This is a genomic window from Stenotrophomonas sp. KH_052, from assembly GCF_057838755.1.
In genome coordinates, this window is record NZ_CM174475.1 from 1,321,710 (window position 1) to 1,376,094 (window position 54,385).

The 54,385-nt window shown below is 62.2% G+C and carries 61 protein-coding genes and 1 pseudogene (2 of these 62 only partly in view); 48 read left to right on the forward strand and 14 right to left on the reverse strand.

From position 1 onward, the window contains the following. The 6 genes from AC3ITW_RS06020 to AC3ITW_RS06045 all read left to right on the forward strand — a co-directional run. Nucleotides 1–259, forward strand: the 3' portion of a protein-coding gene (locus tag AC3ITW_RS06020; protein ID WP_197585577.1) for a site-specific DNA-methyltransferase. Its footprint begins 1,397 nt before the window's first position; the window shows 259 of its 1,656 coding nt (coding positions 1,398–1,656); its start codon lies beyond the left edge, outside the window; it ends in the stop codon at nt 257–259. Nucleotides 260–261: 2 nt separating this feature from the next. After that, the gene (locus AC3ITW_RS06025) at nt 262–2,907 is read left to right on the forward strand and encodes a DEAD/DEAH box helicase (protein ID WP_033833386.1); all 2,646 of its coding nucleotides are present in this window, start codon (nt 262–264) and stop codon (nt 2,905–2,907) included. A gap of 75 nt (nt 2,908–2,982) precedes the next feature. After that, complete coding sequence (locus AC3ITW_RS06030; RefSeq protein ID WP_032960334.1) at nt 2,983–3,240, forward strand: hypothetical protein; 258 nt, start codon at nt 2,983–2,985, stop codon at nt 3,238–3,240. Nucleotides 3,241–3,451: 211 nt separating this feature from the next. Next, on the forward strand, nt 3,452–3,832 hold the full coding sequence (locus tag AC3ITW_RS06035; RefSeq protein ID WP_033833387.1) for a hypothetical protein: 381 nt from the start codon (nt 3,452–3,454) through the stop codon (nt 3,830–3,832). A gap of 2 nt (nt 3,833–3,834) precedes the next feature. Beyond that, nucleotides 3,835–4,293 carry a hypothetical protein gene (locus AC3ITW_RS06040; RefSeq protein ID WP_032960331.1) on the forward strand — a complete coding sequence of 153 codons (459 nt, stop codon included), beginning with the start codon at nt 3,835–3,837 and terminating at the stop codon, nt 4,291–4,293. Continuing rightward, entirely contained in the window at nt 4,290–4,748 is a 459-nt protein-coding gene (locus AC3ITW_RS06045; protein WP_033833388.1) for a hypothetical protein, read from the forward strand. Before AC3ITW_RS06040 ends, AC3ITW_RS06045 begins: the two co-directional genes overlap by 4 nt. A gap of 129 nt (nt 4,749–4,877) precedes the next feature. Here the strand turns inward: AC3ITW_RS06045 and AC3ITW_RS06050 are convergent, their stop codons facing one another. Together AC3ITW_RS06050 and AC3ITW_RS06055 are read right to left on the reverse strand one after the other, a co-directional pair. Beyond that, nucleotides 4,878–5,855, reverse strand: a complete 978-nt coding sequence (locus AC3ITW_RS06050; protein WP_033833389.1) for a hypothetical protein — start codon at nt 5,853–5,855, stop codon at nt 4,878–4,880. Between the two features lie 34 nt (nt 5,856–5,889). After that, a complete protein-coding gene (locus AC3ITW_RS06055) occupies nt 5,890–6,246 on the reverse strand; it encodes an HNH endonuclease (RefSeq protein ID WP_032960326.1) in 357 nt (118 codons plus the stop codon). Nucleotides 6,247–6,515: 269 nt separating this feature from the next. On the opposite strand from AC3ITW_RS06055, the gene AC3ITW_RS06060 reads away from it, so the two are divergent. The 4 genes and pseudogenes from AC3ITW_RS06060 to AC3ITW_RS06075 all read left to right on the forward strand — a co-directional run bounded on the left by AC3ITW_RS06060 (nt 6,516) and on the right by AC3ITW_RS06075 (nt 9,971). Next, the gene (locus tag AC3ITW_RS06060) at nt 6,516–7,013 is read left to right on the forward strand and encodes a Csu type fimbrial protein (RefSeq protein WP_080342749.1); all 498 of its coding nucleotides are present in this window, start codon (nt 6,516–6,518) and stop codon (nt 7,011–7,013) included. 113 nt (nt 7,014–7,126) lie between these two features. Then, nucleotides 7,127–7,786 (forward strand): fimbrial biogenesis chaperone, encoded by a 660-nt coding sequence (locus AC3ITW_RS06065; protein ID WP_046430696.1) that lies wholly within the window; start codon nt 7,127–7,129, stop codon nt 7,784–7,786. Between the two features lie 537 nt (nt 7,787–8,323). Beyond that, nucleotides 8,324–8,788 (forward strand): annotated as a pseudogene (locus AC3ITW_RS06070) (fimbria/pilus outer membrane usher protein); the annotation flags it as partial. 169 nt (nt 8,789–8,957) lie between these two features. Then, complete coding sequence (locus tag AC3ITW_RS06075; protein ID WP_046430695.1) at nt 8,958–9,971, forward strand: fimbria/pilus outer membrane usher protein; 1,014 nt, start codon at nt 8,958–8,960, stop codon at nt 9,969–9,971. Here the strand turns inward: AC3ITW_RS06075 and AC3ITW_RS06080 are convergent. Beyond that, a complete protein-coding gene (locus tag AC3ITW_RS06080; protein WP_024957532.1) occupies nt 9,968–10,801 on the reverse strand; it encodes a hypothetical protein in 834 nt (277 codons plus the stop codon). The two genes, AC3ITW_RS06075 and AC3ITW_RS06080, sit on opposite strands and share 4 nt — an antisense overlap. A gap of 144 nt (nt 10,802–10,945) precedes the next feature. On the opposite strand from AC3ITW_RS06080, the gene AC3ITW_RS06085 reads away from it, so the two are divergent. Further along, on the forward strand, nt 10,946–11,398 hold the full coding sequence (locus tag AC3ITW_RS06085; protein ID WP_024957533.1) for a BLUF domain-containing protein: 453 nt from the start codon (nt 10,946–10,948) through the stop codon (nt 11,396–11,398). Nucleotides 11,399–11,438: 40 nt separating this feature from the next. Here the strand turns inward: AC3ITW_RS06085 and AC3ITW_RS06090 are convergent, their stop codons facing one another. After that, complete coding sequence (locus tag AC3ITW_RS06090) at nt 11,439–11,792, reverse strand: response regulator (RefSeq protein ID WP_489390148.1); 354 nt, start codon at nt 11,790–11,792, stop codon at nt 11,439–11,441. A gap of 1 nt (nt 11,793) precedes the next feature. Further along, a complete protein-coding gene (locus AC3ITW_RS06095) occupies nt 11,794–12,936 on the reverse strand; it encodes a two-component system sensor histidine kinase NtrB (protein ID WP_046430692.1) in 1,143 nt (380 codons plus the stop codon). 161 nt (nt 12,937–13,097) lie between these two features. On the opposite strand from AC3ITW_RS06095, the gene AC3ITW_RS06100 reads away from it, so the two are divergent. Continuing rightward, nucleotides 13,098–13,475: a response regulator gene (locus AC3ITW_RS06100; protein ID WP_033833396.1), complete on the forward strand. Its 378-nt coding sequence runs from the start codon at nt 13,098–13,100 to the stop codon at nt 13,473–13,475. Nucleotides 13,476–13,520: 45 nt separating this feature from the next. On the opposite strand, the gene AC3ITW_RS06105 is transcribed toward AC3ITW_RS06100, so the two are convergent. Continuing rightward, entirely contained in the window at nt 13,521–15,386 is a 1,866-nt protein-coding gene (locus AC3ITW_RS06105) for a YbhB/YbcL family Raf kinase inhibitor-like protein (protein ID WP_197585899.1), read from the reverse strand. A 130-nt stretch (nt 15,387–15,516) separates the two neighbouring features. On the opposite strand from AC3ITW_RS06105, the gene AC3ITW_RS06110 reads away from it, so the two are divergent. The 5 genes from AC3ITW_RS06110 to AC3ITW_RS06130 all read left to right on the forward strand — a co-directional run bounded on the left by AC3ITW_RS06110 (nt 15,517) and on the right by AC3ITW_RS06130 (nt 20,485). Further along, nucleotides 15,517–16,026 (forward strand): ferritin-like domain-containing protein, encoded by a 510-nt coding sequence (locus AC3ITW_RS06110; RefSeq protein WP_024957537.1) that lies wholly within the window; start codon nt 15,517–15,519, stop codon nt 16,024–16,026. Nucleotides 16,027–16,110: 84 nt separating this feature from the next. Next, on the forward strand, nt 16,111–17,055 hold the full coding sequence (ku, locus tag AC3ITW_RS06115; RefSeq protein WP_024957538.1) for a non-homologous end joining protein Ku: 945 nt from the start codon (nt 16,111–16,113) through the stop codon (nt 17,053–17,055). 18 nt (nt 17,056–17,073) lie between these two features. Next, on the forward strand, nt 17,074–17,250 hold the full coding sequence (locus tag AC3ITW_RS06120; protein ID WP_064485349.1) for a DUF3606 domain-containing protein: 177 nt from the start codon (nt 17,074–17,076) through the stop codon (nt 17,248–17,250). Nucleotides 17,251–17,262: 12 nt separating this feature from the next. After that, nucleotides 17,263–19,809: a DNA ligase D gene (gene ligD / locus AC3ITW_RS06125; RefSeq protein WP_024957539.1), complete on the forward strand. Its 2,547-nt coding sequence runs from the start codon at nt 17,263–17,265 to the stop codon at nt 19,807–19,809. Between the two features lie 106 nt (nt 19,810–19,915). Next, nucleotides 19,916–20,485 (forward strand): DUF488 domain-containing protein, encoded by a 570-nt coding sequence (locus tag AC3ITW_RS06130; protein WP_024957540.1) that lies wholly within the window; start codon nt 19,916–19,918, stop codon nt 20,483–20,485. A 654-nt stretch (nt 20,486–21,139) separates the two neighbouring features. Here AC3ITW_RS06130 and AC3ITW_RS06135 read toward each other — a convergent pair. Both AC3ITW_RS06135 and AC3ITW_RS06140 read right to left on the reverse strand, forming a co-directional pair. Further along, entirely contained in the window at nt 21,140–21,418 is a 279-nt protein-coding gene (locus tag AC3ITW_RS06135; RefSeq protein ID WP_024957542.1) for a membrane protein, read from the reverse strand. Between the two features lie 6 nt (nt 21,419–21,424). Next, nucleotides 21,425–21,679 (reverse strand): hypothetical protein, encoded by a 255-nt coding sequence (locus AC3ITW_RS06140; protein WP_024957543.1) that lies wholly within the window; start codon nt 21,677–21,679, stop codon nt 21,425–21,427. A 313-nt stretch (nt 21,680–21,992) separates the two neighbouring features. Here AC3ITW_RS06140 and AC3ITW_RS06145 point away from each other — a divergent pair, with 313 nt between their 5' ends. The 7 genes from AC3ITW_RS06145 (at nt 21,993) to AC3ITW_RS06175 (ending at nt 25,917) form a co-directional block, all read left to right on the forward strand. Beyond that, entirely contained in the window at nt 21,993–22,556 is a 564-nt protein-coding gene (locus AC3ITW_RS06145; protein WP_489390149.1) for a hypothetical protein, read from the forward strand. A gap of 361 nt (nt 22,557–22,917) precedes the next feature. After that, entirely contained in the window at nt 22,918–23,304 is a 387-nt protein-coding gene (locus AC3ITW_RS06150) for an H-NS family nucleoid-associated regulatory protein (RefSeq protein WP_024957545.1), read from the forward strand. Between the two features lie 778 nt (nt 23,305–24,082). Beyond that, nucleotides 24,083–24,307 (forward strand): hypothetical protein, encoded by a 225-nt coding sequence (locus tag AC3ITW_RS06155; RefSeq protein WP_024957547.1) that lies wholly within the window; start codon nt 24,083–24,085, stop codon nt 24,305–24,307. Then, a complete protein-coding gene (locus tag AC3ITW_RS06160) occupies nt 24,304–24,672 on the forward strand; it encodes a hypothetical protein (protein ID WP_024957548.1) in 369 nt (122 codons plus the stop codon). Before AC3ITW_RS06155 ends, AC3ITW_RS06160 begins: the two co-directional genes overlap by 4 nt. Before the next feature lie 469 nt (nt 24,673–25,141). Next, on the forward strand, nt 25,142–25,387 hold the full coding sequence (locus AC3ITW_RS06165) for a hypothetical protein (protein ID WP_024958712.1): 246 nt from the start codon (nt 25,142–25,144) through the stop codon (nt 25,385–25,387). A 36-nt stretch (nt 25,388–25,423) separates the two neighbouring features. Further along, complete coding sequence (locus tag AC3ITW_RS06170) at nt 25,424–25,609, forward strand: hypothetical protein (protein ID WP_008268538.1); 186 nt, start codon at nt 25,424–25,426, stop codon at nt 25,607–25,609. After that, nucleotides 25,609–25,917 (forward strand): hypothetical protein, encoded by a 309-nt coding sequence (locus tag AC3ITW_RS06175; protein ID WP_024958711.1) that lies wholly within the window; start codon nt 25,609–25,611, stop codon nt 25,915–25,917. Before AC3ITW_RS06170 ends, AC3ITW_RS06175 begins: the two co-directional genes overlap by 1 nt. A 33-nt stretch (nt 25,918–25,950) precedes the next feature. On the opposite strand, the gene AC3ITW_RS06180 is transcribed toward AC3ITW_RS06175, so the two are convergent. From AC3ITW_RS06180 to AC3ITW_RS06190, 3 genes are all read right to left on the reverse strand, one after another. After that, entirely contained in the window at nt 25,951–28,557 is a 2,607-nt protein-coding gene (locus AC3ITW_RS06180) for an AAA family ATPase (protein WP_230548558.1), read from the reverse strand. 135 nt (nt 28,558–28,692) lie between these two features. After that, complete coding sequence (locus AC3ITW_RS06185; RefSeq protein ID WP_136191685.1) at nt 28,693–29,004, reverse strand: hypothetical protein; 312 nt, start codon at nt 29,002–29,004, stop codon at nt 28,693–28,695. After that, on the reverse strand, nt 28,998–29,384 hold the full coding sequence (locus tag AC3ITW_RS06190) for a helix-turn-helix domain-containing protein (RefSeq protein ID WP_024958708.1): 387 nt from the start codon (nt 29,382–29,384) through the stop codon (nt 28,998–29,000). Before AC3ITW_RS06190 ends, AC3ITW_RS06185 begins: the two co-directional genes overlap by 7 nt. A 106-nt stretch (nt 29,385–29,490) precedes the next feature. On the opposite strand from AC3ITW_RS06190, the gene AC3ITW_RS06195 reads away from it, so the two are divergent. The 4 genes from AC3ITW_RS06195 to AC3ITW_RS06210 all read left to right on the forward strand — a co-directional run bounded on the left by AC3ITW_RS06195 (nt 29,491) and on the right by AC3ITW_RS06210 (nt 32,051). Next, nucleotides 29,491–30,309 (forward strand): hypothetical protein, encoded by an 819-nt coding sequence (locus tag AC3ITW_RS06195; RefSeq protein ID WP_057502458.1) that lies wholly within the window; start codon nt 29,491–29,493, stop codon nt 30,307–30,309. Between the two features lies 1 nt (nt 30,310). Continuing rightward, nucleotides 30,311–30,694 carry a hypothetical protein gene (locus tag AC3ITW_RS06200; RefSeq protein WP_046433505.1) on the forward strand — a complete coding sequence of 128 codons (384 nt, stop codon included), beginning with the start codon at nt 30,311–30,313 and terminating at the stop codon, nt 30,692–30,694. Between the two features lie 74 nt (nt 30,695–30,768). Continuing rightward, nucleotides 30,769–31,263 carry a hypothetical protein gene (locus AC3ITW_RS06205; RefSeq protein ID WP_224119381.1) on the forward strand — a complete coding sequence of 165 codons (495 nt, stop codon included), beginning with the start codon at nt 30,769–30,771 and terminating at the stop codon, nt 31,261–31,263. A 170-nt stretch (nt 31,264–31,433) separates the two neighbouring features. Beyond that, complete coding sequence (locus tag AC3ITW_RS06210; protein WP_139042366.1) at nt 31,434–32,051, forward strand: hypothetical protein; 618 nt, start codon at nt 31,434–31,436, stop codon at nt 32,049–32,051. 35 nt (nt 32,052–32,086) lie between these two features. Here the strand turns inward: AC3ITW_RS06210 and AC3ITW_RS06215 are convergent, their stop codons facing one another. Beyond that, the gene (locus AC3ITW_RS06215) at nt 32,087–34,000 is read right to left on the reverse strand and encodes a type 4 pilus major pilin (protein WP_158230176.1); all 1,914 of its coding nucleotides are present in this window, start codon (nt 33,998–34,000) and stop codon (nt 32,087–32,089) included. Nucleotides 34,001–34,133: 133 nt separating this feature from the next. On the opposite strand from AC3ITW_RS06215, the gene AC3ITW_RS06220 reads away from it, so the two are divergent. From AC3ITW_RS06220 to AC3ITW_RS06265, 10 genes are all read left to right on the forward strand, one after another. Further along, nucleotides 34,134–34,361, forward strand: a complete 228-nt coding sequence (locus AC3ITW_RS06220) for a hypothetical protein (protein ID WP_130519086.1) — start codon at nt 34,134–34,136, stop codon at nt 34,359–34,361. Beyond that, a complete protein-coding gene (locus AC3ITW_RS06225; RefSeq protein WP_046433511.1) occupies nt 34,358–34,603 on the forward strand; it encodes a hypothetical protein in 246 nt (81 codons plus the stop codon). The genes AC3ITW_RS06220 and AC3ITW_RS06225 overlap by 4 nt, the downstream gene beginning before the upstream one ends. Next, the gene (locus tag AC3ITW_RS06230) at nt 34,600–35,073 is read left to right on the forward strand and encodes a hypothetical protein (protein WP_046433514.1); all 474 of its coding nucleotides are present in this window, start codon (nt 34,600–34,602) and stop codon (nt 35,071–35,073) included. The genes AC3ITW_RS06225 and AC3ITW_RS06230 overlap by 4 nt, the downstream gene beginning before the upstream one ends. A gap of 197 nt (nt 35,074–35,270) precedes the next feature. Further along, entirely contained in the window at nt 35,271–35,858 is a 588-nt protein-coding gene (locus AC3ITW_RS06235; RefSeq protein WP_046433516.1) for a ParA family protein, read from the forward strand. An 11-nt stretch (nt 35,859–35,869) separates the two neighbouring features. Then, nucleotides 35,870–36,424, forward strand: a complete 555-nt coding sequence (locus AC3ITW_RS06240; protein WP_049420868.1) for a hypothetical protein — start codon at nt 35,870–35,872, stop codon at nt 36,422–36,424. Between the two features lie 306 nt (nt 36,425–36,730). Continuing rightward, nucleotides 36,731–36,955, forward strand: coding sequence for a hypothetical protein (locus tag AC3ITW_RS06245; protein WP_046433416.1), 225 nt, complete (start codon nt 36,731–36,733; stop codon nt 36,953–36,955). 323 nt (nt 36,956–37,278) lie between these two features. Next, entirely contained in the window at nt 37,279–37,509 is a 231-nt protein-coding gene (locus AC3ITW_RS06250; RefSeq protein ID WP_040234203.1) for a hypothetical protein, read from the forward strand. Then, complete coding sequence (locus AC3ITW_RS06255) at nt 37,502–37,858, forward strand: hypothetical protein (protein ID WP_046433437.1); 357 nt, start codon at nt 37,502–37,504, stop codon at nt 37,856–37,858. The genes AC3ITW_RS06250 and AC3ITW_RS06255 overlap by 8 nt, the downstream gene beginning before the upstream one ends. A 489-nt stretch (nt 37,859–38,347) precedes the next feature. After that, nucleotides 38,348–38,608: a hypothetical protein gene (locus AC3ITW_RS06260; RefSeq protein ID WP_489390150.1), complete on the forward strand. Its 261-nt coding sequence runs from the start codon at nt 38,348–38,350 to the stop codon at nt 38,606–38,608. A gap of 318 nt (nt 38,609–38,926) precedes the next feature. Beyond that, a complete protein-coding gene (locus AC3ITW_RS06265) occupies nt 38,927–39,247 on the forward strand; it encodes a hypothetical protein (protein ID WP_180862703.1) in 321 nt (106 codons plus the stop codon). Between the two features lie 4 nt (nt 39,248–39,251). Here AC3ITW_RS06265 and AC3ITW_RS06270 read toward each other — a convergent pair whose 3' ends face one another. Both AC3ITW_RS06270 and AC3ITW_RS06275 read right to left on the reverse strand, forming a co-directional pair. Continuing rightward, nucleotides 39,252–39,683 carry a hypothetical protein gene (locus AC3ITW_RS06270; protein ID WP_180862704.1) on the reverse strand — a complete coding sequence of 144 codons (432 nt, stop codon included), beginning with the start codon at nt 39,681–39,683 and terminating at the stop codon, nt 39,252–39,254. Between the two features lie 41 nt (nt 39,684–39,724). Continuing rightward, nucleotides 39,725–40,783 (reverse strand): hypothetical protein, encoded by a 1,059-nt coding sequence (locus AC3ITW_RS06275; protein ID WP_489390151.1) that lies wholly within the window; start codon nt 40,781–40,783, stop codon nt 39,725–39,727. 993 nt (nt 40,784–41,776) lie between these two features. On the opposite strand from AC3ITW_RS06275, the gene AC3ITW_RS06280 reads away from it, so the two are divergent. The 10 genes from AC3ITW_RS06280 to mobF all read left to right on the forward strand — a co-directional run. Further along, on the forward strand, nt 41,777–42,202 hold the full coding sequence (locus tag AC3ITW_RS06280) for a hypothetical protein (protein WP_489390152.1): 426 nt from the start codon (nt 41,777–41,779) through the stop codon (nt 42,200–42,202). A 34-nt stretch (nt 42,203–42,236) separates the two neighbouring features. Beyond that, nucleotides 42,237–42,845, forward strand: a complete 609-nt coding sequence (locus AC3ITW_RS06285) for a hypothetical protein (protein ID WP_489390153.1) — start codon at nt 42,237–42,239, stop codon at nt 42,843–42,845. 66 nt (nt 42,846–42,911) lie between these two features. Beyond that, complete coding sequence (locus AC3ITW_RS06290; protein ID WP_114618612.1) at nt 42,912–44,078, forward strand: hypothetical protein; 1,167 nt, start codon at nt 42,912–42,914, stop codon at nt 44,076–44,078. Nucleotides 44,079–44,142: 64 nt separating this feature from the next. Next, a complete protein-coding gene (locus AC3ITW_RS06295; protein WP_197593388.1) occupies nt 44,143–44,637 on the forward strand; it encodes a hypothetical protein in 495 nt (164 codons plus the stop codon). Nucleotides 44,638–44,639: 2 nt separating this feature from the next. Further along, nucleotides 44,640–47,663, forward strand: a complete 3,024-nt coding sequence (locus AC3ITW_RS06300) for a TraM recognition domain-containing protein (RefSeq protein ID WP_235645984.1) — start codon at nt 44,640–44,642, stop codon at nt 47,661–47,663. An 85-nt stretch (nt 47,664–47,748) separates the two neighbouring features. Then, nucleotides 47,749–48,279, forward strand: coding sequence for a hypothetical protein (locus AC3ITW_RS06305; RefSeq protein ID WP_489390154.1), 531 nt, complete (start codon nt 47,749–47,751; stop codon nt 48,277–48,279). A gap of 269 nt (nt 48,280–48,548) precedes the next feature. Next, nucleotides 48,549–48,671: a hypothetical protein gene (locus AC3ITW_RS06310; RefSeq protein WP_255313069.1), complete on the forward strand. Its 123-nt coding sequence runs from the start codon at nt 48,549–48,551 to the stop codon at nt 48,669–48,671. A gap of 195 nt (nt 48,672–48,866) precedes the next feature. Beyond that, on the forward strand, nt 48,867–50,339 hold the full coding sequence (locus AC3ITW_RS06315; protein WP_162792543.1) for an ankyrin repeat domain-containing protein: 1,473 nt from the start codon (nt 48,867–48,869) through the stop codon (nt 50,337–50,339). Between the two features lie 151 nt (nt 50,340–50,490). Then, nucleotides 50,491–52,227: a type IV secretion system DNA-binding domain-containing protein gene (locus AC3ITW_RS06320; RefSeq protein WP_235648848.1), complete on the forward strand. Its 1,737-nt coding sequence runs from the start codon at nt 50,491–50,493 to the stop codon at nt 52,225–52,227. A gap of 62 nt (nt 52,228–52,289) precedes the next feature. Continuing rightward, nucleotides 52,290–54,385: the 5' portion of a MobF family relaxase gene (gene mobF / locus AC3ITW_RS06325; protein ID WP_114618617.1), read on the forward strand. The gene runs 928 nt beyond the window's last position; the window shows 2,096 of its 3,024 coding nt (coding positions 1–2,096); it begins with the start codon at nt 52,290–52,292; its stop codon lies off the right edge, out of view.

Sequence of the window (54,385 nt, forward strand, 5' to 3'; positions counted from 1 at the left end):
CGCACGCTCCACTCGAGCCCCGAAGCAGTCGTTCCTGGGTGAGCACCATGGGATCGGCTACTACCTGCTGTTCAACGGCATTTTGGGCGATGAGAGCAAGACCGGCGGCAACGTGCTGACCAAGCGGGTGTTGAAAGGCCTGCAGCCCTTTGACGGGCCCAAGGTGATCTACGGGGAGTCCTGCGACTTGCCAAAGGAGCGTCTGGAAGAACTCCAGATCACCTTCAAACAGACCCCCTACGACATCAAGGCACGCTAAGCATGGCTCTCTCCCTCAAGGTGTATCAGCAGCGGGCCCTGTCCAGCCTGGCCCAGTTCCTCGAAGACGCCCGGCTGACTGGCGCCGCATCCGCGTTTGAGAAGAACGTGGATGCCGGTCTGGTCACGCAATACAAACCCATGCCTCATCTGGAGGCCTCGCCCTACGTGTGCCTGCGCATTCCGACGGGCGGCGGCAAAACCGTCATGGGCGCACACATCATCCAGGCGGCAGGTGACGCCTACCTCGAGCGCGAGTTTCCGCTGGTCATGTGGATGGTCCCCACCACCCAGATCAAGACCCAGACGCTGGAAGCCTTCAAAAACCCCCGACACCCCTACCGGCAAGAACTGGACGAGGCGTTCGGGGGCAAGGTCGCCGTGTTCGATGTGGAGGACTTCACCCACATCCGCCCCGCTGATCTGGGAACCAAGGTCTGCGTGGTCATTTCGACGATGGCCGCGCTGCGCGTGGAGAACCAGGAGGGGCGCAAGGTCTATGAGCACCACGAGGACCTAGAGCCCCATTTCGCCGGCAGCGTGTCCGATTTGCCCTACTTGGAGCAGAACAAGGCGGGAAAGGCCATCGCGTCCTTTGCCAATCTGCTGAAACTTCACGGTCCGTTGGTCATCACCGACGAAGCCCACAATGCCAACACGCCCTTGTCCTACCAGGTCTACGAGCGGCTTGGTGCCAAGGTCGTGGTGGAGCTCACGGCCACGCCGGAAGCCAGTAAGAGCAACGTGCTGGTCAGCGTCAGTGCCTTTGAGCTCAAGGGCGCGGACATGATCAAGTTCCCAGTCGTGCTCAAGGAGCACGTGGGGCAATGGGAAGTCGCCGTGGGCAGCGCTGTGGCCCGCCGCAACGAGTTGGGCAAGACCGCGCTGGGCGAGCCGGACTACATCCGGCCGATCCTGCTCATCCAAGCCGAAAACGCCAAAGGCACCGCCACGGTCGAGGAGGTCAAGAAGCACCTCATCGACAACGAGAAGGTGCCCGAGAAGGCGATTGCCATCGCCACGGGCGATCAGCGGGAGATCGACGGGGTGGACCTGTTCGCCAAGGACTGCCCCATCGAGGTCATCATCACCAAGCAAGCGCTCAAGGAAGGGTGGGATTGCTCCTTTGCCTACGTCTTTTGCTCGGTGGCCCAGGTCAAGAGCGACAAGGACATCCAGCAGCTGCTGGGCCGCGTGCTGCGCATGCCGTATGCCACCCGCCGCAAGCAGGAGGCCATGAACAAGGCCTACGCGCACGTCACCACTGCGGCGTTCAATCTGGCTGCCGCAGAGCTCACCAAGTCGCTCATCGACATCGGGTTCAACCCGCTGGAGGCCGTGGGCGCGGTGCTGGCGGATCCCACACCTGGGCCCGGCTTGGACTTGCGAGGCGGCAAGGTCAATCCGGTTCCCGTGACGCCCAAGACCACCATTGCCGTGAGCAAACAACCGGATCTTACTGGTATCCCTGCTCGGGACCAGACCAGCGTTGTTTTCACTCCGAACGAGGAAGGCAAGGGCGGCTCGGTGGAGATCACGGGCGAGGTGGACGAGTCCACCGTGGAAGCGATCACCAAGGCTGTGCCAACCAAGGAGCGCGAGGAAGCGGCGGCTACAATCCAGCGGCACCAGATCGCCGCCAAGGCCGTCAAAGCCCCTAGCCAGAACGGCGCGGTGTTCAGCGTGCCGCGGCTGGGGGTCATGGAGCAGGGCGAGCTGGAGTTCGTGGAGAGCGGCGCCACGCCGCCGGGCTTCACCTGGGACTTGCTGGCCTATCCGCCGGACCTGTCCAGCCTCAAGTTCAACGTCGACAGCCAGACCTTTGAGGTGGACCTGGTCGATTCGAAAGTGAGCTACACCAAGATCGACGACGACGTGAATACCTACCTGCCGGGCTTTGCCAAGGACCGCACTCAAGCGGACTTGGTCGGCTGGCTGGACCAGAAGATCCGTGATCCGGCGGTCAAGCAGCCCGTGCTGCGGGAGTGGTTGCGCCGGTCCATCAGCGGGCTGTCCGAAGATCGGGGCTTCTCGCTATCGCAACTGCTCAATGGCCAGTTCGTGCTCCGACGGAAGCTCGGCGAGCAGCTTCAGATCGCCAAGGCGGAGGCGCTCAAGGAAGGCTTCCAGCAAGCGCTGTTCGGTGCCGACGCCGACATCGTGGTCAGCGACGAGCCCGGTGCGATGTTCACCTACCCGGCGGACATGACCCAGTATCCGGCGCATGCCTACTACCAAGGCGGCACGTATCGCTTCCGCAAGCACTACTACCCCCTCGTGGGCGATCTTCAATGGAAGACCGCTGGGGGCAAGGTGGGTGAGGAGTTCCTCTGCGCCCAGGCCATCGACCAGCTGGATGAGGTGGAGTTCTGGGTTCGCAACTTGGTGGACAAGAGCCAGTTCTGGATGCCGACGTCCAAGCAGCGCACCTACCCGGACTTCGTGGCGCGGCTTAAAGATGGTCGACTGCTCGTCGTTGAATACAAGGGTGGTGACCGTTACTCCGCGGACTCCGAGAAGGAGAAGCGCATGATCGGCGAGCTATGGGCCGCTAAGAGCAACGGCCGAGGTGTCTACCTCATGGCCCAGCTGCGGGACGAGAAGGGCAACAGCATCACCGAGCAACTTAAAGCAGCGATCTCTAAATGATCAGGTGTGAGTGGGGTTCACCCCCGTATTACGAACACCGGAAGGCCGCTTGACCATACAGTGCAAGGAGGGTGTGTGACCGAAGACGAGATCGAACAACGAAAGATTGAAGCCAGAGTGCGCTTGGCTAAAGGAAGCATGGATAAGGCTGGAAAAGAGCTTGAAGAAGCTGAAAGGGTCGCGAAGGAGAGTCCTACACCTTTCAAGCGGAAGCTGGTGAATCAGGCTAAGGGGCGCTACAGCAAGGCCGCGCAAGTTTTTGACAGAGCCGTGGGCGACAAGATGAAGAGAGAGCTTGGGGGCGGTAAGGATGGACCCGGGCGAAGGATGTAAACGGGATGCTTATCGCACGGGCTGATTCTCGGATCGTTGATCGCCCGCTATACGAGCCCGCGATGCCTTGGTTGAAATCCTAGATATGGATCGAAGGCTGAAGCGCATGGCGGATCACGTAGCCTCCCGTTGGCTGTTCTCCGCTAAGGTCTCAAGCTGCGATACGGCGAGCGTCTAGGTTGGCAATGCCCAGAATGTCGAGAGCAAGGAAATGGTCCGCACCACAAACTGGCCCAGCGCGAAGTTGTCCCCCCAGCAGAAGGCCATCGTCGCCGCGCACGCGGTGCTGAACCTGGCAGAAGGCAAGGCCGGCGAACGCGAGCTGCGCAGCCTGCTGGTCAACGAGATCGGCCTGGCCTGGGCACCGTTAAACTGCCTCCAATACCTGTCCGGCAAAGAAGCCCCGGCCGCGCTCACTGCGTTGCCAGACGAATGGCAGGCGCTGGAGCGCAACAAGAAAGACCCCCTGCGTGCCTCGGTCATTTCCTTGGTCATGGTCAAAGACGTCTGCGGCGCTGGGGGCTGCAAGCTCTCCGGCGCCAAGATAGCCGAGCGGCTGGAAGAGCTGCGAACCGCAATGGAGCCCAAATAGCGATGGATCACTTCGAAGGTGTGGTGCTGGACTATCTGCGCGCCGACCGAGCGCTGTTCGTCAACAGCCAGTGCTGCATCCAACTCAACGAAGGCGCGAACCCGGATACTAGCGGCCCGCACTGGTATTGCGACGCCGTCGCGGTCAGCTTCAAGGAGCAGGCGGCCTACCTCTGCGAAATCACCTACGCCGCACGCGCGCCGTCGCTGCTGGCCCGTCTGCGGGCGTGGGACGAGCATTGGCCTGGGGTCAGGGCAGCCCTGGCTCGGGACAGCGGTGTGCCGCTGGATTGGAGTGCCAGGCCCTGGCTCTTTGTCCCAGAGTCCAATGCCAAGGGCATTCAATCCGCCATCGGCGGGCTGAAGAACCTCCCCAGCCCCCGTGTCACCTTCTTGGAGGAAGTGTTGCCCTGGCGCTACCGCTCCTGGGATCGCGGTGCATACGTGGACGAGTCCCCATGACCGATCTCAATATCACGGCCACCAGCTACGCCCTGCTGCAGGGCAAGTTCACTTGTTGGAAGTGCTCGGAGTCGATCGTGGTGACCGCCATTTGGGTGCCTGGGTTCCTCGACAACGAGGACGAGGAGTATCCCGAGGAAGGCGGCCCATCGCTGCTGAAATACGTCAGCGAGCTGGACGTGGGCACGATGGCCCGGGTCAGGGCCGCGGCCCCCTGGCTCAAGCCCAACTGCTCGCAGACGGCCAACCAGACCTACGTGGCCAACCACTGTCAAATCTGCGGCACGCTGCAGGGAGACCATTTCATATTCAGCCCAGACGGCCCGTTCTTCCCCCAAGACCAGGCCGGCGTGGACCAGCTCAAGGTCATCCCAGGGCACGGGCCCCTGATGGCGAGCGCTTCCACGGCGCAGTCGGACTGGATGGGACTGGTCAAGCTTCCCACGCACGCCTGACATCGAGGCAGACGGGATTTCGGCCAAGGGTCTCTACCACTGCGAATGAGGCTGGGCATACTTCTGCCCATCCCTTGTTCCTCGGAATCCTTCTGCTGGCTCATCCCCGGCCTATTTTTTTGCCTGGTGTCAGGCCTCGCCTCGCTGGGCTTGGCGGTCCTTGGTGAGCGCAACCGCCTCCTCATACGTGGCTGCTTTGCCGCTAAGAAGCAGATCCAACGCGACCCGGTGCCGGGCGGTGTAGTAAATGTTCCCCAGTGGCAACACCGTCGCTGGACGCATCGCGGGGCCAAGGGTGTAGACGAAGTGCGGAGAATGGGTTTCCGGCCAATGCGGGTCTACGTCCTGAAGCCGATCAACCGTGTCTACGCGCTCGATGAAGTGGACACTTCGGAACTGCGATAGGTAGCGGAAGCCGATGTAGGCCGGCGGGACAGTGGGCCAGCCATTGCCACCGATGGGATGGAAATACTTGCCCTGCTTGGTGACGACATCGATCCAGGTCAGCTCTTGAGAGCTGGGCATCAAGTCTCGGCTTAGCGAAACCACATAGGCGAGCGAGTCAAACGCGTTGGAGGTCATTCCGTATTCCGATAGGTGCAAGGCGAGCTGGTCCAGCCACAAGCGTTCGATTTGGTTTCTGGTCGCAGCATGAGCCCGCTTCGCCATGGCACGGATTTCAGACCAGGAGAGGTGATCGACGGGGATGCCCTTGACGTCCGCGGGAAGGTGCCTAACGGCCCAATCCTTCCGAGCCGCGCTGACCGAGATGAGCCGCTTGTGCTGCACATTCGAGTCGGCCAAGCGATGGACATACCGGGCAAGTTGCGCATGCGTGGCCACCTGCCAGTGTCGCTTGGCTTCAAACACCAGATGAAAGGCCGTGCCTGAAAGAACCTCCAAATCAGTGAACCCGCGATCCTTCATGCCGAACTCTTGGCTGGAAAGCGCCACCTGTGCCAACGGATCAAGCCCCATGGCACCGAAGAGCTCCGCACGAAGCGCTGCGGACTGCTCCAGGCACCATCCCAGGGCATAGGTGCCCGCGTTCTCATCGCAGCCGGCTAGCCCAAAGCAACTGACGGGTTCTGCCCCCCGAATCAACATCAAAGCCTCCTTGCAGTGGGGCAAGGCATCGCCCCTACTGGGTCGACTGATGTTGCCAGAACTTCTGGTTTTGGGGCCACCACTTCCCCGCGTTGACGCGCCTCATCACGAGCGCGCGGAAAGCATCGGGGGAAGGGGCTGGCCCCTTCCGCTTATGCCTGCACTGGTTGCATCGGGCATGTGCGGCCACCACGTTCCCGGACACGTCTCGGCCCCCGTCTTGCTGGGCCAGCAGGTGTTCGGCGGTGCACTGAAAGGCTTGAGCCTTGCGGGACTTCAGTCCCAGTTCTGATGGAGCTTCGAGCCACATCGGCAGACCGCAATAGAAGCAGCGGCCAGACTGGGCATGGAAGGCGGATGTGCGGATGGATTTGAGGCGCTTGGTCGTCATGGATGGCTCCGGAATCGAAAAAAAGATTCCCGCGCCCCCATTGGGTGGACCTCGGGCACCCGGAGCCTACTGGCATGCGGGCACAACACCGACGCTTCTGCGACCGGCGGTTGCTTTTTAGCTTACTCGTGCCTTCGGTGCAAGCGCTTGGGTTGGCGCCTCCAAATCTTGTTGCCCGATCCTCTTGCGGAAATGGATTTATCGAGTATTGGTGAAGCAAGCCCAATCCGGGCCACTTTCCCTTTCCCTAAATCCGAGGATGATTTTTCATGCGCAAGACCCTTTCTTTTTCTCTGGCCTTGATGGCCGCGTTTTCTGCCGCTTCGGCGTCCGCCGCCGACGTCACCGAAGACTTGATGATTTCTGCGACCGTGAACAACGAGTGCAGCATGCTCGTGACCCAGCTGGGCGGCGGTGAATACAACGGCTTGGCGTCCGGCACGCAGGGCTATTCCAATGGTGCGTTGATGGTTCGCTGCAACCAAGGCACCGCCTTCAGCATCGTGCCTGGCGATGGGTTGAACTACGGGGCGGCCATCGCGCGTCCCAATCACCGTGCTGTGTCCGATGGGGCCGGGAACTTCGTGGCCTACGGGCTGTTTAAAGACCCTGGTGCCAGCCAAGCGTGGGGCAGTGGGGCCGATGCGTGGGAGGGTGTGGGAACCGGTGAGCAGCAGATGATCGGCATCGGTTATGCCTTCTATGATTTGAACAAGGTGCCCGGCGGGACCTTCTCCGATACCATCGCCGTGACCCTGAGTTACTGACCTTCAACCGCGTTACTTTAATCCCCCGGAAATCCCCGGGGGTTTTCTTTTGAAGGTGGGTTGACAACTTTAAATGTTTTGGTTGGATCAAAGGAGGTGATCGGTTTGGAGGAATGGTGTTTAAGCGTTTGTTGGTGGCTCCATTGTTTTTGCTGTGCGCCGCTCCTGCGTGGGCGGGCAACGTGTCGTTGTTTCCCACAAGCATCGTGGCCCCGGCTGGAGAAAAGGCAGGCGCGTTGACCTTGGAAAACCATGGGAAAACCCCCGAGCGTTTCCAAGTGACGGTGCTGGACTGGTCCCAAGACGCCAGCGGGCAGGACGTGACCAGCCCCGCCAAGGCGGTGCTCGCGGCACCGTCCATTGTCGAAATCCCGCCTGGGTCCCGCCGGGCCGTGCGGTTGGTGCGCACCCAAGGCATCGGCACGCCGGGCTACTACCGCGTGCTGCTGCGCCAGTTGCCCCAGCCGTCCACGGCGGGCCAGGTGCAGTTGTTGATCCACCAGAACCTGCCGGTGGGGTTTGAAGACGCCAAGGCCGGTCCTCCCGTGCTCAGGGCGCGCTTCACCGCCGACGGGCTTCTGCTGACCAACACCGGTTCGACCGCCGCGCGCCTGACCGCCGTCGGTCCTCAAGGCATGCCGGCATGGCGCGAAGGGGCGCTGGGGTGGGTGCTCCCTGGTCAGAACAAGCTGGTTGAGCTCAAGCCCGGCTTGAAAGCCGCCTCGCTCTCGATCACGGTCAACGGGTCCCCCGCTACCGTCCCCGCAGACTAAGGGCAACGCATGCGGCGGGGAAGCGTCCTGGGCCTCGCGCTGGCCCTGTCCATCGGCACCGCGCACGCGGCCATCCCAGACGGGGTGGAACCCGTGCTTGCAGCGCCCATCCTGGCCAACGGCCAGCCCGCCAAGGACCCCGTGGTGCTCTGGCAGCAGAACGGGGCTTGGGTGGCCGAATCCACGACTTGGCAGCAGCTCGGCGTGACCCTGCGCCCGGGCGAGGAGGGGCAGGACTTGACCGACCAAGCCTTGGGCGTGACCGTGGTTTATAACCCCGAGAACGCGACCGTCCAGCTCACCATTCCCGCCGATCGCAAGCCAGCCCAGCAGCTCAGCCAGCACGGCCCCCCGGTTTCTCAGGTGTCGCCCGCCATCGGGGGCGTGCTGGTCAACTACAACATCGCCACCCAGATTGCAGGCGGCCGACAAGCCACGTCGTTGGCACTGGACGCGCGCACCGGAGGGCGTTGGGGCGTGGTCTCCACCACCGGGCAGCTCAACCAATCCCCCAACGGGTTCGGCATGCGCCGCGGCATGACGGCCTGGCAGAAAGACGACCTTCAGCGCCAACGGACCTGGCAAGCCGGCGATGTCTACGCCACCCCCCGCATCGGCCCCGTGGCGCTGGGGGGCATTCGCCTCACGAAGGACCCGGCAGCCCTGGATCCGCTCACGCCGACGTGGCCCGTCCCGACCTTGGGGGGCATCGCGTTGGATCCGGGGCAGGTCAAGGTCCTGTCCAACCAAGCCGAAATCACGCGCCAGGACGTCAAGGCCGGGCCCTTCACCGTGGACAGTCGAAACGTGGCCCTAGGAGCCAGCCAAACGGCCGTGGTCGTGCGCGACGCCTACGGCCGGGAAACCGCCGTTTCCACTGCACGGCTCTACGTCGCCCCGACCCTGCTGCGTCGGGGCCTCTCCGCGTGGGAAATCGCCGCAGGCCAGGTCCGCGAAGACGAAAACCGCTACGGAACGGCCGGCGTCAGCGCTTCCTGGGCCAGGGGCGTCAACGACCGCTGGACCATCCGAGCCGGTGGCCAGGTGGACGAGAACGCCAAGGGCAACGTCACCGTGGGTTCCACCTGGGGGCGAGGTGGGTCGCTCAAGCGACGGCGGGACGCGCTGGGCTGTTGCCTACGGCTACAAAGGGCCCACGTTTGGCGTGCGATTGGAACACGAGGAAAACGACGGGTTCTGGCGACTGCAGAGCGAGACGGCGCTGTCCATCGCGTCGCGCACCCAAGCCAGCATTTCCTACCGCCCGGATCGCCGCTTCACCGTGCGCGGCACTTACAGCGCCATCGACACGGGGCGCTCCAGCCTGGCCTTCGCTTCCCTGGGCGTGAGCGCGAACCTGGGCACCGCGGGCCAGGTCTCCGCCAACGTGCTCCGAGATCTCCAAGGCGACGATCTTCAAGTATCCGCCAGTTACACGTATCGCTTCGGCAGCAAGGCCAGCGTGGGCGTGCGCGCCCGCCAGGCACCGGGCCAAGACTCCCTGACCACCCGGGCCACCTACCGCACCGAGGGCGGTCTTCGCTTGGCTGCTGAGCACACCGACGGCGACCTGCGCAGCACCCGGGCCACGGCGGATGCCATGACCCGTTACGGCGACGCCCGGATCATGGTGGACCGCTACGACGGGCAAACCTCCGTGGCGGCCAACTTCTCCGGCACCGTGTTCCTGGACCACCGCGGCGTAGCCTTCGGAAGGCCTGCCTATGCCAGCTTCGCGGTCGTGGACGTGCCGGGTCAGGCGGGCTTGCCGGTGCGGGTCAACGGAGCGCCGGTCGGCCAGACCAACAAGCAAGGCCGCGTCTTGGTGACCGACGTTCCCTCCTTGCTGCCCACCACGGTGAGCCTCAAAGACAAAGACCTGCCCGTGGGCGTGGAGATCGGGGAGACGGAGAAACAAGCCGTGGCCCCCCGGCAAGGCGGTGTGCGGGTGACCTTCCCCGTGCTGACGCAGAACGCCCGGGCCTTCATCCTGACAGGTCCGATCATCGCGCCGGGCACCGTCGCGTCCACGCCGAACGAACAAGCCATGGTCGGCTACGACGGAGCCCTTTACCTAGAACACCCTGAGCCGGGGATGGCCGTCGAGGTTTCCGGCGTGTGCAAAGCCGTGTTGCCGTCGCCACTGCCGGGCGTGGACGAAGTGGCGAAGTTAAGGTGCAACTAGCCGCTCAGGTCTCCCTCGCGAGTAGGCGGCACCCCTAGCACCCTTGCCTTTGCAGCAATGACTGCGCAAACGGTCGACCCACAAGCTGGGCAAACCGCAGGCTTGAGAAGCCTCTCTGGCAAGATAGGAACGATGGCCTCGCATTCGCAGCGCAGCCCCAAGGCTTCGACCTTCTGCACCCGCCGCTCCGGGTCCCCCTTGATGGCCAAATAGCTCGAGTTGCACTTGGTATTCGGGCAGAAAACGGGCTTGTCCCCCGCTTGCTCGGCCGGGCCGAGAATGAGCACATGGCCGCAGTCGACGCATTTGCCCGTCGCGAGATCCTTGCTGGCAGCGATCAGCGTCGAGCTCGCAACCTCTTCCAGCTCAGCGATGAGAACACGGAGCCTTTCGATCTTCGGCCGTGCGTTCGTCAGATCTTTGCGCAGATGGAGAAAGCTCCCCAACGAGTTGTAGTAACTGCGAAACTTGCCCCAAGGAATGCGCTTGGCCTCGCCGATCGGCAAGAAATCCTTGTCCTTGAAAGCGGCCTTCAAGTCACTTGAGGCAAAATCGAGGTCTTTGGGCGGTGGCGTTACCGAGATGGAGAAGCTGGCCGTTTGATCAGAGTTCGGATCGAAGGCGGCCAGCATTTTGATGATCTGGTCCGGTCGCCACTCGCGAGCAAGCTCGGTGGAAACGTCTTCACCATATGCAGCCAAGTTCTGATACGCCACGGATTCCAGGCAGAATCGTAGTTCCAGCGCGGCGTAGATCAATGACGCGTCATCGCCCCTGCTGATTAGTTCTTTAGCCGTGCTTAAACGTTCCGCGATGTTGTAAAGGGCCATAATCAAAGGTTACTCGATTGGAACTCGGGATCAAGTTAACAGCCGCCTGTAGGCGCTATCTCACAACGCGATTGCCTAAATGCGTGGGCGGGACTAAAGTTCGTGGAGGGGGGGATGGCCAGACAAGTTGAGAAGGAGCGCCCAATGCCCATCAGGGCCGTGGTGTATGTCAGCGAGGCATCCGACGCGTTGCGCGGCGATCTGCTTGGCCTCCGGAGCGGCAAGCTCCAGGAGCTGGTCGACGACGCAACTCGATTTAACCGGGACGCAGGTGTCAGTGGGGTGCTCTTGTTCGACGGGACGCGCTTCGTCCAATACTTGGAGGGCCCCCCGGACGGGTTGGACGTGGTGTTCTCAAGGGTGCTCGGTGCTTCGAGCCATCACGACCTGATCGAGCTGCAAAGCGGGACGATCATGGATCGCCGCTTGCCTTATTGGCCTATGCGCTGGTTGCCTGTGGAAGTTAAAGAGCTGAGCGAGGTCGCAGTGGGCGACTGGACCGGTTTCAAGGTGCGGGGGGATGGAGAAGCGTTGAACGCAACGGCGATCGACCGGCTGCTGTTCCTAGTGAGCAGACGCGCACTGGTAGGAAGATGAACCAGTGGCGACCGCCTGGCCGCGCAAGGAATCCGCCCCCCTACGTGCAGCCCAAGTCTTCGTGGATCGCCGTAACAAGCTGTCGGAAGCGGTAAGGCTTCGGGAGAAATCGAACCGTCTCGGGCAGCTGCGAGCGTTGAAGGCCAGACGCGAGCATGACGCGGGCCTGGGGTTGAGCAACCGCGGCTTCCGCCGCGACCTCCAGCCCGTCGGCGCTGTCTGGCATGTTGAAGTCGGTCACTACCACCGCGAACCTGGCGTCGCCGCGCAGGAGGACGAGGGCCTCATCCCCGTTGCTGGCGGGAGTGACTTGGAAGCCCTGAGAGGTCAGAGCCTCTACGACGACGCTGCGGAGATCGTCTTCGTCTTCAACAAACAACACGTGGATCGGCATCTCAATGCTCTGGTGCGGGGAAGCAAAGGCTAACGCGGGTTCCCTTCCCAAGCTCGCTCTGGAGCTCGGTGAACCCGCCGGACTGGGCCGTGAAGCCAAACACTTGGCTCAAGCCCAGCCCGCTGCCCCTTCCAATGGGTTTGGTGGTGAAAAACGGTTCAAATACCCTGGCCTGCTGGTCCGCCTCAATCCCTGAACCGTCGTCTCGGATGCTCAGGCAGATGTAAGGTCTTTCACTGGTGTTGGGCAACGTAGGATCACGGGTTTGCCGCGCAGAGGCCGTGATGAGGATCGTTCCGCCCTTCGGCATGGCGTCGCGGCTGTTGCACACAAGGTTAAGGATTGCGGCCTCCAGCTGTGCCTTGTCCACCGACAGGGTCGGAAGGCCCCGGGAAACTTCGACGGTCAATGCGATCGCGTCGCCGGCGGAGCGGCGCAGCATCGCTTCGCATTCGGCCATCAAGGCGGCCAAGTCGACTGCCTCTGGCACCAAGGTTTGTCCCTTGCCGAAGGTCAGCAACTGCCGAGTCAGAAGGGCCCCGCGCTCGGCGGCCCGCTGCGCGGTATCGATGAGCTTGGCCACGCCTCCGTCTTTCACCCGCAGGCTGATGAGCTCCAGACAGTTGGCCACGATCGTCAACAGGTTGTTGAAATCATGGGCCAAGCCGAGCGTGAACTTCCCGATGGCCTCCATCTTCTGCGCCTGCAGGAGATCGCGCTGGGCTTGGAGCAGCTGCTCCTGCGCTTCGTGGCGCTGGGTGATGTCGCGGGTGATTTTGGCAAACCCCACCAGTTCCCCGTCTTCCCAGATGGGATCGATCACGACGCTGGCACGAAAGCGGGTCCCGTCCTGCCGCAATCGCCAGCCCTCGGCGACGTAGCGCCCTTCTAAGGCCGCGGTCCGCAGGTTTCGCTCTGGTAGGCCGGCTTGGGCCTCCTCGGGCAGGTAGAAGCGGGAAAAGTTGGTGCCGACCACGTCGGCAGCCTGGTAGCCCTTGATTCGTTGCCCACCCGGGTTCCAGGTCTGGATCACCCCGCTGGGGTCGAGCATGTAAAGGGCGTAGTCGGTGACGGAGTTCACCAGCAGGGCAAACTGCCGGCTCTCGTCCCTCAAATCGATTTTCGCTTTCGCAGGTTGGTTCATAGGTCATCCTCTCGGCAGGGCCACCGAAGGGCGACAGAGTGCGCAGTGTAGAAGAGCGACGGCCGTCATCCTTTTACGCCCTCTTCACAAATCGGGCGAGCCCTCGGGCCACACTGTTCAATCGTGGCACATCCACTCAGAGCGCTTGTAGGGAGAAAGTCATGGGATTGGACGGCAAAGCAGTAAGGGTTCTTCTTGTAGAGGACGAACCCACCCTCATGATGGTCTTGGAGCAGGCCATTGCCCAAGTCGGCTACGACGTCTCCAAGACGGCGGAAGACTTGCCCACAGCCTTGGCGTGCGCCAAGGAAGCCGCCTTCGATGTTGCGGTGCTGGACGTCAACTTAAACGGGGTCGAGTCTTACCCCGTGGCCGATCGCTTGGTCGAGTTGGGGGTGCCGTTCCTGTTTACGACCGGCCTTGGGGCCAGCCGGCTGCCCGAACGCTTCAAAGGCACGCCCTTCCTTGAAAAGCCGTTCCGCCTGAAAGAGATCGCCGCCGCCCTCCAGTCCCTTTGCCACGAACTGGAGGTTCACTGAGTTTCCGGGCCTTGGGCGCCGGTCGGGACCTTCGGGTCCCTTTTTTTATTTCAGCGGGGCCTCGACCTGCTGGTAGGTTCCCACAGTCTTGCTCATGCCCAGAATGTGGCCCTTCGCGGCCTTTAGCACTTCGTCCCGCGTCGCGCCGGCCTTCAGATCAAGCACGGTGTCCAAGGCCAACAGCTGGAAGTGGTAATGGTGCGGTGGATCGCCCACAGGCGGTTTGGGGCCGAAATAGCCCACCGATCCTCGGCTGTTCGCCCCCTGCAGCATTCCCTCCGGTTTCAGAAGCCGCGGATCGACCGGCAGGCCCTCGGGCAGCGATTGCTCGGTGGCTGGGATGTTGTAAGCGACCCAGTGAACGAAGGGTTTGACGTTGGCTGCATCCGGATCCTCCATGATCAGCGCATAGGACTTGGCACCAGGCATCGGGCTCCAAGAAAGAGCGGGCGATGCATCGTCGTGATACGCGCTGAAGCGGGGAGGCAATGCTTGGCCCGAGGAAAACGCCGGGGAGCGGAACTCGAACGTGGCGGCTTTGCCGATCCGATCCTTGGCCAACGGCACGCCCGAGCCTTGATTGACTTGGGCCATCAAGGGCCCGCTAGGCACTGCGGTCGCGGGGGAGGCGGACGCTTGGCCTGGGCCGTAAGTCACTCTGTAGATGACGCCGTTGGCATCGTCGCCGACCAAAAGTGCACCGCCCTTCGTCATCGCCAGACCGACGGGCCTTGCGATATGCGCCTGGCCGTTGTCGACCAGGAAGCCGGTCAAGAAGGGCTCAAACCCGACCGGCTTGCCGGCGTTGAAACGAACCCGCACCACCTCGTAGCCCGACGCAGGCTTGCGGTTCCAGGAACCGCGCATCGTCACGAAGGCGTCCCCCCGGTAAGCTGCCGGAAACTGCTGGCCGGTGTAGAACAGCATCTGCATGGGGGCCGCGTGGGCTGTGTAGCCGAGCACCATGGGCTCGCTTGTCGCCGCCCATTGCTGTTTGCTGATCTGCCCTGGCGGTGTGCTCTGGGGATTCACCCCGTCCTTGCCCCAGATGTGGGGCCAACCATACTTCTTTCCTTTCTGAATGCGGTTGAGCTCCTCGGGCTGCTCATCGTTGCCCAAGTAGTCGATGCCGTGATCCATCCCCCACAGCTCCCCCGTTTTGGAGTCCCAAGCAAAGCCGATGGTGTTCCGCAGGCCGCTGGCAAAGATGGACCGGCTCTTGCCATCCGGCGAGGACCTCAGCAGCGCCGCATGCTCGGGATTGGTCTCGTTGCACGCGTTACAGGACGAGCCCACGCTGATGTAGAGCATCTCATCAGGGCCAAAGGCCAGCGTGCGGTTGGGGTGCTGACCGCCATCGGGCAGGTCGTTGATGATCCGTTCCTCTGGACCCAACGTCCCGTCCGGGTGTATGGGGGCGCGATACACGTCGTTGGCCGTGGCGACATACAGCTGCCCGTTGGCGATGGCCAGCCCGTGCGCTCCTGGACGTGAGAAGACCACCTTCGGTTCGGCGTCCAAGGCTCCGTCTTCATTGGCATCCTCCAGCAACAGCACGTCGCCTTGATCTCGACGTGAGACATAAATCCGCCCATCTGGTCCCACGGCGATGATCCGGGGATTTTGAAGGCCTTGCGCCAAGGGACGCACTTGGAAGCCACTGGGCACCGTCAGGGCCTGAACGCGCTCGGGCGTCGCCTCCACCTTGGCGGGTTTGAACGTGTGGACGTTGGCTTGGACGTCGGTTCCGTCCCCCTGCTGAGCGAAGGCGAGGGAGGGGGCCAAGAAGACGAGCAAAAGCGCGGAACGGGTCATGAGGATGGCCTGGCGCTGAGGAGCGTTCAGCATGTGGCGGGAGCGGTCAATGGCCTGCGAATGCGTTGCATGCGCGCCGTTCACCACGAGGGCCATCGATCTCCAGGCCCACGCACCGCCGGTCTGAGATGCTCCGCCGTTCGCCAAGCCTTCACTCGGGGATCGCTTGATCCGCATCCCAGCCTCGATACGGTAAGGCTTCGCCCGACACGAGAGGAAGACATCCATGGCAGAGCTCAAAGAGAACCTGTTGGACTGGCTGCGCGACGCACACGCGATGGAACAGCAAGCCGAAACCATGCTGAAGGGGCAGGCTTCGCGGATCGAGCACTACCCAGTGCTGAAGGCGCGCATTGAAGAGCACATTCAGGAAACCATTGGCCAGCGCGAACGGCTGGAAGGGTGCATCAAGCGCTTGGGCGGCTCGCCGTCGACCCTCAAGGACGTGATGGGCAAGATGGCAGCCTTCGGTCAGGCCGTCGGCGGCATGACGGCCTCCGACGAGATCGTCAAAGGCGCGATGGCCGGTTACGTCTTCGAGCATTTCGAGATCGCCTCCTACACGGCCCTGATCGCCGCAGCGAAGACGGTGGGCGATGCAGAAACGGCCCGGATCTGCGAAGAAATCCTCGTGCAGGAAGAGGCGATGGCCGACTGGCTGGCGGCCCACCTGCCCGAGGTGACCGAAGAGTTCATGGTGCGCGACGCCACGCCGGGCGTCGAAGCCAAAAAGTAACCGCTGCGCCGCGCCGGCCGGGTTCACGCCCGGCCGACGCGGCCGGGCCTACAACGAAAGGCCCTAGGATTGGAGGCGGCTGGCATGCCCAGGCCCATCTGGAGTGGTTCGTTGTCCTTCGGGCTGCTCAACGTTCCGGTGTCCCTCATGTCCGGCGAGCGTCGCATGGATCTGAGCTTTCGCATGTTGGACGCACGAAACAAAAAGCCCATTCGCTACGAGCGGGTCAACGCCGAAACCGGCGAAGAAGTGCCTTGGAAGGACATCGTCAAAGCCTTTGAATACGACAAGGGCAGCTACGTCGTCATAGAGAAAGAAGACATCGCCGCGGCCGCCCCCGAGACGCACGAGTCCATCGACGTGGAGGCCTTTGTCGACGCCGAGAGCATCGGGCTGAGGTTCTTCGAAAAGCCCTACATCTTGGTGCCCGGCAAGAAGGCCGAAAAGGGCTATGTCCTGCTCCGAGAGACCCTGAAGGAAACCGGCAAGGTGGGCATCGCCAGGGTGGTCATCCGCACGCGCGAATACATTTGCGCGGTGATGCCCGAAGGCGATGCGTTGATCATGATCCTGCTTCGCTACCCGCAGGAGTTGGTGGCTCCGGACGAATACAAACTGCCGCAGGGGGGGGCGTCGGACTACCGGGTTGCGCCCAAAGAGCTCGAAATGGCCAAGCAGCTGATTGAGAGCATGACCTCTGAGTGGGAGCCGGACAGCTACCAGGACGAGTTCCGCGAGCGCCTGTCCGACATCATCAAGAAGCGGGTGAAGCAGGCCGGAGCCACGACCACCTTCGAGGAACCGGAACATCGCGAGGACTCGGCGACCAACGTGGTGGACTTCATGGCGCTGCTCCAGAAGAGCTTGGAAACCAACAAGCGCACCCCGGCGAAAGCAACGCCGGTGAAGACCGCCTCCAAGTCCTCCACCAAAGACAGCAAGCCTGCCAAGAAGGCCGCCATAAAGAAGGCCCCAGCAAAGAAAGCCGCAAAGAAAGCCCCCGCCAAGAAGGCTCTAAAGAGCGCCTGATCACCCAAGGAGAATCCCATGAGCGACGACAAGAAGAACACCGGCAGCCCGGACCGCGACCGCATCAACGTCAACGAAGACTACGAGCTGCAGTATTGGACCAAGGCGCTGGGCGTGTCGGTCGATCAGGTCCGGGCCGCTGTCAAAGCCGTTGGCCCCACCGCTGCGGCCGTTCGCAAGCACTTGGGCAAGTAACGTGGCGCCGTCATGTCCTTGGTCGAATACCGTCGCAAGCGCCGCTTTGACCAGACCAACGAGCCCGAGCCTGGCAAAGCGCTGCCGCAAGGGCAGCGCGCCATTTTCGTGGTCCAACTTCACCACGCCAGCCGCCGGCACTACGACTTCCGGCTGCAAATCGGCGACGCCCTGAAGAGTTGGGCCGTCCCCAAGGGCCCTAGCTACGACCCCAAGGTCAAACGGATGGCGGTCGAAGTGGAAGACCATCCCGTCGACTACGCTAGCTTCGAAGGCGAGATCCCCAAGGGGCAATACGGCGGTGGGCACGTGGCCCAGTTTGATCACGGCGTTTGGGCCACCCAAGGAGACCCAGAGGCACAACTTGCCAAGGGTCACCTGCGATTCGAGCTGTTCGGCACCAAGCTCAAAGGCGGGTGGCACTTGGTCCGGTCCGGCAAACCGGCCCGTCAGCCGCAGTGGCTGTTGTTCAAGGACGACGATGCGTATGCGAGCGATCTGGAAGCGGACGATCTGCTCGCCGATGTGTCGGCGGCCCCAACGGCAGACATCAGGAGGGCCGGCGGCGGTAAAGCCGACAAGAAGAAGCTCAAAGCCCTCCCTGCAAAGCGTGCGCGACGGAAGAACTGGGCCAAGAAGGCCTTGGCCCTGCCCAAAGCGAAAGAGGCGGCTCCGCCTTCCGGCCCCTTCGAGCCCCAGTTGGCCAAGCTGGGGGAGGCCCCGCCGCAGGGCGACCAATGGGTCCATGAGATCAAGTGGGACGGGTATCGGATCCTCGCAACGGTCGCCGATGGGGCCGTCCGGCTCTGGTCCCGCAACGCGTTGGAGTGGACCGACAAGATCCCCGAGATACGCGACGCCGTGGCGGAGTTGGGCCTTACCTCTGCTGCCTTGGATGGCGAACTCATCGCCGGATCGGGCACCAAGGAGGACTTCAACCTGCTCCAGGCGACATTGTCCGGGGAGCGGCAAGGCGCGCTGGCCTACGCGCTCTTCGACCTGCTCCACATCGATGGCGTGGACGTGGCCGCAGCACCTCTGTTGGAGCGCAAGGCGCTCCTGCAGGAGCTGCTGGCGGGCCAGGCCGGCCACTTGGCCTTCAGCTCTCACGTCCAAGGCGACGGCAACGAAGCCTACCGCCTGGCTGGCGAACAGCACTTTGAAGGCATCATTTCCAAGCGCGCCGATCGCGGCTACCACCCCGGCCGCAGCGACGACTGGCGCAAGACCAAGCAGCTGGCCAGCGACGAGTTCGCCGTGGTCGGTTACACGGCCCCCAAGGGCAGCCGCAGCGGCTTTGGCTCGCTTTTACTGGCCAAGCCCGACGCCAAACACGGTTGGCTCTACGTGGGCCGGGTGGGCACCGGGTTCTCCGACGCCTTGATCAAGGACGTGAGCAAGAGGATCCAAGGGGGAGGCAAGAAGCCGACGGCCTACGTGCCCACCGAGGACACCGATCTTCGCTCTGCCACGTGGTTCGAGCCGCGCTTCGTGGTGGAGGTGTTCTATCGCGGCATCGGGGGGCAGCAACTGCTGCGCCAAGCCTCCTTGAAAGCCGTGCGGGCCGACAAGGAAGTGAATGATTTGGCGGATTCGGATCGCGCCGCCCCGGCGAAACCGGCCCGTGGCAAACGGGCATCGGCGGCGTCTTCTGCCCGCAAGACCGCCGCAACGCCTCAAGTCGAACGCGTGCCCCCCAAACTGTCCTCCCCGAGCAAGGTCCTTTTCCCTGGCGACGGCTATACGAAGCAAGACGTTTGGGATTACTACTCGGCAGTGATGGATCACCTGCTGCCCGAGGTGATCAACCGGCCCTTGTCGATCATTCGCTGTCCCGCCGGCACTGGCAAGCCTTGCTTCTTCCAGAAGCACCACACCGCCGGGCTGGAGCTGGTGGACTCGGTCAAGCTGAAGGAGGACAGCGGCATCAACGCCCACTACCTCGTAGTGCGCGACGCGGCCAGCTTGCTGGAGCTGGTCCAGTTCAATGCCCTGGAGTTCCATCCGTGGGGAAGCCACGCGGAGGAGCCTGACCGTGCCGACCGGGTGGTATTCGATCTAGACCCCGGCCCAGATGTGCCTTTCGCGGAGGTAAAAAAGGCTGCCACTGATATCCGGAAGCTTCTGGCCCAACTAGAGCTGGAGTCCTTCCTGCGGGTATCCGGAGGCAAGGGCCTTCATGTCGTGGTGCCCTTGAATCCCGGGTGCGACTGGGACCTGACCAAGCGCTTCGCCAAAGGATTCGCCGACGCGTTGGCCCAGTCGGAACCTCAGCGGTTCTTGGCCACCGCCACCAAAGCCCTTCGAAACAAGCGGATCTTTGTCGACTACCTGCGTAACGGTCGAGGTGCCACCGCAGTGGCGTCGTATTCCCTGCGGGGTAGACCGGGCGCGCCTGTCGCGATGCCTCTGGCGTGGAGCGAGCTGCCAAACCTCAAACGGGCTGACGCGTTCACGATCAAGGACGTGCCGGGCAAGCTGAAACGTCGCCGCAAGGATCCCTGGGAGGGCATCGATGCGTTGAAGCAGAACTTGTCGAAATGGGCCCGAAACGACTAGCCGCTATCCCCGCGGTCGTGTCCGAGCGTAGACGGGAAGACGCGAGCGTCGTTGGCAGCTGCCGAGCACGTGATGAGCACGCGGGCTTGATGCCGGCTCCTGTCCAATGAGCCTCATGCAGTGCGATGCTCCCGCTCCGACCCCGGTGACCGTCTGGACCATCGGGCATTCCACTCGACCTTGGGACGAGTTCTTACACCTGCTGTTCGCACAAGGCATCTCGGCGATCGCGGACGTGCGTCGTTTCCCAGGATCGCGTCGTCACCCTTGGTTCGCATCCGAGCAGATGGCTAAAACGCTGCCAGCGCACGGCGTGGAGTATCTTTGGATTCCTGAACTGGGCGGGCGGCGCAAGGTGCAGCCGGATTCGCCCAATGGTGCGTGGGACAACGCCGCGTTTCAGGGCTACGCAGACCACATGGCGACCGCCGAGTTCGCCGGCGGGCTATCGAAGGTGCTTGCACTGGGGGGCGAACATCGGACCGCGCTGATGTGCGCGGAGGCACCGTGGTGGCGTTGCCACCGACGTCTCATCTCCGACCTGCTGACGCACCGGGGCCATGAGGTGCTGCACATCGTGTCCCACGCCGAACCCAAACCGCATCCGCTGAACCCGATGGCGCAGGCCGTCGGGCCAGCGCTTGTCTACCCACCGGCTCAGACGGAGCTGTTCTGAACCAACCAGTAGGGCGATCGCGTGTCGGGCCCGCCCGGCGCATTTTCTCCCTATCGAAGCTATGCGGACATGTCGGCTGCCTTGCAGTTGGCGCGCGCTTGCCGCACGGTGTTGTTGATAGACGACGGGCAGCCGCGCAACCCTGCCTGAATCGGCTTAGGCGGTCGTCCCTGGTCCCAGCTTCAGGTAATGGATCGGAGGCTGCCCCGTCAGAAAGTTGGCGTTCTCCTGAGGGATTCAGACTGGCTTTCGATCTTCATGTCTGCCATGAAGTAGTCTGGGATGGATGGTGAAGCGCAGGTTAGAAAACGATGCAAGGGGGAGGGGAGTGAGGAGTGCTCAGTATGATTCGCTTTGCAGCGCGCTCGATAGGATACATGGACGGCAAGCGCTGACGGATTTCGCCTCGGATTGGGGCCTCCACCGCAGTCCCAGCGAGGATGGCACAGTGGAGGTATGGAAAGGCGCGGCGATGGGGGCCGGCGTTGAGATCTTGTTGCTTCCGCCCGTGTCCGCTTCCAGCGACTGGGCCATCTCGACGCTGGTCACGGTCGGAGGCCGGGTCGAGCATGTCAGGCGACGTCCGTTTCGGATCTGACGAAGAGTGGCTGCTAAACGCCTACGACGGCCTTCCTTGGTGCAGCCAATACTGGGTCAGCAGGGAGGCGGCGCGCCGGTTCGCCGACGTCGACGCCAAGCCAGGACCTGTCCCACCACGGCCGTGAGCAGCAGCAGGGCATTGGTCACCACAAACACCGTTGACCCCAAAAGTGCACTGTAGGCGGTGAACAGGGTCGACGCGGTCATCTGACCGACAAACAGCCATTTGGAGACCGTTTCCGGATGGGGAGACTGCCACTGTTTGATCATTTGCCGGACCAACGTGGCTATCAACACGGCGGTTGCAGTCCAGCCAAGAACATCAGGATGCATGGCCGCTCACCCGTCCTTTGGGTCGTGGACAGTTGAACCGTCTTGGCCGTGCGCCGGGCGCTTATGAGGCTCCTCAATGATTTCCTTGTTGAGGATGCGAACCTCGCCCACCATCAGCAGGCGCATGTCGCGCACGATGTAGTCGGCCAACGCCTCATCGGTGATGTCATCACCGGCGATGTCCAGCCGGAAGCCTTGGCCCTGAATCCCGCCCCCGTTGCTGAAATCAATCTCGAAATCAAAGCACACCCGCTTCTCCATGTTGCCCTCTCCATCGGTGAGACTGGGCGGCACTGAAAGGCCGCTTACTACGCTTAGAAGGCGATCATCGGCGTAAGGAGGGCAGCCCACAACTGGCCCCATGCCCGGATCTGAGGGCAGGCTCACTGCCGTTCCCGCTTTCGGCGGTCGTAGAGTTTCATGTCCGCGCGATTGATGGTATCGGCCACCGATTCCGAGGGCCGACCAATGGCGCAACCGCCGGAAAAAGCGGATCGGTGCAGGTCAGCGTGGCCGAAATAGTGCGGCGGGCGTTGAACGATTTCTGACCGTGCCAGCACCCGTGGTGGTGCCCGTGTGCGACAAGATCCTGGCTTGCGGACACTACATCCACGGTCGCCAGTGGAAGCACCCGGAAACCCTCCGGGCCGTGTTTGAAAGTCGGCTCTACCTGCACCCGGCTGATCCGTCTGACGACACCGCAAGCGCTTGGAACTGGGTCAAGGCATGCTCGCCAGCGCAAGTGTGGACGCGCATGGGGGCTCCAACCCCAGCAGAGCTTGAGCGGGTCATACAGGCCGATACGAAGGCCCGAGATGCATTGCTTGCTCCGCGCTTGGAACTATCCGAGGAAGAAACGAGGCGATGCTTTGACGTTCGGTTGATCGCCGCACTGGCCATGACCGTCGCCCGGAAAGGATGGCCAGGGGCGCCATTGATGCATGGCGCGTATGGCCGCCACTGGATCATCGAATCGACCGCGAGAAAGAGGGAAGATATCCGTCTGCAGGACATCGGATTGCGTGTCTGGGCCGAGACGATGGCCATGAAGGCCAATCGCGCCACCCAGCAGGCTGCATCCGATAAGACACGGGGCTCCGAAGGGTTCTTGGTGACGCACGAGGTGGGGAGCTGCTGAAGCCGTTCCTGGGCGGGCGGTTTAAGAACGGCAACATCCACGTCATCTTCCACAAGCACGCCTTGCACCTGGTTGACCGCCTGAACGCCCGGATCGCGGGACCGCTGCCCAAGGCTTTGCCGGCGCCCGGTTGCCCCTGGACATTGCGGCATTGCATGGTGGAACGTGGAGGTGGGCACGGCCGGTCCCCTGAACCGCCAAGGGCTTGCTCCAGTGGCCGGCGGAAGGCATGCCCTCAGTGACTTTTGAGGGTGAAGCCCCGTGGCAGTCGCCACTGGAGAGCCGGGGTTGGGCCGTTGAGGGTTTACAGTAATCTCGCAAAACGGCAGGATCGGGGTTTGACCAAATCCAAGGGAAAACCGTGGCACTGACGCTCGAAGAAATCCGCAAGAAAAAGGCTGAAGCGGAGGCCTTGGTGGCCGAAATGGAAAAGGCCGAAGGCGACGCGCTGGCGGCCGAAGCCGGGGCCAGCTTTGCAGGAGTCTACGAGACCTTGCAGCAGTTTGCGCAGCATTACACGACGAAGCAGAAGAACGATCTGAAGGCGCTGCTTGAGCCACGCAAGGCGGTTTCTGCAAGCGCCGGCATCAGTCGCGCCCCGAAGTTCCAGATCCCGGACGGGACCACGTGGGCTGGCACCGGGCGGCAGCCCAAGGCATTCCTTGCGTGGGCCGAAACTGCTGAAGGCAAGGCGTGGAAGAAGAATAACCCGGACCAAGAATGGCCGGCGCACCCGTATAAGGCCTGACCGGCATTACAGCGTTGCAGATAGAGCCCCGGGAAACCGGGGCTTTTTTTGTGGGCGTTGAACCAATGACAGCCACGCTCAGGCTGGGGCGCAAGCCCCGGCCCCGAGCCTTTCTTCCCCGAAGGGGGCTCTTCAGGCGCGGCCCAAGCCGCGTTCTTTTGAGCTCTTGAAGACAAAAAGCAACGTCAAAAGTAGCATGGAGCAAAAGCGCTTTGGGAAAAAAGGCAGGTGGGGCCTCGGCTTCCGCCGGGCCCGGCGCTTGGCGGGAAATGTGCTGCGTTTCAAGTTTTCCATCGATCTGCGGCCCGTTTGGCGGTTTTGATACTTAGTCAATAAAACGTAGACGCAAAGTATTGCGATTTTTTGGGGGTGGCTTAGTTTGCGTGGGTAGCGAGGGAGCGCCCCCTCTTCAAAGGTTTTCGCATGATTGCTTACGTTATTGGCCGGTCCGGCTTACTTGCCCATGGTTATCGGGGGTTCTTCTAATGGCCCACCACCACGCCAGCCCCATCCAACTCCAGACGGGCGAGTGGGGCGCCCGGGTGCCCGCCCCGAACGTTCGGAACGGCGACAGGCTCACTGTGGTTGCCGGGAGCGGCAGCTCCTGGGAAGCCGTCGTTGTCGGCGTGGTTTGGCAAGGCCCGGAGGCCGCGATTTGCCAAACGGCTCGGGGGCTCATGCAGTGTGGGTGCTGCGGGGAAGTGGGGCAGAAAGGGGCCTACCCCTTCTCAACGTATCCGGCAGAAATGCAGCGTTGCGACGATTGCGCGGGTTCGGCATGAAGACGCCAGCAACGAGTCGCCGCAAACGCTTCTACGCATACCAGCGCCGCTCGGGTGGCCAGTGCTACTTCGACAAAGCCATGCACGCCCACCTCCAGCGGTATCCGCACACCATCGGCCATTACCAGCTCACACGCTTCCTGGGCACTTCCGCGTTGCTGACCGCTGAAGAAGCGGCCGCCCAAGGATGGATGGCCAAGCCGCACGGGAGCCCTGCATGACCAAACGCTACATTCTCCGCCCCCCAGAACGCTTGGTCGAAACCATCCACGAGACGTGGATTGACGCGCCCAGCAAAGCCGCGTTTCAAGCCTTGGCCGCCGCGCAAGGCCTGAGCATGCGCGCTGCACTGGCTCAACTCATCGAGCAACACGCCCAGATTCGAGAACCGTTTTCCCCTCGACGCCCGACGCCGTGGACCGGGGAGGGGTCGAAGGGGCGAGAGCGCTACAGGGCCGCGCTCCCCAGTGTGCAGCTGGGACTCCATGCCGTGACGGCCCTGCAGATTGACGCTAACCGGGCTGGGATTCGTCTGACCGAGGCCGTCCGCCAGCTGGTCTGGCTATGCATCCAAGCCAACGCCTGATCCCTCGGACGCCTTTTGCGGGCATGGGGCCAAGGACAGCCACGCGGAGGCTGGGGGAAGCCCTGGCCCACGTCCTAACCTCCCCGGAGGGGGCTTTTCAGGCGCGGCCCAGGCCGCGTTCTTTTGAGCTCTTGAAGAGAAAAAGGCAACGTCAAAAGTGGCATGAAGCAAAAGCGCATTGGGGAAAGGGCGGGTGGCCTCGGCTTCCGCCGGGCCCGACGCTGGGCTGGAAATGTGAGGTGTTTTAGGGTTTTTGTGTTTTCTGCTTTTTTCCGTCAGTTTTGTGTTTTAGTCATAAAAATGTAGGGTCAATCTATTGCGAAAAGTTGGTTTTCTTTTACTTTGAGATCAGAGAAGAGCGCCGATGCTCTTTAACCAAAGGGAACCCCATGTTGACGTTCTTTGCTTTTTGCCTCTTGGCTGGATTGGTCGCCGGATTGGCCATTGCTGATCGACTGGATGCGCTCTGATGAATACCCGCAGCCAAACCCAAGCGCCCGCCCGGTCCTCCACCCCTGGAGCCCTCCTGCGATTCCTGTTCGACGCCATGTCGGGCATGGGAGCGGCCAAGCTGGGATGGGAGATGGTGACCGACCCCAAGGCCAAGCTGTCGGACATTGCCATCGGCGTGTCGCTCTGCCTGGCTCCTGCAGCGATTGCGGCCACTTGGGCGCTTTGCCTGTTCGGCATCGCCCAACACCACCAGCTTTTTTGAAACCCGAACCCCTGACAACCACGGAGGACCTCGCTCGTGCGAAAACTTTTCAACAAACTGCTCAACATCGCCCTTTTTGGCATGGTTCTGTTCGCCCTGGACCAAGTCCCGGAACGCCTGGATCGCATGTCGCAAACCGCCCAGAACCTGGTTCAGCAGGTGGGCTACTCGGGCCCCATGCAGGGCATCCCCTCGGGCGTGCCAGACGGTTACGAGTTCTGATGACCCCCGCACCCTGGCCATCGTCGGAGCTCGTTCGCCTCGCATGGGCGGCACGCCGGGATCCTCTTGCCCGGCAGCACCTGCTTCAGGCGTTCCAAGAGGGGGCCGATTTCCATACCCCTCTGTCCAGCAGCGATCTGAACGACGACCTGTTTGCCGTCCCTGGGGATTGCTTGGCCGGGGTGGTGATTCGGGAAATGACGGGCGTCAAGGACGCCGAAGAGTGGCTGCACGCGTTTCTTCGCGCGCACGAGTTGCATCAAGCGCTGCCACCTGCTGTGGGAAGCGCTGGCAAGCGGCGCTTCTGATGAACGTGAGCACGCAGTAACGGGTGGTCAGGGCTACGCCTTGGGTTTCGCCGCGGTTTCCGCTCGCTTACCGAACTCCTTGCACCATTCGAGCATGTCTTGAACGTCCTTTAGCAGTTCGTCCGGACCCGGAAGCCAACTGGGGGTGTCGGTGGGTTGGGAGTGCTCGAATGCCGAATACTTCGTCATCATCCCGTCGATCAGTGCGCAGTCTGCTGGGGTGATTGCACTGAGCCGCTGTAGCTTGTTGAGCGTGTTGATCTCGCGCCGGTAGCGGTTGATGACGCCAGAACAAAGCTCGTCCTCTACAGAGCGCTCAACCAAGATTCGGAAGTTGCTGCAGGCGGCCTTCAGGGCAAGTTCTTTTAGTGGCGGATCAAGCTTCTTAAGCTGTCCGATGCTGCTGATCATTTGGTTCAAGCCGGATTGTGGCTTCAGAGAGAACGTATTGATCTGCGCCGGCATGCCGGTCCTGCTTCCATCGCGGGCGATCGATTCAACCGCGACCTTGACCGTAGGCTGATCGAGGTTGGCCCGCTGCTTGGCGGCACTCTGCAGTAGGACCATCAGTGACAATCGATGTGTGAACACGATCACCTGGCGATGCTCGGCCAGATCTACGAGGCGTTTGGCGACCGCCTCCTCAAAGCGCTGATCCAGGGAGGAGATGGGGTCGTCGAAGATCACGGGCATGCCCCGTTCAAGGCCCGTCGCGTCGGCCAGGAAGGCTGCCAACGCCACGATGCGTTGCTCACCCTCGCTCAGGATTTCACGATTCTTCTGGGCGCCTTGCGCGTCCTTCAGCTCAACGTAAAACGTGAACGCCCCTTTGCCTTGGGATCGATACGACATGCGGACAGGAAGCGAATGGCCCCCCAGCGCCCGCAACTCGGCATTGAAGCGGTCGCAATAGCCCTTGGCCAACTCCGACTCGCCAATGTCATTGCTTTTGGTCGTCAACTGGCTGGTTGAGGTGGACCGGACAGCGGCTTCCACCGTTCCCACGCGTTTGAGGCGGATCACGTCGGCCCATACCGCATCGCGCTGCTCCGACAGCCACTGTTGTGCTTTCAGCTCTGCTAGGCGGCTTTCCTTCTCCTTCCGTCCCGTCGGGTCCAGCAAGCCCGCCAGCGCGTCGCGATCAGCGCTAGTGGTCTTGACCTTCTGATCGTAGGCGTTGGTCCACACCGACCACTGCACTGCCGGAGCCGCCGTGGCCTCGGCCATGGCTTTCAATCTCGCATGGATGGCCTCAAACAGCTCAGTGGCTTGGGGGGCTTCCAAGCCAATAGCAGCGCACTGGGCCTGCCAGGCGACATCGGTGAGAGGACTGGGCAACGCTTTCTTCAGCGCCGTCAGCGCGTCTTCCGCGCTCTTAGCTTCTGTCTGCAGGGTGTCGTTGAGGTAGCTTTCAAAGCTGGCCAAGCGGGCCTTGCCGTCGTCTCCCAACGGTTGCTGGCAGAGGACACAACGGGATTCGTCCCCAACGTGGGGGAAAGGGTGGTCACGGTAGGCAAGACCTGTCGAATACGCCTTTGCAGCGTCCCAAAGGGTTCGCCACACGGCGTCTCCGACGCCTTTGAGCGGCAGCCCATTGAGGAAGGCCGTGGCATAGGCGGTGGCGGCCTGGCGCTTGACCTCTGCATTGCTGCGGGCATCCAAGAGGGCTTGGGCCTTCTCGCCGTTCAAGCTCTCCTTCAATGCCGAGATGCTTGTGGCCATCTGCGACAAGCGTTCTAGCTCTCCGACGGCCTTGGCGTGGGCCACTTCAGGGTTCGCCTGGGCCAGTGCGGTCTCCAGCGCCAAACGCTCATCGTTCAGTGCAGCGGGGAAGGCGCAACGCTGGTTAATATCCTCTTCGGTCAGTTTCGCCGTCAACTTCCGGAGGACCGTTGCAGCGCTGCTCTGCGCGTGCTCTTCCGGGATGATGGGCAGTTTGCTGGTGAGCTTGGCGGCGCGGGCCTTCAATCGGGTGGCGAGATCGTCTGAGATGTGGATGAGCATCCCGACGAACCGCATCGCCCGGGGAAGATGGGTGGCGGTGGTGGCGCTGTCTCCGAACTCCAGCGCTGTGGCTGAGTCGAAGACCGGGACCGCTTTCAACGTCGAATGGGCACCGTCGGATGCTTGCCAAGTGAGATCAGCAGACGATGTCGTGCCGTCGGATCGGGTCGCCGTGACTTTGATCAAGGCAGAGGCAGCATCGGGATTCTGCTTGAACACGTTGCCGTGGATAGATCCCTTGGCCCGCGCGCCACAAACGTGCTTCATCAAACGGGCGTAGCCCGATTTCCCGGCCCCGTTGGGTCCGTAGACCACGGTCATCTGGCCTTGGCTGAGGTCCAATGCCGCGTCCTCGCCAAGGGCATTGACGCCGCAGATGGAGGAGACCGAGTCGATGCGAAGCTCAGCGGCGGTGGGTGTCCCCAAGATGGTTCCCGGTGCCAACGCCGGGTGGGGAGCATCCAGCTTCTTGGCTGCCTCGGCCAGGCAGTGATCCGCCAGCGCCTCCATCTCCTCTTCGTTCGGCATGCGGCGGTGCTGGATCACCGTGGAAGCGGCCATGCGCAGCCAGCTTGGGCGGCCATTCAACCACTCTTCCAGAGTCGTAGGCGCAGCGGCCCCATTCTTGTTCGCCATCGGTCACTTCCCCTGTGAATGGCCAGAGCCAGGAAGGCTCCGTTCCCCTTCCGCAATAGTGACGCGGGTCACATTTGGAGGCAAGTCGGTGATGGTCGTAGGGGATGGGGAAATGGTTTTCCCGAACGGTAGGGATCAGGCCTCTGAGGGGGCATCGATCTGGGCGGCAGCCAGGGCGGCTGCCAGATCACGGTTCAGTGCTCGCGCTTCAGCCCGCAGTTCGCTCCAGTTCGGCGTCCCGACCGGGCCTTGCCCACGCATCGACGCGAGCCAAGCATGGGATCGCAGCCTGGCCGCTTCCGCGGCTGGCGTCGAGGACTTGAGGGCGTCCAACGCGGCCAACTGGATTTCCAGAAGGTTGATGTCCATCAGCGCCTGCAACTGCTCCGGTGCCATCGGGCTTGGCGCATCCCGCTGCAGCCACCAGCGTCGAAGTCGTTTCAGCATGTCTTCTCTTCCCTGAGATCGTTGTCGCTACTCGGGAGGATGGCCACGCCACGGCTCTGGGCGTAATCCCTCACCTTCGTCAGCAGCTCTCGCTGCTGTTCGGGTTCAAGCCGCGACATCACCAGCAACGTCTCTGCCACTAGATCATTTGTGGCATGGAAATAGGCGACCGGCATGCCAAGTGCTTGGGCCAGCTTTTCCATCGTTGCAGGATCCGGCACGCGATCTCCTCTCTCGTAACGAGAAACCCTGGGAGCGGCGGAGTTTTCCTCGTCCAACCCAAGCACGGCCCCCAACTGTGCTTGCGTCAGGCCCTTGGCCAGCCGGGCCTCGCGCAAGCGGCGGCCAAACGTGTGAGCTGGGGCGAGAGGGGCAGGCATGGGCGATCACGAACCGGGAACAATCCCCAAGTCTGCCGCTTCCCATGCTGCACCGCATTTGCCAAAATGGCAAATAAGGCCATGGTGGCCGGGATCAGGGGGATGCATGAAGCAAGCGATTGCAGCCGTGGCCGTGTGCCTGGCGTTGGCCAGCGGGACGGCCACCGCCCAGGACGGCATTTTGGGAAGGATTGGCAAGGGGTTGATGCAGGCGGGCAAGGACGCCGCCTCGGCCCCGGCGACCAAGCGTTACCTGGAGCCGGCAGGCACTTACTGGGACGACGGCGACCCTCCAGTGCTCGACGGCTACACCCGGATCCGGTGGGGCTTGGCGGCCACCGCGTCGGCCGGTTTCGGCATGTGCGAAGACAACCTCTTTGCCCAGGCCAAGGCCGGCGCTGCCCTGGCACCGGCGATGCGAACCCACTGCATTGGCTCATGGGGGCACCAGTTCAAACGCGTAGGCCTGCAAGGCGATCCGGCCTCTGCGTTTGAGGCCAAGGCGCGGCAGATCGCCTCTACCGATGCGTTCTACCTGCGGCCCTACATCGACGTGGAGATCGACCCCAAGACCAACATTCTCCACGCCTACGTGCTGGTCATGAACCACGACTGGTATCCCCGCTCGCCTGACTTTCTTCCGACGGCCGTTATCGGCCCTTCGCCGTTGGGCAAGGGCAGTGCGGTGGTCGGGGTCGAGCATGGCGGGCGCTACCACGCCGCGCTGCGATTGAAGCCGGAAGACGCGGCCGAGCTGCGACGGGTGGGGCGCGACGCCGCGGGAGACCGAATCTTTTTCAAGGTCGTGGAGGGCAGGTTGAAGCCCAACGGCCTGCCCGACATCGTTCTCCAAATCGACCGGCTGGAGATCGGCTACAAGACCCAGAACATCGGCATCACCCCCTCCAAAGACAAGGACGCATGACATGAAGCACGCACTGATCGTGGCCGCAGCAGCGGCACTTTTGACCCTGACCGCCTGCTCTGGTGACAAGGGCCCCTCAAAGGAGGACGGGGTGAAGGTCGTGGAAGGCTTTTTCACCGAGCAGGGGAGGCAGGCAACCCTCCAGCGCTCTTGGCGGTTTGAAGTCACCGACGCGGGCGGCTTGGATCTCGACTGCGAGAAGAAGCCCAATGGGGATCAAGAATGCATGGTGGGCGGGTCGGTAAAAGCGCAGGGGTCCATCGGTGGCCAGCCCACCAAGCCCGAGCCAAGCACCCTCAAGCCGAAGCTGCGTGCACTGTTCCGCCCGCAGGGCGAGGGCTGGCAAGTGGTCGAAGTGACCGACGAAGGGACGTCTGCGGGCTAAACGGGCCGCAGTCCGCCGCTTGACTGCACGCCGGTCCCGATCAAGCGTGCAGCCATCCAACAGGGGAGGACCATATGAACCGCTATCCGCCGCAGCAAGTTGTGTATGCGCCGCCGGGCCCATCCGCGCTGATCCTCCCTAGCGTCATCTTGGGCCCGTTGGGCCTGGTTGGGCTGGCGGCCGGCCTGGAGGTGATGAAGCGCGACTTCTTCATTGGCCTGGTCTGTTGTGTGCCCGGTGCGCTCGTCTTCGCGTTCTTGGCGTTTTGCCTGGCGCTCCACATCCGGGCTCAGCAGCTCTGGGACTGGCACGTCCGCACGGGGCGGATGCCGTATTTTCGGAAGCACGGCTTCCTGAAAGGGGCGCTGCTCGGGGGCGGATTGGGCGTGGTGACGGTGGTGGCGGCCGCCGTTCTGGGGTTCAAGTATGCGGAGCATCCCCAGTTTGGGGAGATCGCTACCGCAGCGTTTTACTTGGTTTGGCTCTGGGGCGTGCTGTTGATCGGCGTGCTGGCCGTAGTGTTCGGGTGGGTCAAGCGGGCGTGGGATAGAACGGCCCTCCCCAGATGATGCTCTCTGCAACTGGCCGCCTAGTCTGAATGATATATTCGCCTACCTAAGCAGCACCACGCCGGACTTACGACCGCGCCGTTCATTGGGTCAGGAAGACCAGCTGGTGCCGCCTAATGTCATTTGCAACGCGCTTAGGTAAGCGTGCGGAAACTCAATCAGGGGGAGTCATGAAGGTTATCCGAATCGTAGTCTCAGCATTGGCTCTAGTGCCTATTGCATGTTTTGCCAAGGGGCCTATAGGTATTGGAAAGCTTGAGGTTGGAGTGTCGCGCAGCGCCGTTGAGGGCCTTTCGCCCACTGACGGGGTTTACCTTGCCGCTCCTCTGGAGCCTTACGAATACAAACATTCAAGTCCAGTGTCGGGCGAGGATAAGTTTAATACGAAGATCGTCAGTCCTTTGAGTGACCAGCCTCAAGAGGCGGTTCTTACGTTCGTCGCAGGGCAGTTGCAATCGATAAATATTGATCTGGGTGATTCCAATCGGATCGTGGATAGCGTCAAGTCGTTGATCACCAGCAAGTATGGTGAGCCCAAGGTGGACAACTCCATGAAAGAAGAGCAGTGCGTCTACAAGGGCGGGCAGAACTTCAAGGTTTCTTCGGGAGCGATTCGCTACGAGTGGAAGCAGGATCGCCCAAATGCAGAAGCGGTCACAGCTTCGCTGTCGGATGTGGTGATGGACATGTGTCCTTCCAACCTGCGCTATGCGATTGGTGCGATCAAGGTTAAGAGTTTGACGATTGGTATTGCCAAGCCCGAGAAACCAGTGGTGAATCCCTTCTAAGGGCAAATCACCTGTTCTCGGGCTCTAGCTCGATGTCAGGTTGGCCCCCGGCACGTCAACGTAATCTCTTGATAGTCCACCCGCACCGGGTTGTAGAACTGGCGATACCAGTTGAACGCCAAGGTCTGGCCCACGTTGTGCTCGTTGCACGCCGGCAGGCCTTGCTGGGTGCCAAACCCACCGTTGGGCGTGCATCCGGGCTGGCCCGTGCAGGTCGTGTAGGGCGTCGAAGCCACCACGGACGACTCGGGCCACTCCCAGCGATAGGGATTGTTGCTCTTGCCCACTAGGTCGGACGCGCACGCTTGCCGGCACACGGCCAAAGAGGTGCCGCCGCTGGTCCAGTTGTAGTCGCAGTAATGCATGCCCATGTTGGAGACGCATTCGAAGTCGTAGGAATAGGCGTAGCGGATGTTCCCGGCGTCCGAAAGCGCGTTGCATTGCTCTTCGTAGAACGCCGACTCGCTCACGTTGGCGGGCCAGTTGCCGGGCATCGGTGCGGGCGTCTCCACCCGGTGGATGGGCACGTTGGCGATGGCCCAGTCCAGCTTTGCTTTCTCCGCTGGCGTCAGGCGCACCACCGCATCCGGATACCAGTAAGAAATGCCACTCGAACCCGAGGTGGGCGGAACGTCCTGCCCATCGGCGGAGTGCCACGCCACAACCTGCAAGCTGCCATCGCTGCAGCGAGCAGCCGTGGGCTTGCATGTGTTGACCTCGTTGCGACGCGCACCTGTATCCACCCAGTTGGACCAGCCCCCGTAAGTCGGGCTGGGCAGGGCGGTGGTGCCAAACGGGCAATGGGTGAACACGTCTCGAGACCGCACCTGCTGGCGCTCCCAGGTGTGCGTCCCAGCTTGGCCCGACGGGCAGGGTTGAGAAGTGGGCAGCCATTGATCGCGTTCCTCCTGGGAGCTTCCAGGGCAGGCCTGGCAATGCCTCGCCGTCACGGCCGCCACCGTCTGGGCTTGAACCCACGCCTCGGGATGCTCCCACGCGGCGTCTGAGTTTGGATCCACGTCGCCGGGAGCGCAGACCTGGCGCGTGCGCACCGTCTCCGTGCCCCAAGTGCCCGCCGGGCAGCTGGCCCGAGCCACCGAGCTTTCCGATTGCCGGCACGGCACCAAGGCCGGCGGAGCCGGGGTGGGGACCGGCGTTGGGAGCGGCTGAGGCACCGGAACGCTGGGCGCAACAGGAAGCGGTGGAAGAGCCGGGGAAGGAGCAACCCCAGGGCTTGGCGACACGCTCCCAGGAACGCCCGGCACTGCATCGGGCACGCTGGGAGCGGTGGATACGGGGCCAGCCGGTGTCGGCGTTGAAGGGCCAGGGACGGCGGGCGTGGAGGGCAGGGGAAGCGTGGGCACCACGGCGACCGACGACCCGGCGACCAGGCCTGAGTAATAGACGACGTCGACCACGGCCCCATCGGCCCCGCACGCCAATCCCAAGCCGGGGACGTCCAAGCTCCCTCGGTTGCTCAGCAGAACACTGGTGTTGCCCACGATCACGTCCCGCACGTTCACGTCGTCCGCGATGGCGGAGACGAACGGCACGCAGGCCCGCGCAGGAAGCCCAGACAGCCCCACGGTGAAGGCATCTCCTGCCAGGCGCACCGTGGCCGGGGACACGGTCACTGCACCACCCCACGCGTTGCTCATGGTCGCTGCGCTGGCCTGGCGGAAGTCGGTGGGGGCCAGCCCATCTTCAAGCACGTTCAACGTGCTGACGCCGCGGAACGAGCCGACGACGCCATGGGACCGATCAACGCGGCTGGCCAGGTCCCGAACGTTCTCGACGTCCGACGCAACCTTCACCCGGGTGGTAACGCGGGGGTAGACCCAAAACGCGGCGGCCCCCATGGCCGTGGCAACCCCCAATGCGAGCAGCAACTCGACCAGGCCAAAGCCTGGGGCGGGAGGACGACGGGAAGGGCGGGCTTGCGGTGTCATGCATTTCAGCATGCGACACAACCGCGTTTTGACAAGCCCTGACGGCAGTTCTTGATTTTAGTCAAAAATCCTTCAAATCAATGGGTTGACATCGGTTGGCGATGTGGTTGGATCGTGGTGTAGGAGCGGTTTAATGGGTAAGCCGACCTACCCACAAAAAGAGAGTGAAGACATGAAGATTCATCCCGTCGAGCCTGCCAGCACTGACCTGGCGCATTTCCAACTCCACACGGCCGCGCGGTTCCTGGACCGCACCAATGGCCTCAATCAGCTGGCCGACAAGCACCGCAGGATCCAGCGCTTGGCCACCCGCGCCCGCCATGAGCGGCGTTGGAAGAAGGAAGAGGAGCGCTTCGCATGAGCCTCTTGAACATGGCCCTGCTGTTTGTCGGTCTCCTGGGCATCGCGGTGTTCTACCAGGACCTGGTCGCCAACCCCATCACCGCTGGGCGCGCCCTGGTGCGCCTCTATCGCGTGTCAGCTCCTGTTCGACAGGGCAGCAAGGCCCAGGAGGCATCCCGGCAGTGGTGGAGCATCGTGCTGGTGCCGTTCTACGTGCTGGTGGCCCTGGTGCTCATCGGGGTTCTGGGAGGTGGGCAATGAGTGCCGGGACCGAAAGCCTCATCAGGGCCATCCAAACCAACGACCCGCTGGCGTTTTATGGGTGGCTCCACACACTCAAAGGGACGCCCGACCTGGACGCTGGCGTGGCCGGCGACCCTGGCATCACTGCGTTGGCCGTCGCCTCCCTCATGTATTCCAAGGCCGTCCAGTCGGACCCGGTCTTGGCGACGCGCTATGCCGCGATGATTGAGGCGCTTATGGACGCCGGGGCCAATCCGCTGGTTCAGATCGGGGAGCGGTTCGTGGTGCGACGGGGGCACACTGGGAAGCTGGAGCGGCGACGGGTGGACGAAGGCCGAACGCTGGCGGAGGTCTGCGGGGGCGTTTTTTGCCCGGCCATGCAGGCATGGTTTGGACGCCAACGGGCAGGCGAATGGTCCCACACCGCGCTTCATCGGCCTCACCCCGCCTACGCCCACCTCCGTCGCAACCATAAAGCCGTGGCCTGAAGCTCAGGCCGGCGGCTACTCGCCGCCGAAAGGCGGGGTGGAGACAACGGCAGGGTGGGCCACGGCTTCCGCCGGGCCCCGGGGGAGCTGAACCTAAGACGTCTGCACCGCTGAAACCCCCTAGCTGCATGGCTCTTGCGGGAATAGGTTTGCATCGTAGTGTGTTGCACGACCTACCCATAAAAGGAGCCCATCTCATGCGTCTCGTTGTCTGCTGCTTCAAGGGGGGCGTGGGGCGCACCACGCTTTCGCTCAACCTCGCCGCCGCGTTTGCCGGCCAATCCCGCGTGCTCGTCAACGACCGCGACCCTCAATGTGGTTCGGTCGCTTGGTCTGCGATGAGCGACGGGGAGACCCCGTTTACCGTGAGCCGTGCCTCATCCCCAGGCTTCGACCTGGAGATTCAAGACCTGCCGCCCAGCGCCCCAGTGAAAGACCAGCTGCCGGACGCGGACCTCTATCTAGTTCCCACGTTGCTCGATGGTGGATCGTTTGTGGTCTATTTGCGGACGATTGAAACCCTGCGACGTCAGGGCAAGCCCTTCCTGCCGGTCGCCAATCGGGTCAACGTGAAGCGGGCGGAGCACCGCCGCCGGCTGGAAGATCCCAGCCTGGCAGGCGCCATCGTCATTCCCGAGCGGGCGGCGTTGGCGAGCTACTACGAGCTTGGCGAGACCGTGTTCTCCATGCGCGGCGCTGGCGTGGACAAGGCGCGAGAGGACATTCTGCGGGTAGGTCAGGCTATCCAAAAAAGATTGGCCAACCCGGCGCGGGGGCATGCATGATGGAGCTCCCAATGCTGCCCCTGCCGGACCTCATGGCTGCCAAGAAGACCCCCGCCAAGAACGCCGTTGCCAAAGCCCGCAAAGACCTGTCCAAGGCCGCGAAAGTGGTCCACGCCAAGCCGCAACGCACGTATGCGCCGCTCATTGATCTGGACCAGTTTTCCGAAGAGCAGCTGGCAGAGCTGATGGTGGCTGCAGGGGACGCGCCTGGGCGGAAGACCTACTTCGACTACAGCGAAGAGCAGCCGTTTACTCGGTCGGGGAAGAAGGTGTATCTCGAAGTGGGCCGCGGTAGCCAGATGTTCGATTACCGGGACGTCAACGGCGTCAGGACCGAGCGAACGATGGTGACCGTGCCGCCCAAGCTCCGCGATCAGCTCCAGGATTTGACGGGAGAAGAGAGCCCGGTGATCACCACTGCGATCATCGCCTTGGCGTCCTGGGCCTGCCAGGAACTAAAAAGGAGCAAGCGGCGCTTGGTGGTGGCGACGGCGACCGACGACCTGGATCCGGTGCGGAAACAGGTCCGGAAGGCGATTGTGGGGCGGGCGAGGAAACAACGGTAGCCCTGGGTTGGTAGTGAACGACAGGCGGCCATCGGCCGCCTTTTTTATGGCTGGCGGCGGGTGGAAAGAGCAACGGCAAAAGCGGCATGGGGAAAAGGCGGGTGGGGCCTCGGCTTCCGCCGAGCCCGGTGCTTGGCTGGAAGTGTGAGGCGTTTCAGGGTTTTCGTGTCTTTTGCGGTTGCCCGTCACTTCTGCACTTTAGTCAAATAAATGTGTTGTTTTCGGGTTTACATTTTTACGCTCTGTCGTAGCCTGGATTTGTAGGGAGGCAATACCGCTGACCTGAAAACCAAACAAGGATTCATCATGAAAACCCCTCGCCGCCAAACCCTCGAAAACCGCGCCGCCCGTTTGGGACTGCGACTCTCCGAAGCTGGGCTCCACGTCAAAATGGAAGCCGCCAACAACTGCGAAGCCATGCCGCGGTGGGAGCTTTCGGACGGGAAATACCAAGACAGTCTTTGCGGGTATGCCACCCTGGCCGAGGTTTCCGAGGCGTTGGATCACAAGGAAATCATGGCAGAGCTATGAGCAGGTCCTACGCCATCCCTGGGGTGGTAGTGAAAGACAGGCGGCCATCGGCCGCCTTTTTTATGGCTGGCGGCGGGTGGAAAGAGCAACGGCAAAAGCGGCATGGGGAAAAGGCGGGTGGGGCCTCGGCTTCCGCCGAGCCCGGTGCTTGGCTGGAAGTGTGAGGCGTTTCAGGGTTTTCGTGTCTTTTGCGGTTGCCCGTCACTTCTGCACTTTAGTCAAATAAATGTGTTGTTTTCGGGTTTACATTTTTACGCTCTGTCGTAGCCTGGATTTGTAGGGAGGCAATACCGCTGACCGAAAAAGCCAAAAAGGTAATCATCATGGAACTCATCATCAATAGCCGTAAACTCAACCGCACCATCACTTTCTCTCGCCCTGGCCGTTCCTACATCTACGCTGATTTGAATGGTCAACCAGGCACCCTCGGTGAGCAGATCTGCGATAGCAATGGCTACACCCATTCCTACGAGGGCGAAGATCAAGAAGGGTTTGAGAAGGTCTGCCGCCGCTGGTATCGCGCCCACGTCCGGGATGAGCTCATCAATGGCTAAGGGATACGCCATCGCCCCCAAGCAGCCGGTTCCCCGCCGGCTGCCCACGGTTCGCATTGCCCCGGACAAGGCGGCCGCATTCCGGGCTCTCGCTCGCCAGCAGGGGCTCACGGCCAGCAGTGCATTGGCTGCCCTGGCGGCCGCCCATGCCGACATCCGCCAGCCGTTCGGGCCCCGGGTCCGTGCCCAGCATGGGCCTGATGGGATGCGCTACGGCGCGGTGCTGCCCGATCCCAAAGTTTCTGAAGAGGTGGCCAAGAGCCTGATCCAAGACGCACGAGCTGCTAGGATCTCGCTGGGCGAGGCGATGCGGCAGTTGGTTGACCGGTGCCTGGAGCAGAGCAGGTGAGGCGGGGAACAAACGGGGGAGGGGAAGCGGCGGCCTGAGGGTCGCCTTTTTTATGCCTGCAGTCTGGCGATGCTGGGAGAAAAGGGGGGGGCGCCCCTTTGGGTGGTGGCTGGGTTTTTGGGATGTGGGAGAGTTGAGCGGTGGCTGGGGCGGAAGCCCCGGCCCATGTCCTAACCTCCCCGGAGGGGGCTTTTCAGGCGCGGCCCCGGGCCGCGTTCTTTTGAGATCTAGGAGAGAGAAGGCAACGGCAAAAGTGGCTCAAAGCAAAAGCGCATTGGGGGAAGGGCGGGGGGCGGGGTTTCTGCCGGCCCCAGCGCTGGGCGGGAAATGTGAGGTGTTTCAGGGTTTTTGTGTTTTCTGCGGTTGCCCGTCAGTTCTGCACTTTAGTCAAATAAATGTGTTGCTTTCGGGTTTACATTTTTATGCTCTGTCGTAACCTGGATTTGTAGGGAGGCAATACCGCTAACCTGAAAACAAACAAGGATATTTATGAAGATTCACACTCTTGCGACCGACGGAAGCCAAGTTATCGCTATCACCCAAGCTGCTTCCAGCGGTGGGAAGTATGGGCATCCTGTTATGCTTTCTGCGATTCGTTTTGACTTGACTTCATTCGATCAAGTGATGGAAGAGTTGAATAAAAACGGCCATCGCCACGAAAAGAGCTTCGAAGTGATCGAGCGCTGGAGGGTGGACGCCAGGAATCAGGGACCTCGCTCCCGCTTCGGCCAAACCTTCTGCTCTGCGTGAAGAGGCCGGTGACAATCTGAAGGGCAACGTGCTCTTCGCGACAGAGGACGAAGAAGAAGATCCGGTGGAATCGTTCAAGCCAATGACTCGCGCTATTGGCCTCGATATCGCTTTGCCTGCCGCCAGCTCCGCAGCCCGCCAGCCGGTGCGCTTTTGACGGCACACTACGAAGCCAAGCCCACGAAGCTTAAGAAGAGCCCCGGTAAGCCGGGGCTTTTTGTTGGGCGGGGGCTAGGGAGGCATAGAAGCAAGAGCGGCCAGGGTGCCGCCTTTCTTTTGTCTGCTCCCCCGTCACCGCTCACCCCATACCCTCCCAGCATGCCTCCCCTCATCACACCAGACGGCCGTTACCTCATCGTCCGCGGGCGCCTCTGGCGAACCACCAACCCGGGCCTAAGCGAGCCGCAGAGGGAGCGACTGGTCCACGAGCTGATGGACGCCCGGCGTGCCGTGAAGTCAGCAAAAGCCAATCAGGATGGGGAAGCACTCGCCGCCGCCCGGCGCGCCGTGGACAGCGCGAAAACGGGCTTGGGCGAACGTGGCCCGGTGTGGTGGACCGATGGGGAGGGGGATTGGAACAGGTGCTTGGTGAAGAACACGCCCTATGCAGGGTGGTTCTTGACGATCATGCGCAAATAACAGTCTAGGAGTGTCCTTTCGAATGACATTTGCAGAAAAGGCTTAGGGATACGTGGGAAATAAGCAAGGCAGTGATGATGTTTGCGGTTGCTTCTCCAAAGGCATCTTTGAGCGCATCTGCGACCTCTCTGGCCAAGACGATGACAGGTAAGCCCAGTTTGTTGCAGATTTTTAGTCGATTGCAGACTAGGTCTCGGATCTTGTCGCCGATTTCAGAAGCCTCTTTCAGATGCTTCGAGATGACTCGGTAGGCACCGTTGCGTAGGCGGTTGAAATCTTTCCACTCCATCGTAGCAACGGAAGCGGGATCTGATACGGCGCGAGCCCAGTTTGGCTTCGCCAGCAGTGGAGCGACATCGACGTGCTCGCTCATCTCTCTGACATACATCAAAGAAAGCTCAAACTTGCTGAGGTGAATAAGTTTTTCTAACTGCATCTGCAATCCCTTGCCTTGTGTTGGTAGTTATTTGTGGCGCGTTACGCGCCCCGCGTCAAGCTCTCGTTCTCCAGGCGCGCCCAGTCCACTCCTAACTGCCTCACCTCATCCCCCCACGCCCGGTATTCGTCCAGCGGCATCGGAGCCTCCAACCCGCGCTTCACCCGCTCCAGGTATTTGCTCTTCCTAGCCATCGCTTCCCGATACATCAGCTCGGCTTCCTCCACCCGGTCAGCACGCTTGGCGGCCTGCAGCTGGGCCAGCCGGCGAACCGAATCCGGGTTCGTGGACAGCACGCGGGGGGCATGAGGCAGGGCCGGACCGCCGGTCATCGGGACGCGCTTGTGGTTGCTCACCGGGTCCATCACACGGTGGCGCCAGCACTCCCGCCAGTCGTCATCGTCCACCTGGCCATCGCCCGGCACCTCAAGCGGCACGACGATCCCATGGGCCTCAATGAGCGCCCACACGGCCCCCAGGAACGCGTCCACCGGAAGCCGCAGAAGGGTCGTCTGGCCCTCTGACAGCACCTCGCCCCCGTCCCTTAGTCGTAACGCCAGCAGGGCCTCACTCAGTGCCAGGGCATCGCCTGACCGGGTGCTCCAGCCCACCAAGCACACGCGCTCCCCATCTACCTCACCCGACCAGGCATAGACCCGGAAGCGGGGCTTGTCGAAACGAGAGCCTAGGTGGGCCATCACGCGCTCACGCTTGGAGTGAGGGCTCAACGGGGTGAAGTGGTTCTCTGCATACAGCAACGCAGAGCGCCGACGCTCCAGCAGCAAGGCCACCCGGTCAGGGTCCGCCGACGCTTGCCAGTCCGACCAGCTCACGACATCGCGCAGGCCCTTGGCAGCAGCGCAGGGACGGCAGGCAGGCACCCAGTTTTCCACCACGCCAGCGGGGCCGCCCAGTTGAGCGGGCACCAGTGGCGTAGCCGTCCAGGACTTGGGAGAGGCCAGGTCCAGCGGAGTGGAGCAGAAGGCGCAGGCGTTGCCGAACTCGGCCAAAACAGCTTTGCATTGCCAGCCGTTGGCCTTGCCTTCCAGCGGGGCATCGGCTCGGGCAATGGCATCCAAGAAGGGGGTCAGCTCAAGCACGGAACACCCCCCAGTCGTTCAACGCAGGCCCAGCAACCGGATCGCGGAACGGGGGCAGTGGGGCGTTGCAGGAGCCTGAAAAAGATTTGACTAAAACGCCTTGCCGAGCCTGTCGAACCTCCCCAGAAACCGCCGATCCAAAACCTAGAACCCGCTCATCCAATCCATTCCCAGACCAGCACTCATCCCCCAGCCGCTGATCGAATACCGGGGTGGAGCGAACGGAAGCGAGGGCATCACGCTTGACTAAAACGGATGGGGACAATGCTTTCAAGGTATATGAACCGAGCGCAAGAACCCCAGCACTCAAGCTCCACAACCCCCGAGCAGAGTTGACTAAAACCGATGGAGGCAAAGCTTTCCGAACACCCCGGCAGCGTGAATGAACCCAGCCACTCACGGGGTCCCATGCTGGCCTCCGCTTGACTAAAACGAACTGGGGCAGGGCGCGGGAGTGGGGAAAACGGCGGTCCCCGATTTCTGAGACAGGGGGTGCAGAGTCGGTGCGGAGGTGGGGAGCTGGCTGGGGGGGGAGGGAGGCTGCGGGGGGTGGTGAAAACTTTTTTGAGCGGCGGGGCGTGGCGGGGGCGAGGGGCATAGGGGTCTCCGGTTGGGTTGAGGATTGGGGCTTTCCTTAACTTCTACCGGGGAAAAGCGGAAGGGCAAGAGCAGGGGAGCGAAAACTGGGGAGGGACTGCGGGGGAAGATGTTGGCTGCCCATTCACCGTTCAGGGTTGTCCGAAGGGTGAAGTGAGTAGGCCATACACAAGTCGCACCCCCGATGGGTTCCAGCTTGGCTAGAAACGCGCAGCGTTTCTACCCGTCCAAGCCTTGCTGCGCCTTGTTCTAAGACTTGGCTAACAACCTAGCCAAAAGATCGGCTGAAAAATGGCCGGAACCCCAGCAAAACAGAAGAAAATCGGCTTAGCCCCCTTGCGCTTCCAAAAACTCCTGCTAATCCATTGGGTATGGATTTTCAATGCAGGGGGTTAAGTGGGTCGTCCGTCGCTTCCAACCAAGTCTTTCAACATCGCTCCCGATGAGCTGGAGAGCGCGCGGTATTGCGCGAAAGAGCAAGGCGTTTCCTTGAACAAGTATTTGCGCCTGGCGGTCCTGGAGAAAAACCGGGGCGTGGTGCAGGGGCTGGAAGCGTCCGATGCGTTGCGCGACATCCGAGCAACGGTCCGCGACTCCGAGACCCGAAATGCCCTTGCCCTTGAAGGCGCGCTCGCTGATATGCGGGCAGAGCAGACCGCCGCGCTCCAGGCAAACGAGGAGCTGGTGGTGAAAACCCTTCAAGCGTTTTCCCAGTTCCTGGCGCAGCAAGAACCCGACGCCGAAACCCTCTCCAAGCAACCGGCTGCCGAACCCAGTCGAGATTCTGCTGCTACCTCGGCGTTCCTGCCTCCAAAACTCTAACCCTTTCCCCACTACCTCATAAGGAGGCATACCCATGAAGCGTTTCATCCTCACTCTCACCATCGCCGCGTTGCTGGCTCCGGGGCTTTCATTTGCCCAGGACAGCACCCAGCCCGAACCCCAAAAGACCAACAAGCTGCGCCTGTTCAAGGCGGGCGGGATTGGCTGCGCCGCCGGTGCAGGCATCGCCCTGCTGACCGGCAAGAAAGACAAGGCCCTGACGGTGTGCGCTGCTGGGGCGATTGTCGGAGGCATTGCGTCCTATCAAGCCCAGCTCAAGGAGTTCCGCGAACTGGAAGCCGAAGCCAAGGCAGCTGGCCTGGATGCTCAGGTGCATACCAAGACCGTCGAAACCAAGGACGGCCAGGCCGAAGCCCTGGACAAGCTGGTCATCCGTTACCCGGCCGCTGACATGCAACCGGTCAGCGCCAAGACCGCTGCCACGCTGGACAAGCTGGCCGCGTTGCTGAAGGCCAGCAAAGAAAAGCTGACGGTCAGCTTCAGCGGTGCGGACACCGCCGTGTGCCAGGTGCCGGTCGTTGAGCTGGCAAAGCGCGGTGCGCTTCAGAACGCCACGGTCGATGACCAGTGCGGCCGGGGCGATTACGCCATCACGGTTTCGCCGATCCCCGACGTTCGCTAAGCCAACCGAGAGCTGGGGGGCGAAAACCCCCTGGCTCAAATCTTTTTCAAGCGCCTGGGAGGAACCATGACACCCGAAGAACTCATCAAACAACGCAAGCAGCGCGAGCTGCTCGCCAAAGCAGCACAAGCCAAGACCACCGCGCCCACGGACGCGGAGAAGCTCGTCAGCGATGCGACAAAAGAAAACTTGAAAACCGCAGGCCGGCTGGCTGCAAGTTTTGGCAAAGCCTTGGCAGACAAAACCAAGCAAGCGGCCTCGGTCGCCGCTGAGAAGGGGCGAGAGGCGCAAGAAGCGTTGGCCCGTCGTGCGGAAGAGGCCAAGGCACGCAGGGAAGCCGAAGCCGCAGAGAACGCACGCCTGGAAGTCGAGCGCGCCCAGGCGTTGGCCGAGCAAGAAGCGACTGCCCAGCCCGAGCCGCGGGTGGTTGAGCCCGAGCCCGTTCAAACCGATTCCGCTCCCGAAGCGCCCGAGCCGGTTGTTGAGGAGGTGGTTCCCGAGCCGACACCAGAACCAGAAGCAGGCCCCGCGCCGGTCGCCGTGGAGCCGGTCAGTGTTCCTACGCCTGCAGTCAGTGAAGCCGTGGACGCAACGCCTGCCGCTCCAGCGCCTGTCGAGCTGGTGGTCCCGTCTGTTTCGAACCCCGAACCGAGCAAGCCGGCTCAAGCCCCGGCACCGGCCCCCAAGGCGACGTCGACCCGGGCCCCGGTGAAACCGGAAGCCCCCAAGGCCAATCCGGCCGGTGAGGCGTCGGCGAAGGCCAGCAACCAGAAGGGCTGGCAACTTCTGGCTGGTGCGGGCGTGGTCGTCCTGGTGCTGGGTGGGGCGTTGGCGTGGTGGACCACTCACCGCTCCAGCGAAACCGTTCCGCTCCAAGACAAACCGGCTGCAGCAGTGACTGCCCCGGCCCCCGTCGCCGTGCCAGTTGCTCCGGTTGTATCCGCGCCACCCCAGGTTGAGGAGCCCAAGCCCGTGCCTGCCCCGGTGGAAGAGAAGGCCGCGGTCGCTGCCCCGGTTGTGGAAGCCCCGGTGCTGGCAGAGCCACCTAAGGCCCAGACCCCGGCAGGCGCCCCAGCGTCAAAGCCGGTGCCGGTTTCGAAACCGGCTGCAAAGCCCGTGGCGAAACCCAAGCCTAAGCCGGTCCCGAAAACTGTTGCTAAACCCGAGCCGAAAAACGATTGGCAGGACCAAGCCAACAGCGATATCGACGCTTGGGCAAAAAAGATCAAGTGAAGAGCTTGCGCTTATCGAAAGCCTTGCTAGAAAGAATGTGTATCCATGAAAGATGGGAGGAAAAATGTTTGGGTGGTTGTTTACGCAGTATCGAAAGCCCGGAAAGCTCCACTTCGGATCGAAGTGGCTCAACCTGCATGGGCGCTTCTTCATTGGTAACCCAGAAAGCTTTGGGCTCTCCGATTGCAGGGAAAACGTTCTGACCTCGTATTACTACCTGCGGGCGGACCGGAAGATGCCGGTGGCAAACGATGAGGACTTTGATGCCTGGAGGATGGACGCCCTGCGCGCCAGCCAGGTTCGGCACGCCAGCGAAAAACATGTGTCCAAAGCCGGCTTTCTTGTCACCTCCGCCGCGTGCGTGGCCCTTTGCTTTGGGGCATTGGTCGTCAACAAAGTGAAAGGAACACGCCCTTCGCCGGCGGCGATCCAACTCGCGCCCTCGTTGTCGTTGAACGAGTGCAAAAAGAAATGGACGAGCGGCACCATCACGCCTCAGGAAATCGTGGCGTGTCAGGCGCTATCTCAAACCAACAACAACAACAACGGGAGGCACTGAGCATGTTGCTATCGCTGATGGATTGGACGGTCGGTATTGGCCGCAAGCTGTTCAAGAAGGACGATCAAGCGTCGAGCACGCTGGAGCAAATCATTCTGGACGGCAATGACCGCTACGAAAACTTGGTCGGGCGCTTTGACGTGAGCGACCGCGTGAAGAGCCGCGTGCTGGACGTTCCCCCAGAGGATGTAGATATGGCGGTCCAAGCGGGCGCGGTTTTCGACGAGAAAGAGATGGCACTGGTTGTGCCCGAAGAACTGGATCTGGATCGGTTCCATCCGTGGTGGCCGAAGGTTCCGGAGGATCTGCGCAACACCCAGGCCCGCATGATCATCACCAAGGAAGGACGTCGTGCCGAAGGCTTCGTGCTGGGGGACGACATGGCGCTGGGCGGCGACAGCACTGCAACCTCGCTGATGTATCTGGCCTTCCCGCTGATCGGTGCGGTTCAATACTTCTTGGGCTCGCTCATTGGCGCTTTTAGTTACGTGGTGCTGCTGGCCGCGATTCCTTACTTTGTTGCGTTGAAGCAAGCGGAAGGGATGAAGGAAGCCTTCAAGGGCCTGGCCCTGATGGTGCTGCCCGTGCTGATTGCAACCGCCTCGGCGGCGTTGTCGTCCGCGCTCCATGTGGACGCCGCCAGCATCGAGCAGGTCCAGCAAACAGCGGCTGACCCCATGAGCAAGTTAGCGGAGATGATGGCGGTCGCCGCGGGCTTTGCCAAAATGGCGGGCATCGTTCTTCTGATCTTGACCATTCCTGGCCTGCTGTTGTTCGCGGCCTTCCTGAGTGCGGCCTCGCATCCCCACCGGGGTGTGCTGGGCGGAACCGCCGAGCGCTTCATTCAGATGATGAAGTGGATGGTGGTGATCTTGGCCCTGGTGGGGATTGGCTCCCTTCTCCCGGACGGGATGGGCGTGGCCGTGGCGTTTGTGATCGCGGCCATGTATGCCTTGCAGTTCACGGAAGGCAACTTCGTTCAAACGGCCGCTCGCCTCTACCTGCAGAACATGGATAACAACCTGGCGACCCAGGGTGCCCTGTCCAAGTCCCACGTGAAGGCCCGCGAGCAGCAGGCTGCCGAAGCGTTGCGCGACAACACCCCGCTTTTGAAGGTGGGTCGAGCGTCTGGTCACCTGAACGACCGCGGCCATGGCTTTGCGCCGGACAAGGGCACGGTGATGATGCTGTCCTGGCGCGACCTGACCCAAGGCCTGATCGTCTACGGGCGTATCGGTTCCGGCAAGTCCTTCAGCGTGCTGCGGCCGTTGGCCCGTCGCTATCGCGAGTCCGCATTGGCCGTAGGACTGCGGAATGAACTGAAGGGGAGCGCCGCGGGCGAGACCGTTCTTGATGCGAAGCGCAGCGGGGGGGGAGCACTCATCCTCGACGCGAAGGACGGCGCGATCATCTCCGATTTGGGCAAGGACGCGTTTGATATCGTCGTGCGCGCAGGCATGTCGGTGGCCCCCTACGAGGGCCTGGAGCCCGACCAAATCACCAAGGCCCTTCGCGGCGCGACCGGTGGCAAGGTCGATGAGAAGTCCAAGCTCTGGAGCGACGGCGGCGACGCGTTCCTCTTCCACACCGGCATCATCCTGAAGGCCGCATGCGAGCACGAGCAGGCCTACCGAGACTTCTGCATCGCCAAGCTGGAAGGGTTGGAGCACGCCCGGTTGATTATGCTGCTGGAGCGGGAGGAGTTGGAGAAGCGTGGCTTGGGGTTGGAAGACCTGGAAGCGGCGCTGGCTCGCGTGGAAGAGCAAATGGGCACTTACGCGATTGTGGCGGAGGCTTCCCGGAACTGGTTCTACACCCCATTCCACCATGCCAAGCTGTTGGCGATGGTTGAGCAGGTGGTGCCGACGCCGCGTGGCGGGGAGATTGCCAGCGCTCGCGTGCTGGAGTTGGTGAACTGGTTGGGGTTGGAGCGCCCGGATACGTCTAGCACTGACGAAGAGCGGGAGGCCTATGCCGCCTACTCCCGGGACTACCACAACCGCTTGGCCACCCGGTCCGAGACCGTCCATCCCGACTTGCTGCGTCCCATGTCCCAGCTGCAAAGCTCGCTGGAATGGGCATTGCTGGGCGTTCCTGCAATGCATAAAGAGCAGCGCCAGTCCTTCACGTTGAACTCGCGGGGGCTCATCGAAAAACTGCTTCGGGGTGAAAAGCTCCGGACGGCAGATGACATCCCGTGGCATTCCGTCGAACGTGGGGAAGTGGACGTCTCTCAGGCGCTTTACGGGAAGTTCGTGGGCTTGTTCCTGCCCCCCACCCAGTTCGGCGAAGCGGGCGACATGATGCAGCGGTTGCTCAAGCAGCGTGTCATGAACGGCATTCGGGCACGCGGGGCGCACGGCGACAAGTGGCGCGAAATGCTGCCGGGCCAAACCGACGTGCTGCTGATGATGGACGAGGCGCATTTGCTGCTGACTTCGGACGACGTGCTGCTCTTCAGCACCTCCCGAAGCCTGGGGTTGATGCCGGTGATCGCGGTGCAGGGCCACGACAGCCTTATCAACACCTACGGGTCGGAGAACGAAGCCGATTTGCTGGCCAACACCATGCAATCGGTCATCGCGCTCAACCACTCGTTTGTCACACGCAACTACTTGATGAAGCGGCTGGGCAAGGCTCAGTTGACCACCTTCAAGGAGCCGACGCGTGGCATCGATTTCTCGGGTGGCTTGACCAACTTCCGCCACAGCGTTCTCAACGATCCGAACCACCCCTACGCAGCGGCCTACGAGCAAATGCTGATGCAGGGCGCAGGCCGCTTGAGCGCGCTTCGCGTGGATCCGGCGACGGGGCGCAAATGGCGCGTCGGGGCTGAAGACACGGTGGGCCAAGAGGAGCTGGCACGGGACATCGACATGCCCACAGGGGGCAAGCGGGAGGTCCTGCCGCTCTTCCTGGAAGAGGAATACCCGGCCCTGACCGCTGCACGTGGCAATGCGATTGTCTCGCTCTGCCGGGCAGGCGTGAGCCGCACGGACTTGGCCGAGATGATGCCCAACGACTGAGCCCCAAAAGGGCAAGGCAACCCTTGCCCTTTTCCAAAATCGATCAATGCTGACCCAACCACCCATTTCCTTGAAGGAGGACTTTATGAGCAATACCCACCTCGATGCCTTGAACGACCTGCTGGGCGCTCGCGATAAACGGCGAGCCAAGCTGGCCGGAGAGCGTCCAAACGACCACCAACCGCAGAAGAAAGCAGCCTTCGACCAGTCTCTGGCGAAGGACCAGGCCGATATCCAGGAGAAGCAACAAGCCGTGTTGGACTGGGCCAAGCAAGCCAAGCCCGACGAGATCACCGACGCGCGTGAGCGGTTGCACGCACAGGTGCAGCAGCGCGCTGAAGACGCGCCCAAAGACAAGCACGCCCAAGTGGTGTTCAGCACCGTGGACGAATGGCGACAGAAGCGCCAGCAGAAGGACGGAGGGCAATCCTTGGAGGAAAACATCCCCATGCTGACTGCGGCCCAGCGGCAGCAAACCATGGGGCCTGGTAAGTTGGGCTACGCGCACTACGCCGCCAGCGCGAAGAAGGAAGCGGACTTCATGAAGGGCTATGAGGCGGGCTTCGACTGGGACAAGCACGAGGCCCAAGTCCAGAAGAACATCTACCGTCAATGACGGTCCATTCCCCGTGTCGCATCCAGGGCCCTTCGGGGCCCTTTTTGTTGGGCACGTTCCCTTGTTTGTGAGTGGATCGATCTACCCATAAAAGCAAACGGAAAAAGCGGCTCAAAGCAAGAAGCGGGGTGGGGGTTGATCATCTGGGGAAGAGAGAAAAAAGGTTTGACTAAACATCAAAAGTGTCGATCAATCGAGATTTTTAGGGTTGCCAGTTTTATGGGATGTGGTTGACTGTAATCAGTCAAACACAACCGGGGGAGGCCCTTATGTATATTTTTGCCGATGCTTACGAGTTCGCCGTGGACAACGTGGGGAACCTGCTGATCACCTTGCTTTCGTTTTCGGTGGTGAGCTACGTGGCCGCCAACGTGGCAGGGTTGCTGGCTTGATGGCCTGGTTGAGGGGGGATTTGGAGCAGATGGATCTGCACACCGTTTCGCTTTTCCTACAAACCGGGGTTTTGGTTGGCGCGGCTTTCATCCTCAAGATCGCTTGCTGATTGCCAAAACCGAAAAAGACGGTATGCAAAGGGGATGGAACCCCAACACGACAACCCAGCAGGCAACCCAGGTGGGGGCGATTTCTTGAATCGTCCCCACGAGCCGTTGCTTCATCCCATCCTCCACCCCCTGACGCTGGCCCAGTTCTACGGGAAGCATCACGAGGCCGCCGCTGCCGCCGATGCGCGGGAAGTGTTGGACCTGGCCACGCGGTTCTGCCGAGAGGCCCAGGTTTTCGGGTTGGACACCCAGACCGACGCGGGTTTTGACTGGGTGCTGACCCCCAGCCGTTTCTCCAACCGCATTTCCCTGGAGCTGGGCAACCGAGCTGGAGGAACCAAGGTTCACGTCGAGCCCGGCATCACCCCCTCGCAACTGGACGTCACAATCCACGCGGGCGTGTTGGGCCACACCCGGCTTGCTCCGGCTTACCTCAACCTCCCCAGCGACGAGCGCGCCGGCCTGCTGGCCCAGCTCCAGCAATCCATCGCAGAAGTCCAAGCCAACCGAGCCGCCGCTGACCAGCTCCAGCTCCTGCGTGCCCAGCCCGAGTTGCCGCAGGAGGCCCCGGCGCTTCCCCAACTGGACATCGCCGGACTTCTCCAGCGCTACGAGGTCCCGGAAGAGCAGGCCAAGGCCACCGAGCAACACCTCATCCAAACCCTGGGCGGAACGCTCTCCACGATGCACGGAAGCGAGGTCATCGCCGCCGCGCACCAGCACTGCGAACACCCGGGGCTCTACGGCGCACCGTTTCAGACCTGGCTTTGCGAAAACAGCACCCTGGGCAACTTGGCCGCGGTCAATGCTTGCCTGGCGATGGGCGCCGATCCGAACTGCCCCAATGCCCGAGGATTGATGCCCATCCACCTGGCCGCGCGCCAGGGCGAGGGGGCCATCGTTCGTCGGTTGCTGGAGCATGGAGCCGACCCCGCGCTCACGGCACCCAATGGGCAGACGACGTTGAGCATGGCTGAAGGCCACCGGGTGGCCCAGACCTACGTCGCGCTGGGCATGCAGCGCTCGGTCCAAAACTACCCGGCAGGACTGATGGAGCGTTACGGAGCTACGCCTGAGCAAGCGGAAGCATTGGAACTGAAGCTCATCGACGCCCACGGACCCCAACTCGCCCGCTTCCATGTGGCGGAACTTCTGGCGTCCGCGCACGCGTTCCATCCCGAGCTGACGTTCAACGTCCCTTCGCAAACGTGGCTGGAAGAAGGCATTTCGTTGAACGCGCCCGAGGTGGTGGACGCAGCGCTGCACCTGGGGGCTGACCCTAACCAGCCCGACGCGATGGGCGACCGTCCGCTTCACCAAGCCGTGCGTTCCGAAAGTCACGTCATCGTCCGCCGGCTTCTGGAAGTCCAAGCTGATCCCTCGCAGGTGAATCACTTCGGCCAGGCCCCACTGCATCTCGCTGCGCAATGGAAGCAGGCCCGCGTTTGCCTGGAGCTCATGGCCGCAGGCGCGGACCCGGGGCAGTTGGATCGGGAGGGGCGCAAGCCGGGCGACGCTCACCGGGAGAAGGCACGTGAGCAAGTCCACGATTTATGACTGCTGGAGCTGGACGGTCCCGTCGAGCATCGAACCAAGTCGGGCCGTCCGCTATTGGCCCCGGGCCCTGCTGTCTGGGGCGTGTGTGGCTGGTCTGGTCTTCCCAGCAGCGCTTTGGTTGGGCTGGCAGGTGCCCAGCAGTCACACGCTCATGAACTTCAACCAGGCCCTCACTGGCAGCCTGGCAGCGCTGGGCAACCTTGCCACCGGCACGATCTCATTCCGAGAGCCTGCCGCCGCATTCTGGGAGGTGGCCAAGGAGCAGGCCACGTTTGGCACGTTGGCACGGGTCGGCGTCGCCGCTTGCTTGGCCGGGTGGGCGTCGGCTTGGGTGACGCGTCGGGGGTTAATCCCGCGCTCAAATACCTGGCATGTGTCCGGCGCTCAACTGCTACAGGGGAAAGAGGCCCTGACTGAAGCCCGGCGTCGTTCGCTCACGAAGAAAGAGCAGGAAGACGAGCTGCATGCCTTGTCGCTGCATCCCGACTGGATCGCAAGCAAGAAGCTGCTGGCCCGGCACATGTTCATCTACGGCAGCGTGGGCAGCGGTAAGAGCGTCATCCTCAAGCACCTGCTGGAGCAAACGGTCCGTCTCAAAAAGAAAAGTTTCATCTACGACATCAAAGGGGACTTTACGTCCATTTTTAAGCACCCGGTCATCGTCTGCCCCTTCGACAAACGCAGTTGGATCTGGGACGTGGGCCGTGACGTGGCGACGCAAACCCAGGCCGCCGCGTTGTCCCAAAGCATCATCCCCCCGGAGGAGGGCAGCGGCGCATTCTGGGCGTCTGCGGCGCAAGCCTTGCTGGAAGGGTGCGTGCGCGAACTCCAGGCCACGAAGGGCAAGAGCTGGGGGTGGGCAGAGTTGGCCGCGTTGGTTGCCCGCCCAGCCGGACCCATGTCCCAAGCGCTTTCAATCCACTATCCCCGCGCCGCCGCGCTCATCTCCAATCCCGACAGCAACACCACATCGAGCTGCATGGCCGTGCTCGCCAACGGCACCGCGGTCATCGAGCGCCTGGCCTTGGCGTGGCCGGAGCGCAAGCCGGACCGCATGTTCTCGATGCTCGACTGGATCAAAGATTCCTATGAGGGTCGGAAGCAGGTCATCGTTCAATCGGGCCCAGACGAGGTGCTAACCAAGGCCTACATCTCCGCCATGATCAACTGCGCGGTGCCGGAAATCATCGGCCCCTCGCTGCCAGATGACGAAGCCGGGCGATTCCTGGGGTTCTTCTTCGATGAGCTCACTTCCGCCGGCAAGCTCAACATCGAGCCGTTGCTGGCCCTGGGCAGGTCGAAAGGCGTGGTGGCCTGCATGGCCGTGCAGGACTGGAGCCAAGTCGAGAAGGTCTACGGTGACAAGACGGCTCAGGCGTTTTCTGGGTTGGTCGGCACACACATCGTGTGTCAGCTCCAGGTGGGCGAGACCCGGGAGAGAATCTCCCGGAACCTGGGCAAGCGCACCGTGGCTTGGCGCACGCATGACGACAAGGCGACCGTCCACGAGGAGTCGAAATCCGTTGTTCCGCCAGGGCGCCTCACGGACGATCTGGGCTTCCGCAAAGGGAAGGCTTACGGCAAAGAACGTTGGGGCATCCGGGCCATCGTGCAGACCACGGGCGATTTGTTGTTGCTGGACTGGCCGGGTGTGAGTTATCCGAAGGTTCGAGAGGGGCAGAAGCGGGCGAGGTGGACGAAGCAGGGCGCTCGCCCAGTGGAGCAAAAACCCATGCCACAGAGTGACGCGCAGAGCGCCGCAGAGGTCCAGCGCGTGTTGAAGATGACCGCCGACCAGGCCGCCGCGGAGCTGCAAAAACGCGGTGCCACGCCGCCGAAGCTCCGCGCCGTTTCAGACGACGAGCTGGAAGCCATCTTCCGCAAGTAGTGGGGTTGTGGAGTCGCAGGGTTTTGGTAGATCTGAAGGGATAGCCAGGACCTGGAGAACTCATGATCAACACCACACTGCTGAAGCGAAACGCCGGGGGAACCAAGGGTGGTTCTGCGTCGATTTACTACCTCTTGGCCCAGGAAAAGCTCTCTGAAGAAGCCGAGCAGGCAAGCATGGCCGTGGGTTACTACAGCCGCTCCGCGCCGAGCAAAGAGGCGCAATCGAAGTTCTTCGGCGGCTTGGCCCAGCACCTGGGTCTGGCAGGCGTCCGCGCCACGGAAGAGCTGATGATTCCGCTGACGGATGGATTTGACCCCAAGACCGGTCGAGCGCTATGCCACGGAGCCGGGGATCGCGGACAGGTCAAAGTCCGCTTTGATAAGACCGGCAAGGCCCCGTTGCGCGACAAAGACGGCAAGGTGGTCACGTATCTGGCCGGTGGGCATCGCATCGGCTTTGACCTGACAATCAGCGCACCGCTGGATATCTCCGTGGCGTTTGCACTGGCGTCCGATCCGGCAGAGCAAGAGGCCATCCATGCCGCGCACCGCAACGCGGTCCAGCGGGCGATGGAAGCCTTCGAAGCCATGTCCGAAACCCGGCGCAACAAGGCCGGGAAAGACGTCATTGGGGTAGGGGAGGGGGGCTTGATCTGGAGCTCCCACCACCACTACGCCGCCCGAGCCGACGAAGCGACCGGGGAGATGGGCCCGAACCTCCACACCCACAACCTGCTCTACAACCTTTCCTTGGGCAACGACGGCAAAGAGGCCAGCCTCTCTGCTGAAGAAATCTACCGCTACCGCAAAGCCATGGATGAGGTCTACAAGACCGAGCTCTACCAGGGCATGAAGGCGCTGGGCTATGGGGTGGACCGCATCCGTGAACTGGACGACGACGGCCAGGAAACCGGGCGCGTCTACGCGCGGATCGCGGGCCTGGACGAGGAGGTGACGGATCGCTATGGCAACCGCCGCAAGGAAATCCTCGCTTACGCGGCCAAGCACAACGTGTCTAATCAGCAGGCCACGTTGGCCACGCGCAAAGACAAGGACGAGCCGCCTTATCAGGAGCTCATCGCGCACTGGCAGGACACGCTGAAAGGCTTCGACGTATCCACGGAAAGCCTGAAGCAGGCCAAGGGCAACGCGCACGAAATGGAGCAAAAATCCCCGGCAGAACTGCTGGAGCGGCTCCATGAGACCGACGCCATCTTCTGCGACCACAACCTCTTGGAGGTCTTGGGCCAGGAATACTCCGGCAGCGTGACCGTGCCAGAGCTCTACGGCTTGGTTGAAGCGTTCAAGAAGGAGCACGGCCTGGTGCTGGTCAACCCCATGCGCCTGCACGACGACGACAAGGGCGACTCGCTGGCAAGGCGGCATACCCAGGAGCGCTACTGCGCCCCGTGGATGCTCCAGATCGAGCAGGAGGTGGTGGCCTTCGCGATTGAGCGAGCCAAGGAAACCCATCACCACGTGCCCCAGGCCGACGTGGACCGGGTGGTGAAAGACTACGAGAAGGCCAAGGGCCTTCAACTCTCCCAGGAGCAGCGCCACGCGTTGGACCACATCACCCAGGGCAGCGGGGGCGTGGTCAATCTTTCTGGGCTCGCCGGAACCGGTAAAACGACGATCAGTGAGTGTTTTCGGGCAGCTTACGCAACCCAAGGATTCGAGTTGCTGGGCGTCTGCGTTTCCAACGCCGCGGCCGAGAAGCTGGAGGCGGAAAGCGGCATGTCCAGCGTGAGCATGGCGCAGATGCTCCATGACCTGGACAAAAGAAAGATGCAGTTCCGCAAGACGGACGTCATTGTGGTGGATGAGGCAGGCATGGTCGATGCGCGCAACACCCACAAGCTTTTCAGCTACGCCGCCAAGGCGGGGGCGAAGGTCATCATGCAGGGCGACGTGGAACAGCTTCAGCCCATCGGAGCTGGGTCCGGCTTTCAGTTGACCAAGAGCGCGGTGGGTGATGCCAAACTCACGGAGATCCGACGCCAGGGCAAACAGGAAGACCGAGAAACCGCGTTGTCGTTCTACGCCACGGACGAAAGCGGCCAGATCATCGATCTGAAAAAGGCCAGCCGTTCCCGGGCGCAGACCCTCGACAAGGGCAACGAAATCAAGGCCCGGTTGCTCGACACCATCCGCGA

Coding starts and splice junctions, on each gene's coding strand:
- AC3ITW_RS06255 (WP_046433437.1), top strand. CDS start 37,502: ATGGCTAAGGGATACGCCATCGCCCCCAAGCAGCCGGTTCCCCGCCGG.
- AC3ITW_RS06290 (WP_114618612.1), top strand. CDS start 42,912: ATGACACCCGAAGAACTCATCAAACAACGCAAGCAGCGCGAGCTGCTC.
- AC3ITW_RS06300 (WP_235645984.1), top strand. CDS start 44,640: ATGTTGCTATCGCTGATGGATTGGACGGTCGGTATTGGCCGCAAGCTG.
- AC3ITW_RS06210 (WP_139042366.1), top strand. CDS start 31,434: ATGAAGGTTATCCGAATCGTAGTCTCAGCATTGGCTCTAGTGCCTATT.
- AC3ITW_RS06175 (WP_024958711.1), top strand. CDS start 25,609: ATGACCCCCGCACCCTGGCCATCGTCGGAGCTCGTTCGCCTCGCATGG.
- AC3ITW_RS06045 (WP_033833388.1), top strand. CDS start 4,290: ATGACCGATCTCAATATCACGGCCACCAGCTACGCCCTGCTGCAGGGC.
- AC3ITW_RS06120 (WP_064485349.1), top strand. CDS start 17,074: ATGAGCGACGACAAGAAGAACACCGGCAGCCCGGACCGCGACCGCATC.
- AC3ITW_RS06035 (WP_033833387.1), top strand. CDS start 3,452: ATGGTCCGCACCACAAACTGGCCCAGCGCGAAGTTGTCCCCCCAGCAG.
- AC3ITW_RS06225 (WP_046433511.1), top strand. CDS start 34,358: ATGAGCCTCTTGAACATGGCCCTGCTGTTTGTCGGTCTCCTGGGCATC.
- AC3ITW_RS06040 (WP_032960331.1), top strand. CDS start 3,835: ATGGATCACTTCGAAGGTGTGGTGCTGGACTATCTGCGCGCCGACCGA.
- AC3ITW_RS06065 (WP_046430696.1), top strand. CDS start 7,127: ATGGTGTTTAAGCGTTTGTTGGTGGCTCCATTGTTTTTGCTGTGCGCC.
- AC3ITW_RS06260 (WP_489390150.1), top strand. CDS start 38,348: ATGAAGATTCACACTCTTGCGACCGACGGAAGCCAAGTTATCGCTATC.
- AC3ITW_RS06025 (WP_033833386.1), top strand. CDS start 262: ATGGCTCTCTCCCTCAAGGTGTATCAGCAGCGGGCCCTGTCCAGCCTG.
- AC3ITW_RS06080 (WP_024957532.1), bottom strand. CDS start 10,801: ATGGCCCTTTACAACATCGCGGAACGTTTAAGCACGGCTAAAGAACTA.
- AC3ITW_RS06265 (WP_180862703.1), top strand. CDS start 38,927: ATGCCTCCCCTCATCACACCAGACGGCCGTTACCTCATCGTCCGCGGG.
- AC3ITW_RS06135 (WP_024957542.1), bottom strand. CDS start 21,418: ATGCATCCTGATGTTCTTGGCTGGACTGCAACCGCCGTGTTGATAGCC.
- AC3ITW_RS06245 (WP_046433416.1), top strand. CDS start 36,731: ATGAAAACCCCTCGCCGCCAAACCCTCGAAAACCGCGCCGCCCGTTTG.
- AC3ITW_RS06205 (WP_224119381.1), top strand. CDS start 30,769: ATGAACCGCTATCCGCCGCAGCAAGTTGTGTATGCGCCGCCGGGCCCA.
- AC3ITW_RS06090 (WP_489390148.1), bottom strand. CDS start 11,792: ATGCCGATCCACGTGTTGTTTGTTGAAGACGAAGACGATCTCCGCAGC.
- AC3ITW_RS06215 (WP_158230176.1), bottom strand. CDS start 34,000: ATGACACCGCAAGCCCGCCCTTCCCGTCGTCCTCCCGCCCCAGGCTTT.
- AC3ITW_RS06060 (WP_080342749.1), top strand. CDS start 6,516: ATGCGCAAGACCCTTTCTTTTTCTCTGGCCTTGATGGCCGCGTTTTCT.
- AC3ITW_RS06230 (WP_046433514.1), top strand. CDS start 34,600: ATGAGTGCCGGGACCGAAAGCCTCATCAGGGCCATCCAAACCAACGAC.
- AC3ITW_RS06140 (WP_024957543.1), bottom strand. CDS start 21,679: ATGGAGAAGCGGGTGTGCTTTGATTTCGAGATTGATTTCAGCAACGGG.
- AC3ITW_RS06190 (WP_024958708.1), bottom strand. CDS start 29,384: ATGCCTGCCCCTCTCGCCCCAGCTCACACGTTTGGCCGCCGCTTGCGC.
- AC3ITW_RS06200 (WP_046433505.1), top strand. CDS start 30,311: ATGAAGCACGCACTGATCGTGGCCGCAGCAGCGGCACTTTTGACCCTG.
- AC3ITW_RS06180 (WP_230548558.1), bottom strand. CDS start 28,557: ATGGCGAACAAGAATGGGGCCGCTGCGCCTACGACTCTGGAAGAGTGG.
- AC3ITW_RS06185 (WP_136191685.1), bottom strand. CDS start 29,004: ATGCTGAAACGACTTCGACGCTGGTGGCTGCAGCGGGATGCGCCAAGC.
- AC3ITW_RS06305 (WP_489390154.1), top strand. CDS start 47,749: ATGAGCAATACCCACCTCGATGCCTTGAACGACCTGCTGGGCGCTCGC.
- AC3ITW_RS06105 (WP_197585899.1), bottom strand. CDS start 15,386: ATGGCCCTCGTGGTGAACGGCGCGCATGCAACGCATTCGCAGGCCATT.
- AC3ITW_RS06165 (WP_024958712.1), top strand. CDS start 25,142: ATGAATACCCGCAGCCAAACCCAAGCGCCCGCCCGGTCCTCCACCCCT.
- AC3ITW_RS06095 (WP_046430692.1), bottom strand. CDS start 12,936: ATGAACCAACCTGCGAAAGCGAAAATCGATTTGAGGGACGAGAGCCGG.
- AC3ITW_RS06195 (WP_057502458.1), top strand. CDS start 29,491: ATGAAGCAAGCGATTGCAGCCGTGGCCGTGTGCCTGGCGTTGGCCAGC.
- AC3ITW_RS06295 (WP_197593388.1), top strand. CDS start 44,143: ATGTTTGGGTGGTTGTTTACGCAGTATCGAAAGCCCGGAAAGCTCCAC.
- AC3ITW_RS06285 (WP_489390153.1), top strand. CDS start 42,237: ATGAAGCGTTTCATCCTCACTCTCACCATCGCCGCGTTGCTGGCTCCG.
- AC3ITW_RS06320 (WP_235648848.1), top strand. CDS start 50,491: ATGAACTTCAACCAGGCCCTCACTGGCAGCCTGGCAGCGCTGGGCAAC.
- AC3ITW_RS06240 (WP_049420868.1), top strand. CDS start 35,870: ATGCTGCCCCTGCCGGACCTCATGGCTGCCAAGAAGACCCCCGCCAAG.
- AC3ITW_RS06100 (WP_033833396.1), top strand. CDS start 13,098: ATGGGATTGGACGGCAAAGCAGTAAGGGTTCTTCTTGTAGAGGACGAA.
- AC3ITW_RS06085 (WP_024957533.1), top strand. CDS start 10,946: ATGCCCATCAGGGCCGTGGTGTATGTCAGCGAGGCATCCGACGCGTTG.
- AC3ITW_RS06250 (WP_040234203.1), top strand. CDS start 37,279: ATGGAACTCATCATCAATAGCCGTAAACTCAACCGCACCATCACTTTC.
- AC3ITW_RS06110 (WP_024957537.1), top strand. CDS start 15,517: ATGGCAGAGCTCAAAGAGAACCTGTTGGACTGGCTGCGCGACGCACAC.
- AC3ITW_RS06220 (WP_130519086.1), top strand. CDS start 34,134: ATGGGTAAGCCGACCTACCCACAAAAAGAGAGTGAAGACATGAAGATT.
- ku (WP_024957538.1), top strand. CDS start 16,111: ATGCCCAGGCCCATCTGGAGTGGTTCGTTGTCCTTCGGGCTGCTCAAC.
- AC3ITW_RS06235 (WP_046433516.1), top strand. CDS start 35,271: ATGCGTCTCGTTGTCTGCTGCTTCAAGGGGGGCGTGGGGCGCACCACG.
- AC3ITW_RS06160 (WP_024957548.1), top strand. CDS start 24,304: ATGACCAAACGCTACATTCTCCGCCCCCCAGAACGCTTGGTCGAAACC.
- AC3ITW_RS06050 (WP_033833389.1), bottom strand. CDS start 5,855: ATGTTGATTCGGGGGGCAGAACCCGTCAGTTGCTTTGGGCTAGCCGGC.
- AC3ITW_RS06055 (WP_032960326.1), bottom strand. CDS start 6,246: ATGACGACCAAGCGCCTCAAATCCATCCGCACATCCGCCTTCCATGCC.
- AC3ITW_RS06130 (WP_024957540.1), top strand. CDS start 19,916: ATGAGCCTCATGCAGTGCGATGCTCCCGCTCCGACCCCGGTGACCGTC.
- AC3ITW_RS06310 (WP_255313069.1), top strand. CDS start 48,549: ATGTATATTTTTGCCGATGCTTACGAGTTCGCCGTGGACAACGTGGGG.
- AC3ITW_RS06155 (WP_024957547.1), top strand. CDS start 24,083: ATGAAGACGCCAGCAACGAGTCGCCGCAAACGCTTCTACGCATACCAG.
- AC3ITW_RS06270 (WP_180862704.1), bottom strand. CDS start 39,683: ATGCAGTTAGAAAAACTTATTCACCTCAGCAAGTTTGAGCTTTCTTTG.
- ligD (WP_024957539.1), top strand. CDS start 17,263: ATGTCCTTGGTCGAATACCGTCGCAAGCGCCGCTTTGACCAGACCAAC.